The sequence below is a fragment of the Cohnella zeiphila genome (assembly GCF_014212055.1).
GTDB classification, from domain to species: Bacteria; Bacillota; Bacilli; order Paenibacillales; family Paenibacillaceae; genus Cohnella; species Cohnella zeiphila.
Window position 1 is genome coordinate 57,672 of sequence record NZ_JACJVO010000008.1, and the last position, 57,671, is coordinate 115,342.

General features: G+C 56.6%; 47 protein-coding genes and 1 other RNA gene (1 of these 48 only partly in view). 38 read left to right on the forward strand and 10 right to left on the reverse strand.

What is annotated here, in order from left to right; genetic code table 11:
* The 17 genes from secG to H7C18_RS06830 form a co-directional block, all read left to right on the forward strand.
* Nucleotides 1–2 carry a 2-nt sliver of a preprotein translocase subunit SecG gene (gene secG, locus H7C18_RS06750; RefSeq protein ID WP_185128270.1) on the forward strand. 235 nt of this gene lie to the left of the window's left edge, so only 2 of the gene's 237 nt are visible here; its start codon lies off the left edge, out of view; the stop codon is cut by the window's left edge — 2 of its three bases fall inside, at nucleotides 1–2.
* A gap of 185 nt (nucleotides 3–187) precedes the next feature.
* Nucleotides 188–3,061 (forward strand): ribonuclease R, encoded by a 2,874-nt coding sequence (gene rnr, locus H7C18_RS06755; protein WP_185128365.1) that lies wholly within the window; start codon nucleotides 188–190, stop codon nucleotides 3,059–3,061.
* A gap of 97 nt (nucleotides 3,062–3,158) precedes the next feature.
* Nucleotides 3,159–4,127 carry an aspartate carbamoyltransferase gene (pyrB, locus tag H7C18_RS06760; protein WP_337913045.1) on the forward strand — a complete coding sequence of 323 codons (969 nt, stop codon included), beginning with the start codon at nucleotides 3,159–3,161 and terminating at the stop codon, nucleotides 4,125–4,127.
* 93 nt (nucleotides 4,128–4,220) lie between these two features.
* Nucleotides 4,221–4,703 (forward strand): SsrA-binding protein SmpB, encoded by a 483-nt coding sequence (gene smpB, locus H7C18_RS06765; RefSeq protein ID WP_185128271.1) that lies wholly within the window; start codon nucleotides 4,221–4,223, stop codon nucleotides 4,701–4,703.
* A gap of 204 nt (nucleotides 4,704–4,907) precedes the next feature.
* Nucleotides 4,908–5,272, forward strand: a transfer-messenger RNA (tmRNA) gene (ssrA, locus tag H7C18_RS06770).
* A 539-nt stretch (nucleotides 5,273–5,811) separates the two neighbouring features.
* Nucleotides 5,812–6,522: a DUF3800 domain-containing protein gene (locus H7C18_RS06775; protein WP_185128272.1), complete on the forward strand. Its 711-nt coding sequence runs from the start codon at nucleotides 5,812–5,814 to the stop codon at nucleotides 6,520–6,522.
* Between the two features lie 564 nt (nucleotides 6,523–7,086).
* Nucleotides 7,087–10,257 carry a DEAD/DEAH box helicase gene (locus tag H7C18_RS06780; protein ID WP_185128273.1) on the forward strand — a complete coding sequence of 1,057 codons (3,171 nt, stop codon included), beginning with the start codon at nucleotides 7,087–7,089 and terminating at the stop codon, nucleotides 10,255–10,257.
* 27 nt (nucleotides 10,258–10,284) lie between these two features.
* Nucleotides 10,285–10,647 carry a DUF423 domain-containing protein gene (locus tag H7C18_RS06785; protein WP_185128274.1) on the forward strand — a complete coding sequence of 121 codons (363 nt, stop codon included), beginning with the start codon at nucleotides 10,285–10,287 and terminating at the stop codon, nucleotides 10,645–10,647.
* Between the two features lie 29 nt (nucleotides 10,648–10,676).
* Entirely contained in the window at nucleotides 10,677–11,918 is a 1,242-nt protein-coding gene (locus H7C18_RS06790) for a hypothetical protein (protein WP_185128275.1), read from the forward strand.
* A gap of 466 nt (nucleotides 11,919–12,384) precedes the next feature.
* Nucleotides 12,385–14,118: an O-antigen ligase family protein gene (locus tag H7C18_RS06795; protein ID WP_185128276.1), complete on the forward strand. Its 1,734-nt coding sequence runs from the start codon at nucleotides 12,385–12,387 to the stop codon at nucleotides 14,116–14,118.
* A gap of 240 nt (nucleotides 14,119–14,358) precedes the next feature.
* Nucleotides 14,359–15,006 (forward strand): GntR family transcriptional regulator, encoded by a 648-nt coding sequence (locus tag H7C18_RS06800; protein WP_185128277.1) that lies wholly within the window; start codon nucleotides 14,359–14,361, stop codon nucleotides 15,004–15,006.
* 161 nt (nucleotides 15,007–15,167) lie between these two features.
* A complete protein-coding gene (locus H7C18_RS06805) occupies nucleotides 15,168–16,157 on the forward strand; it encodes a metallophosphoesterase family protein (RefSeq protein WP_185128278.1) in 990 nt (329 codons plus the stop codon).
* Nucleotides 16,158–16,170: 13 nt separating this feature from the next.
* Entirely contained in the window at nucleotides 16,171–16,995 is an 825-nt protein-coding gene (locus H7C18_RS06810; RefSeq protein WP_185128279.1) for a metallophosphoesterase family protein, read from the forward strand.
* Between the two features lie 33 nt (nucleotides 16,996–17,028).
* Nucleotides 17,029–18,414: an ABC transporter substrate-binding protein gene (locus H7C18_RS06815; RefSeq protein ID WP_185128280.1), complete on the forward strand. Its 1,386-nt coding sequence runs from the start codon at nucleotides 17,029–17,031 to the stop codon at nucleotides 18,412–18,414.
* 26 nt (nucleotides 18,415–18,440) lie between these two features.
* Nucleotides 18,441–19,406: a carbohydrate ABC transporter permease gene (locus H7C18_RS06820; RefSeq protein ID WP_185128281.1), complete on the forward strand. Its 966-nt coding sequence runs from the start codon at nucleotides 18,441–18,443 to the stop codon at nucleotides 19,404–19,406.
* Between the two features lie 16 nt (nucleotides 19,407–19,422).
* Entirely contained in the window at nucleotides 19,423–20,250 is an 828-nt protein-coding gene (locus H7C18_RS06825) for an ABC transporter permease subunit (protein WP_202886959.1), read from the forward strand.
* Nucleotides 20,250–20,990: a tyrosine-protein phosphatase gene (locus H7C18_RS06830; protein ID WP_185128282.1), complete on the forward strand. Its 741-nt coding sequence runs from the start codon at nucleotides 20,250–20,252 to the stop codon at nucleotides 20,988–20,990. The genes H7C18_RS06825 and H7C18_RS06830 overlap by 1 nt, the downstream gene beginning before the upstream one ends.
* Nucleotides 20,991–21,057: 67 nt before the next feature.
* Here H7C18_RS06830 and H7C18_RS06835 read toward each other — a convergent pair whose 3' ends face one another.
* A complete protein-coding gene (locus H7C18_RS06835; protein WP_185128283.1) occupies nucleotides 21,058–22,206 on the reverse strand; it encodes a sensor histidine kinase in 1,149 nt (382 codons plus the stop codon).
* Nucleotides 22,203–22,889 carry a response regulator transcription factor gene (locus H7C18_RS06840; protein WP_185128284.1) on the reverse strand — a complete coding sequence of 229 codons (687 nt, stop codon included), beginning with the start codon at nucleotides 22,887–22,889 and terminating at the stop codon, nucleotides 22,203–22,205. The genes H7C18_RS06835 and H7C18_RS06840 overlap by 4 nt, the downstream gene beginning before the upstream one ends.
* Nucleotides 22,890–23,385: 496 nt before the next feature.
* On the opposite strand from H7C18_RS06840, the gene H7C18_RS06845 reads away from it, so the two are divergent.
* On the forward strand, nucleotides 23,386–23,769 hold the full coding sequence (locus tag H7C18_RS06845) for a VOC family protein (RefSeq protein ID WP_185128285.1): 384 nt from the start codon (nucleotides 23,386–23,388) through the stop codon (nucleotides 23,767–23,769).
* 20 nt (nucleotides 23,770–23,789) lie between these two features.
* Complete coding sequence (locus tag H7C18_RS06850; RefSeq protein ID WP_185128286.1) at nucleotides 23,790–26,030, forward strand: MMPL family transporter; 2,241 nt, start codon at nucleotides 23,790–23,792, stop codon at nucleotides 26,028–26,030.
* A 437-nt stretch (nucleotides 26,031–26,467) separates the two neighbouring features.
* Here the strand turns inward: H7C18_RS06850 and H7C18_RS06855 are convergent, their stop codons facing one another.
* Entirely contained in the window at nucleotides 26,468–26,653 is a 186-nt protein-coding gene (locus tag H7C18_RS06855; RefSeq protein WP_185128287.1) for a hypothetical protein, read from the reverse strand.
* Nucleotides 26,654–26,811: 158 nt separating this feature from the next.
* On the opposite strand from H7C18_RS06855, the gene H7C18_RS06860 reads away from it, so the two are divergent.
* The 6 genes from H7C18_RS06860 (at nucleotide 26,812) to H7C18_RS06885 (ending at nucleotide 33,974) form a co-directional block, all read left to right on the forward strand.
* Complete coding sequence (locus H7C18_RS06860; RefSeq protein ID WP_185128288.1) at nucleotides 26,812–28,569, forward strand: histidine kinase; 1,758 nt, start codon at nucleotides 26,812–26,814, stop codon at nucleotides 28,567–28,569.
* Complete coding sequence (locus tag H7C18_RS06865) at nucleotides 28,544–29,632, forward strand: response regulator (protein WP_185128289.1); 1,089 nt, start codon at nucleotides 28,544–28,546, stop codon at nucleotides 29,630–29,632. Before H7C18_RS06860 ends, H7C18_RS06865 begins: the two co-directional genes overlap by 26 nt.
* Nucleotides 29,633–29,757: 125 nt before the next feature.
* Nucleotides 29,758–31,461, forward strand: coding sequence for an extracellular solute-binding protein (locus H7C18_RS06870; RefSeq protein ID WP_185128290.1), 1,704 nt, complete (start codon nucleotides 29,758–29,760; stop codon nucleotides 31,459–31,461).
* 86 nt (nucleotides 31,462–31,547) lie between these two features.
* On the forward strand, nucleotides 31,548–32,438 hold the full coding sequence (locus H7C18_RS06875) for an ABC transporter permease (protein ID WP_185128291.1): 891 nt from the start codon (nucleotides 31,548–31,550) through the stop codon (nucleotides 32,436–32,438).
* A 14-nt stretch (nucleotides 32,439–32,452) separates the two neighbouring features.
* Nucleotides 32,453–33,340 carry a carbohydrate ABC transporter permease gene (locus H7C18_RS06880; protein WP_185128292.1) on the forward strand — a complete coding sequence of 296 codons (888 nt, stop codon included), beginning with the start codon at nucleotides 32,453–32,455 and terminating at the stop codon, nucleotides 33,338–33,340.
* 145 nt (nucleotides 33,341–33,485) lie between these two features.
* Nucleotides 33,486–33,974: a group II truncated hemoglobin gene (locus H7C18_RS06885; RefSeq protein ID WP_202886960.1), complete on the forward strand. Its 489-nt coding sequence runs from the start codon at nucleotides 33,486–33,488 to the stop codon at nucleotides 33,972–33,974.
* A 155-nt stretch (nucleotides 33,975–34,129) separates the two neighbouring features.
* Here the strand turns inward: H7C18_RS06885 and H7C18_RS06890 are convergent, their stop codons facing one another.
* Complete coding sequence (locus H7C18_RS06890) at nucleotides 34,130–34,438, reverse strand: winged helix-turn-helix transcriptional regulator (RefSeq protein ID WP_185128293.1); 309 nt, start codon at nucleotides 34,436–34,438, stop codon at nucleotides 34,130–34,132.
* 124 nt (nucleotides 34,439–34,562) lie between these two features.
* Here H7C18_RS06890 and H7C18_RS06895 point away from each other — a divergent pair, with 124 nt between their 5' ends.
* Complete coding sequence (locus H7C18_RS06895) at nucleotides 34,563–35,531, forward strand: alpha/beta hydrolase (protein WP_238357523.1); 969 nt, start codon at nucleotides 34,563–34,565, stop codon at nucleotides 35,529–35,531.
* 22 nt (nucleotides 35,532–35,553) lie between these two features.
* On the opposite strand, the gene H7C18_RS06900 is transcribed toward H7C18_RS06895, so the two are convergent.
* On the reverse strand, nucleotides 35,554–36,315 hold the full coding sequence (locus H7C18_RS06900; protein WP_185128294.1) for an AraC family transcriptional regulator: 762 nt from the start codon (nucleotides 36,313–36,315) through the stop codon (nucleotides 35,554–35,556).
* A gap of 122 nt (nucleotides 36,316–36,437) precedes the next feature.
* On the opposite strand from H7C18_RS06900, the gene H7C18_RS06905 reads away from it, so the two are divergent.
* From H7C18_RS06905 to H7C18_RS06940, 8 genes are all read left to right on the forward strand, one after another.
* Entirely contained in the window at nucleotides 36,438–37,304 is an 867-nt protein-coding gene (locus H7C18_RS06905; RefSeq protein WP_185128295.1) for a phytanoyl-CoA dioxygenase family protein, read from the forward strand.
* Between the two features lie 110 nt (nucleotides 37,305–37,414).
* Nucleotides 37,415–39,214, forward strand: coding sequence for a discoidin domain-containing protein (locus H7C18_RS35705; protein WP_185128296.1), 1,800 nt, complete (start codon nucleotides 37,415–37,417; stop codon nucleotides 39,212–39,214).
* Between the two features lie 113 nt (nucleotides 39,215–39,327).
* Complete coding sequence (locus H7C18_RS06915; RefSeq protein WP_185128297.1) at nucleotides 39,328–41,046, forward strand: amylo-alpha-1,6-glucosidase; 1,719 nt, start codon at nucleotides 39,328–39,330, stop codon at nucleotides 41,044–41,046.
* An 8-nt stretch (nucleotides 41,047–41,054) separates the two neighbouring features.
* Nucleotides 41,055–41,987: a nucleoside hydrolase gene (locus tag H7C18_RS06920; RefSeq protein WP_238357524.1), complete on the forward strand. Its 933-nt coding sequence runs from the start codon at nucleotides 41,055–41,057 to the stop codon at nucleotides 41,985–41,987.
* Between the two features lie 317 nt (nucleotides 41,988–42,304).
* Nucleotides 42,305–44,233 (forward strand): asparagine synthase-related protein, encoded by a 1,929-nt coding sequence (locus H7C18_RS06925; RefSeq protein ID WP_185128299.1) that lies wholly within the window; start codon nucleotides 42,305–42,307, stop codon nucleotides 44,231–44,233.
* Between the two features lie 29 nt (nucleotides 44,234–44,262).
* Nucleotides 44,263–44,400 carry a paeninodin family lasso peptide gene (locus H7C18_RS06930; protein WP_185128300.1) on the forward strand — a complete coding sequence of 46 codons (138 nt, stop codon included), beginning with the start codon at nucleotides 44,263–44,265 and terminating at the stop codon, nucleotides 44,398–44,400.
* Between the two features lie 87 nt (nucleotides 44,401–44,487).
* Nucleotides 44,488–45,429, forward strand: a complete 942-nt coding sequence (locus H7C18_RS06935; protein ID WP_185128301.1) for an aldolase — start codon at nucleotides 44,488–44,490, stop codon at nucleotides 45,427–45,429.
* Nucleotides 45,426–47,252: an ABC transporter ATP-binding protein gene (locus H7C18_RS06940; RefSeq protein ID WP_337913057.1), complete on the forward strand. Its 1,827-nt coding sequence runs from the start codon at nucleotides 45,426–45,428 to the stop codon at nucleotides 47,250–47,252. Before H7C18_RS06935 ends, H7C18_RS06940 begins: the two co-directional genes overlap by 4 nt.
* A 359-nt stretch (nucleotides 47,253–47,611) precedes the next feature.
* On the opposite strand, the gene H7C18_RS06945 is transcribed toward H7C18_RS06940, so the two are convergent.
* Nucleotides 47,612–48,400 carry a nucleotidyltransferase domain-containing protein gene (locus H7C18_RS06945; RefSeq protein WP_185128302.1) on the reverse strand — a complete coding sequence of 263 codons (789 nt, stop codon included), beginning with the start codon at nucleotides 48,398–48,400 and terminating at the stop codon, nucleotides 47,612–47,614.
* A gap of 168 nt (nucleotides 48,401–48,568) precedes the next feature.
* Between H7C18_RS06945 and H7C18_RS35495 the strand changes: the two genes are divergently transcribed.
* Both H7C18_RS35495 and H7C18_RS06955 read left to right on the forward strand, forming a co-directional pair.
* A complete protein-coding gene (locus H7C18_RS35495) occupies nucleotides 48,569–49,861 on the forward strand; it encodes a stalk domain-containing protein (RefSeq protein ID WP_202886961.1) in 1,293 nt (430 codons plus the stop codon).
* Between the two features lie 183 nt (nucleotides 49,862–50,044).
* Nucleotides 50,045–50,692, forward strand: a complete 648-nt coding sequence (locus H7C18_RS06955; RefSeq protein ID WP_185128303.1) for a peptide-methionine (S)-S-oxide reductase MsrA — start codon at nucleotides 50,045–50,047, stop codon at nucleotides 50,690–50,692.
* A gap of 16 nt (nucleotides 50,693–50,708) precedes the next feature.
* Here the strand turns inward: H7C18_RS06955 and H7C18_RS06960 are convergent, their stop codons facing one another.
* Nucleotides 50,709–51,743, reverse strand: coding sequence for a substrate-binding domain-containing protein (locus tag H7C18_RS06960; protein ID WP_185128304.1), 1,035 nt, complete (start codon nucleotides 51,741–51,743; stop codon nucleotides 50,709–50,711).
* A gap of 108 nt (nucleotides 51,744–51,851) precedes the next feature.
* Between H7C18_RS06960 and H7C18_RS06965 the strand changes: the two genes are divergently transcribed.
* Nucleotides 51,852–53,114 carry an FAD-dependent oxidoreductase gene (locus H7C18_RS06965; protein ID WP_238357525.1) on the forward strand — a complete coding sequence of 421 codons (1,263 nt, stop codon included), beginning with the start codon at nucleotides 51,852–51,854 and terminating at the stop codon, nucleotides 53,112–53,114.
* A gap of 143 nt (nucleotides 53,115–53,257) precedes the next feature.
* Here the strand turns inward: H7C18_RS06965 and H7C18_RS06970 are convergent, their stop codons facing one another.
* The gene (locus H7C18_RS06970) at nucleotides 53,258–54,643 is read right to left on the reverse strand and encodes an MFS transporter (RefSeq protein ID WP_185128306.1); all 1,386 of its coding nucleotides are present in this window, start codon (nucleotides 54,641–54,643) and stop codon (nucleotides 53,258–53,260) included.
* A 242-nt stretch (nucleotides 54,644–54,885) separates the two neighbouring features.
* Between H7C18_RS06970 and H7C18_RS06975 the strand changes: the two genes are divergently transcribed.
* On the forward strand, nucleotides 54,886–55,989 hold the full coding sequence (locus H7C18_RS06975; RefSeq protein ID WP_185128307.1) for a S1C family serine protease: 1,104 nt from the start codon (nucleotides 54,886–54,888) through the stop codon (nucleotides 55,987–55,989).
* 78 nt (nucleotides 55,990–56,067) lie between these two features.
* Here H7C18_RS06975 and H7C18_RS06980 read toward each other — a convergent pair whose 3' ends face one another.
* Together H7C18_RS06980 and H7C18_RS06985 are read right to left on the reverse strand one after the other, a co-directional pair.
* The gene (locus tag H7C18_RS06980; RefSeq protein WP_185128308.1) at nucleotides 56,068–56,697 is read right to left on the reverse strand and encodes an HD domain-containing protein; all 630 of its coding nucleotides are present in this window, start codon (nucleotides 56,695–56,697) and stop codon (nucleotides 56,068–56,070) included.
* 135 nt (nucleotides 56,698–56,832) lie between these two features.
* Nucleotides 56,833–57,576, reverse strand: coding sequence for a sulfite exporter TauE/SafE family protein (locus tag H7C18_RS06985; protein WP_185128309.1), 744 nt, complete (start codon nucleotides 57,574–57,576; stop codon nucleotides 56,833–56,835).
* Nucleotides 57,577–57,671 lie beyond the last annotated feature (95 nt).

Genomic DNA, 57,671 nt, shown 5'->3' on the forward strand with positions numbered 1-57,671 from the left:
AATAGGATGAACCAACCGCAAGCGGGAAGCACGGGCTTCCCGCTTTTTTTGTGCATAACGGGGGCTATTGATTCGGGATGGAAGAAAACGGGGGATGAATTGGGGAGGCCCCCATCGGACGGGGGCCCGGTTGCGGGCCGCGAAAAGCGTATATACTAGAAGCAGGATGAGGTGATGCGGTTTGCCAATGTGTACGGAGCAGGAACTGCTCGGCTATATGCGCGAGAAAGCGTACAAGCCGTTGACGTACCAGGAGCTGGAAAAACATTTCGGCATCGAGGATGCCGCCGAATTCAAAGAATTTCTGAGACTTTTGACGACGCTGGAACAAGACGGGAAGATCATGCGGACCCGCACCGAACGCTACGGCGTGCCGGAGCGGATGAACCTGATCCGCGGCCGGCTGCAGGCGCATGCGAAAGGCTTCGCTTTCCTGCTGCCGGACGAGCCGGATCATCCGGACTTGTACATTCATGCGAACGATTTGAAAAGCGCGATGAACGGCGACATCGTCCTCGGACGGGTAACGTCCAAGAGCGAAGGCGGCACCCGGCTGGAAGGCGAAGTGGTGCGCATCGTCAAGCGCGCCGTCACGCAAATCGTCGGCGTGTTCGAGAACCATGAGAGCTACGGCTTCGTCATTCCGGACGACAAGCGGATCAACAAGGACGTTTTTATCCGGAGCGAAGCTTTCATGGGCGCGGTGACCGGTCAGAAGGTCGTCGCGAACATTATTCATTATCCGGAAGGACGCTCGGCGGCGGAGGGCGAGATTGTCGAGATTCTCGGGCACAAGGACGATCCGGGGGTCGACATTCTGAGCATTATCCGCAAGCACGGGCTGCCCGAGCAGTTCCCGGAAGAAGCGATGCGCGAGGCGGAGGCGGCTCCGGACTCCATCACGGAGGAGGAGATCGTCGCCCAAGGCCGGCGCGACCTGCGCGGCAAGACGATCGTTACGATCGACGGCGAAGATGCGAAGGATCTGGACGACGCGGTGAACGTGGAGCGGCTGCCGAACGGCAATCTGCTGCTCGGCGTTCATATTGCGGACGTCGGCTACTACGTGCGCGAAAAATCCCGTTTGGACGAGGAAGCCTACAGCCGCGGGACGAGCGTCTATCTCGTCGACCGCGTTATTCCGATGCTGCCGCACCGGCTGTCCAACGGCATTTGCTCGCTCAATCCGAAGGTCGACCGGCTGACGCTGTCGTGCGACATGGAGTTCGATCCGGATACGATGAGGCTCGTCCGCCACGACATCTATACGAGCGTGATTCGGACGACCGAGCGCATGACCTACACGAACGTCCGCAAAATTCTCGTGGACGAAGATCCGGAGCTGCTGGAGCGGTACGCGCCGCTCATCGAGACGTTCCGGACGATGCGGGATCTGGCGATGGCGCTGCGCAGCCGGCGGATGCGCCGGGGAGCGATCGACTTCGACTTCCAGGAATCGAAAGTAATCGTGGACCCCGAAGGGAAACCGGTCGATATCGTCAAAAGAGAGCGTTCGATCGCCGAGCAGATCATCGAGGAATTCATGCTGGCGGCGAACGAGACGGTGGCGGAGCATTTTCACTGGCTGAAGGTGCCGTTCCTTTATCGGATTCACGAAGAGCCGAGCAGCGAGAAGCTGCTGACGTTCATTCAGTTCGCGGCCAACTTCGGTTACGCGGTAAAAGGCAAAGGCAATTCGGTGCATCCGCAGGCGCTGCAGACTTTATTGGAAGAGATTCGCGGCACGAAGGAAGAGACGGTGCTCAGCACGATGATGCTGCGCTCGATGAAGCAGGCGAAGTACGACGCGCAGAGCCTCGGCCACTTCGGATTGGCGGCGGAATTCTACACGCACTTCACGTCGCCGATCCGCCGCTATCCGGACCTGGTCATCCATCGCATCATCCGCGAGGTGCTCGAGAACGGCGGCACGCTGCCGGAGGCGCGGATGGAAGCGCTCGGCGTCCGCATGCCGGACATCGCGCAGCAGTCGTCGGAGCGGGAACGGGTCGCCGTCGACGCGGAGCGGGACACGGAGAAGCTGAAGAAGGCCGAGTTCATGCTCGACAAGATCGGCGAGGAGTTCGACGGCATCATCAGCGGCGTCACAGGCTTCGGCATGTTCGTGGAATTGGACAACACGGTGGAGGGCTTGATCCGGCTCAGCGACATGTCGGACGACTACTACCACTTCCACGAGCTGCATATGGCGCTCATCGGCGAACGCACGTCCAAGGTGTACCGGATCGGCGACGAGGTTCGCATCCGCGTGGCGCGGGTCAACATGGACGAGTACGCGATCGACTTCGAGATGGTCGACATGCGCCCGCGCCAGGCGGGCAGGGTGAACTTCATCGACGCTCGCGGAGCGGGCGCGTTCGGCGGCGCCGGACGGCGGAAAAAGCAGCGCGGCGGCACGGCGGCGGTGTTCGCCGGTCCGGGCGAGAGGGACGGAGCCGGACGAGGCGGCAATCGGCGCGGCGGCGATGAGGGCTCGCGGCGCGGCAAGAAGGGCCGCGGCGAGCGCGTTTTCGTACCGGCCGGCGCGGACGGCGCGGCCGGGCGGGAAGGCGCCCCGGCGGCGAAGCCGGGGCGCAAGGGCTCCGGCGCCCCGAGCGGCGGCAAGCGCGGGGCGCGAGGCGGCGGCGCGAGCGCGGGCGCGGGGCGCGGCCGCGGGGACCGCGGCCGGATGGAGCCGCCGCCGGTGTTCGGCGGGGGCGAGATTATCGGGGAAGGCCGGATGCGGCCGACCAAGGCGCCGATGTCGCGAGACGGCGGCGGTGGCGTAGGCGTAAGCGGGCCGAATCGGGATTCGGCCGACTACGTTCCGCCCCCGGCGAAGCGGGGCAAGGGCGTGTCCCTGGATATGTGGGGACTGCCGGTGTCGTCTTCGCCTCGCCGGAATTACGGCGAGGACGACGAAGGCGGCCGCGGGCGCGGCGGAGCGCCGGGCGGCCGGAAGAAGCATGCCGGCGGAAGCAAGAAGAAAGCGGCCGGCCAGTCCGTGGTCGCCGAGCCCGGCAGCGCGAAGCCGCCGCGGCGCAGGAAACCCAAAAAGTAACGAAAGAAGGGGTCGCCCGCTCATCCGGGATGGCTCCTTTTTACATGTCGGATTTTGTTTTACTTTTGCAGGCGTATCCGATAGGATATTAAATGGTGTGTGGAAGGGAGCGGAGAAGGGAATGATTCAGGTGAAGCCACAATTGTACCACGTGCTGGGCGCGAAGCAGTTCGGCCGTTCGGAGCTGGACGAGCTGTTCGATGCGGCCAGGGAGATGGAAGACGTCGTTCGGGCGGGAGGCAACCGGAGCCACCAGGGACGGATTATGACGACGCTGTTTTTCGAAGCGAGCACGCGGACGCGGCTGTCATTCGAGTCGGCGATGACGCGGCTGGGAGGCAACGTCATCGGAACGGAAAACGCGGCGCAATTCTCGTCCGCGATCAAAGGCGAGACGCTGGAGGATACGATCCGGATCGTCGGCGGGTACAGCGACATTATCGTCATGCGGCATACCGACATCGGAGCGGCGAAGCGGGCGGCGGCGGTCGCAGCGGTTCCGGTCATCAACGCTGGCGACGGCGCGGGCGAGCATCCGACCCAGGCGCTGCTGGATGCGTATACGATCCAGAAAGAAATCGGCCGCATCGACGGCGTGAAAATCGCCATGGTCGGCGATCTTGCTTATGGACGGACGGTCCACTCGCTCAGCTATATTTTGGCCAACTATCAAGACGTCATGATCTACTACATCTCTCCGGAGAACGTCCGCATTCCCGCCTCCGTCAAGCAGTACATGGATGAGAAGGGGATTCGCTACGAGGAGACGACCGACCTCCATGCGGTGGCCGGCTCGATCGACGTGCTGTATCAGACCCGGATCCAGAAGGAACGCTTCCCCTCGGTTGAGGAGTACGAGAAAGCGTCGGGCCAATACATTGTCGACGAAGAGCTGCTGACCCATATGCGCAAAGAATCAATCGTGCTCCATCCGCTGCCCCGGGCCGGCGAAATCGCCGAAGCGGTCGACGATGACCCTCGGGCCGCTTATTTCCGCCAGGCGCAGAACGGATTGTACATTCGCATGGCTTTGGTCGACAAAAGCCTTCGCGGCGTCGGACTTTAAACGATAGATCAAGTTGTTCCCTTGCCACGGCGCGTGGTATAATGATACACCGCCCTTGATAAGGAGATTCCCGCCGAAGGAGATGAGGAGATCATGGGCAAGAAAGATCAGTTCGACAAGCCGCTCGCCCAGAACAAGAAAGCTTCCCACGATTACTTCATCGAGGAAACCTTCGAAGCGGGCATGGTGCTCAAGGGAACGGAGATCAAGTCGCTGCGCGGCGGCCGGGCCAACCTGAGCGATGCGTTCGCGACGATCCGGAACGGCGAGATGTTCTTGCACAATATGCATATCAGTCCCTTCGAGCAGGGCAATCGGCACAATCCGACCGATCCGACGCGTGCGCGCAAACTGCTTATGCACAAAGTGCAGATCAATAAGCTGTACGGCCTGTCCCGTCAGGAAGGCTACACCATCGTTCCGCTGAAGGTGTACGTGCGCAACGGTTTTGCCAAATGCCTGATCGGCTTGGGCAAGGGCAAGAAGAATTACGACAAACGCGAATCCGCCGCCAAAAAGGATGCGCAGCGGGACATCCAGCGCGCCCTTCGCGAAAAGCAGAAAGTCAGCCATTAATTGTGGCAGCACTTCTGTGGTCCGGCAAGCAGCAATCGCCAACGCTGGCAGCAAGAAGATGCGGTTTTTCGGTGGGATCCGTGGTATACTAGATAAGCACCAATGCAAGAACTGCCGTCATGCAAGCCGATCGAATCGATCGATTGTGTCGACGACAACCGTCCGTTCCATCCGGCTAAGCGCCGTGATGGCGGCCTTCTATCTGGGGGCGTTTATGGATTCGACGGGGATAGTTCGAGCATGGGTAGCGGGTAGTGGGGCTGCGTCCGCTTCATCAACGCGGAAAGCCAATTAACTGGCAACCAAAAACAACAACTCGCTCTCGCAGCTTAATAACCTGTGATGCGGCTCCTACCTTCCATCGCCCATGTGGCGGGATAGGGGCTCAACTTTAGTGGGATACGCCGATTAGTCTCCGCCTGGGGCTGACGGAAGAAGACAATCAGGCTGACCCGAAGGGGACCCGGTTACGGGGGGCCTCTAGGGTGACATCAAATCCGTGACTACACCCGTAGAAGCCTATGTGGCGTTGTCTTCGGACAGGGGTTCGACTCCCCTCGCCTCCACCAACATGAAAGCCAGCCGCACGAGGCTGGCTTTTTTGCGTAGAGCGAGGGGCATCGCCCCGAATCCGAAGGAGGACAGGGGTTCGACCGCGCGCAGGTCTGCGAATGCAGACCGAGCACGGCATCTGATTCTACCGAAGCGCTCTGCTTCGTCGAATGGACTTCGTCAGCAAGTTCAATCAGGAATCATATACTCCCCTCGCCTCCACCATAAAAACTCTGACCGCATGAGGTCAGAGTTTTTTTGTGGGTGAGAGGAGGGGTACAGCCGCATCCGAAGAAGACAAGGTACGACCAATGCTCAGGAAACAATTAATTTCACTTCGTTGAAAAGAACTTTAATGGACTTTAATCTTCGTGAAAGGCTTTGTATCTGCGTTTTGAAGATGTCAGGATTCTCTTAGTTGAAATACGACAAAGAGAAAAAGTCAACAGATCTTAAGATACATTTATTCTAATAACCAGAAGGAAAATGGTCGAAAATAATCGAAATAAATTATGATGATAGTATGGAGCAAAGACGTTAAAATAAGGAGCATATAATGCATATTTACATGGATGACTCGGGTAATATTGAAGGTCAAGGAAAAGTATATGTTTGGGCGGGCATATCCTTATATAATCAGGATAAAAGCCTAACTAATGCACTTGATCCAATATTTAGCGGTTTTAATAATTCTCCAGGCTACAGAGAGAAAAAAGGGATGGATGCTACGTTTAAGGAGATGGAGGCTGTATTTCGGTGCCTCACGGGATTTTCCACCCTTAGAATTTCATATCTTGTTGTTGATAAAAGTTTGGTTACCAGTAATCAAAAAACATTTGTGAAGGGAGCAGTCTCTAAAGACAAAGAGCAAAGTGAAAATTATTTTCTAAGTAAAGTAGTTAAACGGCTTTCTTTTCCATATGATTCTAATGATAAGCATGTAAATTTGATCATTGATGGTTCACCTAGTCGAGTAGATTCCGTGAATCGCCTACACGAATACCTTTCTGTACGAATTAATTATCCAGATTGGAACACCAGTTACAGTTGGAATAATTTCAAAGTCGTATACGATCCAGGAGTAAACAATCGGCTATTGCAAGCCGTTGACTTTGTTGCAAATCTAATACTTGAGTATTATAAACTTATGGAGTTCGCCTCCAAAAAGAATCCGATTGAAGTTAGAAAATACTGTGCACTTTATTCAATCTTAAAGCCCAAAATAACACATCGACTATATCGTATGAAGGGGATAAGTGTTCTATGACTTATTGAATAGAACGTTCTTCTGGAGTATAATAAATAACGCAAGTGCATATTATATTAATGCAGACATGTCGGAGAGAAGTGGAGCACGAAGTGCTACTTGCCTCGGCCTTCCTCTGAATGGCTGCGACGTGTGTCAGTTTATTTTATGCAACACCAGCACTGAGTAGGACAAACATGTTGAGATTAAGTGGAGCACAAAGTGCTACTTGCCGCGAGGCCTTATCTCAAGTGTAGTTCTGCTCAGTGTTCGCTATTTTTTGATGTCCTAAAAGCCCCACAAGATGACATCAAATCCGTGACTACACCCGTAGAAGCCTATGTGGCGTTGTCTTCGGACAGGGGTTCGACTCCCCTCGCCTCCACCATGTAAAACCCCGACCGCATGAGGTCGGGGTTTTTGCATGGTTGCGAGTGGGGGGTTAATGCAATTAATCATTTATTTAGTTTACGGCGCAAAGTCCAACCGGCTTAAATCGAATTCGAATTGATTAACAGAAAACAAGTAGTAAAATAAATTTGTACGAATGATGGGATAAAGAGCCATTTTGAGGAGTAAGAGATGATGAACCAAGGCCTATATGAACAAGTCATCAACCAACTGACAGCTAACCGACTGTCTGATCTTGACCTTTCCGCCTACGAGATCGGCAAAGAAAAGTTAGACGTCGAGGAAGCGCGGCAGTTGCTCTCCAATTACATCACACTCGTGACGCGTAGGGCCTTGAAGATGGTGCGTGAGCAAACGGCTGCGGACAGTGAGGAGGAGCTCATCCTTGCTCAGGTTCAGACCTGCAACGAGATGATCGCGACGTTGAAGAGCAGCCTTGGGCCTGAGGAATGCGATCAGCTTAAGCTGGACGAGCAAGGGGAAGTCCTTACTTACATATACAGCAAGATCAATCATATCCGATCCTTCAAAAACGAGAAGATCATTCGTCCGGCGACGCCTCTGTCGCAGAGCTCCTTATTCACGGGCGCGCATTCCGAGCCGAACATGCTGCACGAGTTGAAGCACGAGATCGTGACCTCCGACCGGATCGACTTTCTCGTGTCGTTCATCAAGTGGAGCGGATTGCGCATTCTGATGGAGCAACTTGAGAGCTTTACCTCGAATGGCGGTCAGCTCCGAGTCATCACGACAACCTACATGGAGGCAACCGACTACAAAGCGATCGTGGAACTGAGCAAGCTCCCGAACACGGAGATCAAGATCTCTTACGACACGGATCGGACGCGTTTGCACGCCAAGGCGTATGTATTTAAGCGGGACACTGGGTTCACGACGGCATATGTTGGCTCTTCCAATCTTTCTAATCCGGCGCTCACAAGCGGCCTCGAGTGGAACGTAAAGGTTACGGAGAAAGACTCGTACGATGTCTTGAAAAAGATCGAAGCGACCTTCGAGAGCTACTGGAACGATAGGGAATTTAAGACGTTCGTTCCGGATGACAAAGCGCATGAACAACTCCTTTTCCAAGCCCTCTCCAAGAGCAAAACTGCCGAGTCGAATCCGTCGGTTTATTTTCCATTCGAGATTACTCCCTATGATTATCAGAAGGAGATTCTCGAGAAGCTGGAAGCGCAGAGAACGTTATACGATCGGCATTATAACCTTGTCGTAGCGGCGACCGGAGTGGGGAAAACGGTCGTTTCGGCTTTCGATTACAAGCGTTTTGCGGAAAAGCGGACTGAGGCCCGCTTGTTATTCGTCGCACACAGGGAAGAGATTTTGAAGCAGAGTAGGGATACGTTCCGTTATATCGTGAAGAACCTAAACTTCGGGGAGCTGCATGTTGGCAGCAACCAGGCGCAAACGTTGGAGCATTTGTTCATCAGCATCCAGAGCTTTAATTCGATGAGGTTGACGGAGCATACAACGCCAGACTTCTACGATTATATCGTCGTGGATGAATTTCACCATGCGGCGGCGCCTTCTTATCAGAAGCTGCTGTCTTACTATAAGCCGCACATTTTGCTCGGATTGACCGCGACACCGGAAAGAATGGACGGCAAGGATATTCTCGCTTATTTCGACAATACGATTGCTGCTGAGATCCGACTGACTGATGCGATCGATCGGAAACTTCTCAGTCCGTTCCAGTATTTCGGCGTAACGGACCAGGTGGATCTGACTCAAGTGAAGTGGTCGAGGCGCGGGTACGATCTGGCCGAATTGGAGAGCCTCTATACGAATAACAAGATTCGGGCGGTCCAGATTCTAAACAGCATGAGAAAATACGTTACGGACATGGATCAGGTCAAAGGGCTTGGCTTCTGCGCAGGCGTGGACCATGCCAAGTATATGGCGAAGGTTTTTGAAGAGGCAGGCATTTCGGCAATTGCGCTTCATGGCGGATCCGGCGACGAGGAAAGGCAGCAGGCCAAGGCTCGTCTTACGAATGGCGAGATCAAGATGATCTTCGTGGTCGATCTGTACAACGAAGGGGTCGACATTCCGGCCGTTAACACGATTCTGTTCCTTCGTCCGACGGAGAGCTTGACCGTTTTCCTACAGCAGTTGGGACGCGGTCTTCGTCTTGCCGAAGGCAAAGAATGCCTAACGGTGCTGGACTTTATCGGGCAGGCGCACCAGGAGTACAATTTTCAAGATAAGTTCCGGGCTCTGATCGGGCATACGAAGCACTCGGTTCAGCATTACGTCGAGCAAGGCTTCTCGAGCTTGCCGCGGGGGAGCTTCATTCAACTGGAGAAGCAAGCGAAGGCTTATATTCTCGGGAGTTTGAAGCAAGCTGTCATAAGCCGCAGAAGCTTAATTAACAAAATGAAATACTTTGAAGAGGATTCGAGGCTGCAGCTGTCGCTTGAGAACTTCATCGGTTATCATGGGTTGAGCTTGTACGAATTGTATGGCGGCCGGACGGGGAACCGGACGTTTACCGGCTTGCAGGAGGAAGCGGGAGTCGCGGAAGCAAGGGCGGGGTATACTTGGGAGAATGCCAATATCGTGGCGAAAAGAGTTCCTGCGCTGCTGAACATCAATTCGCGGAGATGGATCAAGTTCCTGCTCACTTACCTTCAGGAAGGCACGCTCCCCGGCTCGGAAGAAGAACGGCTCATGATGAACATGCTTTATTACACCTTTTACCGAACCGAGCCATCCCGGAATGGATATGCCAGTGCGCACGAAGCCATTCAAGCCGCTCTTGCTTACCCGGCTTTCCGCGAAGAAGTCGTTCAGATTCTGAAGATCGAGCTGGCCCACCTGGATTTCGTGGACAAGCCGAATGATTTTCCATACGCATGCCCGCTCGATGTCCATTGCACCTATTCCATGGACCAGATTCTCGCGGCATTCGGGTATTGGAACGAGGAGAAGGCGCCGAGCTTCCGCGAGGGCGTAAAGTATTTCGAGGATAAACAGACGGATATCTTCTTTATCACGTTAAACAAGTCCGACAAAGACTTCTCGCCATCGACTCTCTATGAAGATTATGCGATAAACGAGAGGTTATTTCACTGGCAGACTCAGAGCCGAACGTCCGAGGAGTCGAGGACGGCCCGGCGCTACATTCATCATCGGCAGATGGGGACGCGGATCGCTTTGTTCGTGCGGGAGTACAAGGAGGAGCACAACTTTACGTCTCCATTTGTATTCCTGGGGGAGGCGGAGTATGTGAAGCATGAGGGGAGCAAGCCGATAAGCTTCGTGTGGAGGCTCGCGCACGATATCCCTCCGGGGATGATTCAGGCGGCGAATAAGGTTATTGTATAGAGAAAGAATAAAAGGAGACGAACTCGAGTGCAAACGTTTATCGTACTTGGAAGCATTCTGATGGCTGTCGCGGTTGCGATGGGCGCATTCGGAGCGCATGCGTTAAAGAGCAAGCTTGAACCGGACAAATTGAAAGTATACGAGACAGGCGTACAGTATCATATCATCCACGCTCTTGGCTTGATTGCGGTGGGGTTGCTGGTCAGCCATTATCCGGAAGTCGGCATGATCAAGGTCGCGGGCTGGTTCATGGCGGCGGGGATTGTTCTATTTTCGGGAAGCCTCTATGGGTTGAGCATGAAGAGAATTCGGCTGCTTGGCCCGATTACTCCGCTCGGCGGTTTATCTTTCATAATCGGCTGGGTGCTTGTCGCCGTAGGCGTGATGTAGTTCCACAAACCCAAAACGGAGTGAGCGAAATGCCTAAAGCTGCAACCCTTGCAGATATCAAGAACGAACTGAAAAGCATCATCCGCTCCAACTCGGACAGAGGATTTCTGCCTTATGGAGGGTATAACAACGTCTGTCATGCCATGCTCCGGATGCTGGACGACAGCAAGGCATCGGAAGACCGGAATGAGGCGTTTAACATTCGTCTTTACCTTCTGATCGAGATGGTTAAGCTTTTCTCCCATGCAGACGCCTCGTCAGGCTTGCACAGTCAAGTGATCGACGACTGCTTAGGCGGGATCGACGAATTTTGTAAAGCCGTTTCGGCCGAAGAGAGCAAGAAGGCTCTCCAGTCGATCCTCAAGGCGGCCAAGAACAAAGCGTTTGGAGAGTGGGAGGAATACGGCTATCGATTGCTGCGAAGCACCGTTCATCTCGTTCAGGATTCGAAGCAGGCCGAAGCCGTTTACGAGCTTTTCCGGATTCTTGGGCCTATGTACGGGGGAAAGGAATATCCGGACCGCTATCTCATTACCCAAGGGATCATCGAGCGATTGGAGGGCGCGGCCGCGGCGGAAAAGTACCGGATGGAGCATCTTCATGTTCCGGAGATTCGCAAACTCGTGGTTGAAGAGGCGATAGAAGCCGGGCAGTATGAGCTGGCCGAAAAGCTGAGTCGCGAGGCATTAGCGCAGGTTATTCGACATTGGGAACCTTCGGCGTGGGCTTATGATCTTGAACGGATCTACGCCCTTACAGGTGAAAAGGACAAGCAAATCGAGATCGTTCAACTTATTTTGACGAAGGGCGATCGTTCTTACTATTCGAAGTTAAAGGCTCTATTCCAAGCCGAGGGAACGTGGGAGCAGCAAAGAGAGCCCATTCTGCAAAAACTGTCCGAAGCCTACATGTCCCATAGCTTTGCTGCCCTTCTGTCGGAGGAGAATGAGACGGGGCGTTTGCTTAATGTCGTTGAGAAAAGTCCGATCCTCATTGAGCATTACGGCATGCAGCTGGCGCGCGAGTATCCTGCGGAGACGTACCGAATTTTCGAAGCGTATATCCTGAACGAAGCGGCGGAAGCAACCGATAGAAGAAAGTATAAAGGAGTTTGCAAGCTGATTAGAGCTTATGATCAAGCGGGTGCCAAAGCAGAGGCAAGAGGAATGATTCAGCGCTTGATCGAGAAGTATCCTCGCCGCGTTGCGATGGTGGACGAGCTGCAAACATTGGATAAGAAGTTGATGAGGCAGCTTCCAGTATCAGACTAATTAACGTGGCGGTATCAGGAACAGCTAAATATCGATTTATTGTTATCGGTGATAAGCGAGTATGGGTACCGAAAATGCCGAAGCCGACGACTAAGAATTGAACATTATCTTGAGGTGCTCCCTGGCTGGGCGATGAAGGCAAGAGTCTATTGCACGTATTGAAAATGGGGGCTCTATTCCACGGCTAGATACAATGTTCCGACTCGCGCTTGGACTTGGAATGAAAATAACCGTGAATGGCATGGAAGAGGCGGCCTCCACTAGTGTAGGTTGGTTACACGGGAGGCCTCTAGGTGACATCAAATCCGCGACTACACTCGTAGAAGCCTAAGGAATCATATACTCCCCTCGCCGCCACCATGTAAAACCCCGACCGCATGAGGTCGGGGTTTTGCTTTTTGGATATTTTATTGCGGCCATAGTATAATTTTCAATTAGTCATCTGTGATGAAACTGGGGTATATAAATGAAACCTATTCGAAAGTCTTTGACAACAAATATATTTGAAATAAGTGTTGGCTTATGCCTTGTTTTGCCTCCCATCGGGATTTTCGTGTTAACCGTCTTGAGCCTTTCTACGATATATCAAACGATAAAATCGAAGAAACCGTTTAAGCGCTCCTTGTTCTCCATCTTCTTGCTTTGTCTTTTTATAGCGACCGTTGGCTCCGTATTTCAAATGCGTAATGGTATGCTCGCGGTCGGGAGCTTGATGATTCTTGTCTATTGGGGAATTTATCAAAAAATTTTTACGAGCCGAGGGACAGTAAAGTTTGAACGTTACCGGTGGATTCTCATTTTTGGGGGTCTTTATAATTGCTTGCTGGATCCGGTCAATAAATGGGCAATGCACCACCCCATCATTGGATTTTTGACAGGAACCGGATTGATCGGGGATTCGCCGGGCTCGAATTACAAACGTTTAATCGGAAGCGACTATAATCCTAATTTCACGATGTTTTTAATTTTATTGGCGTTGGCATTTGTTCTTGCCGAACTGCTGATTCGCATCCAAAAGAGACAATATCAATTCGTTGGTTTGTTGCTTCTCTTGCCGCCTGTTTTAAGCCTGGGCGTGCTGGAGACAGGCTCCCGAGCCGGTTATATCACGATGGTATGCATTTATGCTCTGTTCTTTATACGGCTAAGTAAAATTTTATTGGTAACAGGTTCTCTTGTTCTTCTTTGTTTGATTAAACCGTTGTATCATTTAATGCCAAGAAATACGTCGATTGATTCTTCCTATTTAGGAAGAGAAGAGATCTGGAGGAACGCTATTCAAATTTGGAGCCGACATCCAATGTTCGGAACCACTCAACTTGGATTCTCACAAGAATATAATCGTTTGTTTCATCTAGAGGTACCGCACGCTCACGATATCTTTATCGGATTTTTCGCTGAATATGGTCTTTTGGGCGGAGTATCCTTTTTATTCCTGGTTGCGATAACCGTTTATAAATGTGCAAATTTGTTTTTTCTCAAACGGAGAAATAAAGGGCTGTTAAACTACTTTTTGTTTAGTTTGCCAATAATCGTTTTCACAGGAATTTTGGATGAACCAACTTTCTCTCCGCAGATTGCGTTAGTAGCCATAATGTTGATAAGTTTTTGGGAGAAATATTCGAGCAGAATCCGTTATGCGTATGTGACCATACCAAGCGTAAACGCGGGCCATGCCCAAATCGCATTCCATTTTAAACGTTGGATTCTTGCGGCAGCTATGGTAGTCTTCCTGATTCTAATCGGAGTCACTTCGGCGGAGGCAGCTAAAGAAGCCGCAAAGAATCCGGTTTGGAACATGTCCGAAATGGATGTTGAGAAGAACGGGAATCTGCCGCTTGCGATGGAAATGATAAAAGCCATCGGAAACGATCCTGTTACGCCAGAAGCAGTAAGGGCGGGATCGGTCTTCAAAGCTCCGCGGAATTATTACGGCAAGCCCGTCACGTATTCGGTTTTTGTCAGCATCGTCCGGGATTACCCGCCGGATAGCGACAAGGGGAAGGCCGGTCTTCTCTCAGAAATCGTTGGAAAGACCGATGACGGAACTACCGTCGATATCTTCGGAATGGTCGGCACCGGCGACATTCAGGCAGGGGATACCATTCATGTAGTCGCGTATACGGTCGGTCGTGATACGGTAGACAATAAGTCGGGGGGTACAACGGAGCAACTCGCACTGGTAACGAATAAGTTCTAGAGTTTCCGCCAACATGCTACGACCCATAAGTTGGCGGTAACCGGGAGAAGGTGGAGGCTTCGTGCAAACGAGGTTAAACGCATGAGCACTGTTCTTGATTCCGCTCGACTGTACATCCGATCAGATCCCTAATGACGTTTTGAGCGATTTGCCATTTTATTTGCGGAGGGGGATTTTCAAAAACGATTCGGATTTGCTAACATTAAACACAAACCGACCGAGCAAAGGAACTAGTGACCCATGACCGCTGTATCATTGGAATCGAGGGCTTACCAAGAGATTCGCCGCCGGATTATCTCTGCGGAATATTTGCCGGGGATGCTGCTGTCGGAGAACGATCTCGCCGAGCAATTGCAGATGAGCCGGACTCCGATTCGCGCCGCGATCTCTCTGCTCGTCACCGAAGGCTATGTCGAATCGTTCCGGGGCCGAGGCGTGCTGGTGAAGGATATCAGCTTCCGCGAGTACGCGGAGATGCTCGAGGTACTTGTCTCCATGCAGGTCTACGTGCTCAACACGGCGGAACGAAGAGGGATCGCGCCGAATCTGCCGGCGCTGCTCGAGCAGTTGGAACGGCAGTCGCGAGCTCGCGACGAAGGGAACGTTCCCGTTTATTACGAGAGCTTCCTGCTGTTCATCGAGACGATCCTTCGCACGCTTCACAATCAACACATGTTGAACGTGCTGGAGCAGCTGCGCGGCAAGATCCTGTTTAAAATGATTTCCTTTCGAAAATTGTATCCGCAGCACACGCCCCATCATTCGCTGGAAGCGAACCGCATGGCTTATGATGCGCTCGTTCGCGGCGACATGGAGGCCGCGAAGGCGGCGGTGCTTAAGATCTTTACCGACACCTACGAGTCTTTGATTACGGGCGGACTTATTTAACCGAACCCAAGCAGTGGAAGGATCCCTTTTCAAGAAGCGTTCACCTCCTCCGGTGAACGTTTTTATTTTTTACAAAACGACCAAGCCGTCTTAATATTCAACTTACATACAACTTGCATACTGATTTTTGTGGAAGATAGATTCGAAGGGAGAGAGCCTGGATGGCCATCATCACCAATCGCGTAAAAACGGAAATGTTTATCGACGAGGAGCGTTATCGCACCGACCGTCGGCCTTGGTTCGGACGCTTGCCCGAGCAGCTGACGGGAGACTATTCCTTCGCCGTGATGGGCGACCGCTGCGGCATGGCGACGGCAGGCGTATTCGAGCGCGGGCTGGAGCTCGTGCGGGATCTGAAGCCGGAATTCGTCCTGTTCGTCGGAGACCTGGTCGAAGGATACTGGAGGGATGCCAAGGACGCTCGCGAAGAGTGGGAATATATCGACGCCCGGATCGAAGCGACGGGCCTTCCTTTTTTCCAGACGGTCGGCAATCACGATTACGGCACGCAGACGATGGTCGACGTCTGGCAGGAGCGCAAAGGGATGGAGTACTACGCTTTCCGCACCGGAGATGCGCTGTTCCTGGTGCTCAACACCGAGGATCCATACGAGGCGCTGTCGGACGGCTTCATCGATCTCGTCAAGGAAGCGACGGCTAACGTGCAGCGGGAGCCCGAGCGCGCGAACGAGCACCTTAAAGCGTTCTACGACAAGATCGTCGCCGGACTGCCGCCGGAGCAGCTGCAGGGAATGGGGAAAGTGAACCTCGGCATCTCGGAGCGCCAGCTGGCCTTCTTCGAGAAAGTGATCCGGGACAACGCGGATGCGGCTCATACGTTCATCAGCATGCACAAGCCGGGCTGGAAGGCGGAATCGCCCGAGTTCGCGAGACTGCTGCAGCTTCTCGACGGTCGTCCGCACACGATCTTCGCCGGGCATTTCCACTCCATGGAATACAAGCAGGAGAACGATCGCCGGTTGATCCAATTGGGCCGAACCGGAGCCGCCTCGCACGGTAACGGCAAAGGCGACGAGAACTTGATTCTGTGGGTGACGGTCCGCGGCGGCGTCCCGAACTTCCGCGTCATTCACCTGGACGGCACGGCCGACGTCAGCGCTTATCCGCCGCAAGAACACGCTCATCATTGAGGAGGACGAACGGATGGAACCGATCTTTTTCGTACAGTTGTCGGATATTCATGTGAATGCCCCGGAAAAGAACAACCCGATGTTCGGCGTCGACATGTCGGCCAAACTGCGCGCAGCCTTCGCCGAAATCCGCAGCATGCGCACCAAACCGGCGTTCGTTCTCATCAGCGGCGACCTGACGCAGGACGGAGACGCGGACGATTACCGCCATCTTCGCCGGTTGATCGACGAAGAAGCCGAACGGACCGGCGTTCCCGTGCATGTCGGCCTGGGCAATCACGATTCCCGCCCGGCTTTCCGCGAAGGCTACCTCGGGGAAGAGCCTTCGGAAGAGTCGTACTACTACAGCTTCTTGGAAAAGAGCCTGCGCGTCGTGATGCTCAATTCGCAAATCGAAGGAAGCCATGACGGTGAGATCGACGCCAAGCAACTGGCTTGGCTGCGGGACACGCTCTCCGAGCCGGCGCCGGAAGGAACGATCGTCGTGCTGCACCATCCGGTGACGGCGACGCCGAATGCGATGATGGACGGCCATCTGCTCCGGAATCCGGCCGATCTGAAGGATGCGGTTCACGGGCAAGGCGTGATCGGCATGCTGTCCGGCCATATTCACTTCCACAACATCGGGAGCCTGGTCGGAATTCCTTGCGCGGCGGCGACGGGCGTCGCTTTCGGCCTGGATTCGACGTCCCCGAACACGATGCGCTTCCTCGACAATAGCGGCTACAATCTCGTGACGGTGAGCGGCGGGCACATGGCGGTTCAGCCCCGCATGCTGCCGGGCGAGCAGCGCTTGCTGTACGAATGGGATCCGGCCAAGCAGCCGGCCCATGCTTAAATAACCTAGAGCGAAAAGGGAGAGGGATCCTACATGTCATTGGCGACAAAGAGGGGACTGGCGGCAGGGGTGCTCACGCTGGCGATGCTGACGACGGTTGCGTGCGGCAAGACGGAGAACAATTCGGCCTCGAACGCGGCTGGCGGTTCGTCCGCGGCGGAAGGAAGCCCGTCGGCTTCGGCCGGCGCATCGCAGACGGCAGACTCCGGCGCATCCGGCGAGAAGATCAAACTGACGTTCTACAGCTACAATCTGGCCACAGCCGGGCAGAAGGAAGGCACGCAGCAGCTGATCGACGAGTTCGAAAAGGCGAATCCGGACATTGAGATCGACGGCATTCCGGTCGCTTCGACCGACATCAACGCGAAGGTGCAGGCGGATATCGCCGCCGGCTCCCCTCCGGACGTCGCGCAGCTCGTCTTCGACGGCTTGGATTATGCCGTCAATAATTTCGGCGCCAAGCCGCTGGAAGACATCGTGCCGGCGGACGAGCTGTCGAAGGCATTCGAAGGCTTCTCCCCGAACGGATTGAAGCTGGGCCAACTGAACGGCAAAACTTACGGCCTGCCGTTTACGTTCAGCACCCCGGTGCTGTTCTACAACGCGAAGCTGTTCAAGGACGCGGGACTCGACCCGGAGACTCCGCCGGCCACATGGGCGGAAGTCAAGCAGGACGCGCTCCGGATCGCGCAGAAGACGGGCGTTTCCGGCGTCCACATCGGCGGCGCGCAGGGGAACGACTGGATTATTCAGGCGCTGATCGGAAGCAATGGCGGCAAGGTGCTGTCCGACGACCGCAAGACAATCCAATTCGGTTCCCCGGAAGCGATCGGCGCGATTCAGATGTGGCAGGACATGATCGCCAGCGGCGCCAATGACAAGCTGAACGACGGCGACGTCATCGAAGCGTTCGCCCAGGGCAAAGTCGGCATGCTGCTCTTCACGAGCGCCTTGCAGAGCATGTTCGTGAGCTCCGCCCAGGCGGGAGGTTGGGAGCTGAAGGCGGCAGCGATGCCTTCCTTCGACGGCAAACCTACGACGCCGGTCAATTCGGGCAGCGCGCTGTTCATCCTGTCGAACGATAAAGCGAAGCAGGAAGCGGCGTGGAAGTTCCTGAACTTCGTTACGAGCGAACGCGGCTATACGATCATCACCTCGAAGATCGGTTATTTGCCGCTGCGTCCGGCGATCGTCGACGACCCTCAATACCTGAAGGACTATGTCGAGCAAAACCCGCTGATCAAGCCGAACCTGGAGCAATTGGATCGCCTTCAGCCCTGGGTGTCCTATCCGGGCCCGAACTGGCACCAGATCGAGACGACGCTGCTGGACGCGGTACAGAAGTCGATCCTGTCGACGGGCGACATCACGCCGATCATGCAGGACGCCCAGAAGCAAGCTCAAAGCCTGGTCCAATAATCGTTCAGGAGGAGGCAGGAAACACCATGAGCTATGACACGGCCTCGGCATCGCTCTCCCATGCGCAAGCGGAGCCGCGGACCAAAGAGCGGAAGGCGCTGTCCGTTCGTCTTCGCGGCGTCTGGCCGTATATTTATCTGCTGCCGGCGGTGCTGTCGATCGCCTTCTGGGTGTACCGGCCGCTCGCGCAGACGTTCCAGCTGAGCTTCTATCAATGGAATCTGCTGCCGACGTCGCCCAAGACGTTCGTGGGTTGGGGTAATTTCGAGAAGCTGCTCACCTTGCCCGCCATGAGCAAGGCGCTGTGGAACACGCTGTTCTACACGATCGGCGTCATTCCGTTCTCGTTGATCGTCCCGATCGCCATCGCGATCGCGACGGACAACATCGGCAAGCGGTCGCGGAACGTCTACCGGGCCTTGATCTTCCTGCCGATGATCATGGCTCCCGTCGCGGTCTCTTCGGTCTGGCGCTGGATCATGCATCCGACCAACGGGATTTTGAACCAAACGCTGCAGTCGGTATTTGGCTTGAAGGAGCCGATCCCATTTTTCACCGACGGCAAATGGGCGATCTGGTCGATCACGTTCATCACCGGCTGGAAGCTGATCGGCTTCAGCACGCTGATCTTCTCGGCGGCCATGACGAATATCAACAAGGAATACTTTGAAGCCGCGCGGATGGACCGGGCGAACCGTTGGCAGATCATCCGTTACGTGATCCTGCCGCTGCTGTCGCCGACGATTCTGTTCATGGCGATGCTCAGCACGCTGTTCGCGAGCGAATGGAGCTTTACCTATATTAACGTGCTGACGCAGGGCGGGCCGGTCAACGCGACGACCAATATCTATTACCTGTTATGGACTTACGGCTTTCAGACGTTTTCGGTCGGATGGAGCTCCGCCGCGGCGGTCGTGCTGTTCCTGGGCTTCGGCCTGATCGCGGTCGGCTTTATGGCGCTGACGAGGAAGCTGTCGTTCTTCGACGATTAGAGAGGAGGAATCTAAGGTGGGCAATGGAACGAGGGGCTTCCGCGCGGCGCCGGCCGGCAAGCACGCCGTGCTGATCGCGCTCGGCTTTCTGGCCGTGTTCCCGCTTTATTGGATGATCAACACCTCCTTCAAGCCCGATACGGAGGTCTTCAGTTCGAGCCTGCTGCCGCGGCATTGGACGTTCGACAATTACAGGACGGCATGGAACTCCGTGCCGATGGCGCGCATGCTGACGAATTCGCTCGCCGTGGCTTTGCTGCAGACCGGGACGCAGCTTTTTACCAGCATTCTCGCCGCCTTCGCGTTCACCCGCTGGACGTTCAAGGGCAGCAGCTTGATCTACGGCTTGATCGGCCTCACCTGGCTGGTGCCGTTCCAGGTTATCATGATCCCAAACTATGTCATGATCAGCAGCTTCGGCTGGCGCGATTCGCTGATGGGGCTCGTCGTGCCGAATATCGCCTCGGCCTTCGCCGTCCTGCAATTGTTTAACACGTTTAAATCCTTCCCGAGGGCATTGATCGAAGCGGCCCGGCTGGACGGAGCGTCTGACTGGAAGGTGCTGTGGCGCACGATCTTCCCGAATTTGCGGTCGGCGATCGCTTCGATCGGCATTCTGCTGTTCATCACGGCGTGGAACGATTACTTCTGGCCGCTGCTCGTGACGACGAAGATGGAGCACTCGACGATTCAGAAGGGGCTGCAGATGTTCATGTCCTCGGAGATGAATCTGTGGGGACCGCTGATGGCCGCGACGACGATCGCGAGCCTGCCCGTGCTTGTCATTTATTTGATTCTGCAAAGACAAATCATCGATTCCTTCGTGAAAGGCGGACTGCGCTAATGAATTCTTCTTCTCTCTCGTATGAACGCATCGTTCCCATGGAAGGCGCCCGCAATGTCCGCGATCTCGGAGGCTATTCCGCCGCCGGCGGCCGCACGACCAAGTGGGGGCGCTTCTATCGGGCCGACGGCCTGCATCGGCTGAGCGAGCGCGACCAGGAGGCGATTCTGGCTCGCGGCGTGCGGAAGGTCGTCGATCTGCGCCACGGCTATGAGCTGTCGCATAGCCCGAACGTGTTCGCGGATTCCGACCGGCTCTCGTACCTCAACGTGAGCTTGGTCAACCCGGCGACAACGGCGCGATCCGACATTCGCACGCTGGGCGATATGTACGTCGATATGCTGGAAAACGTGCAAGCGCCGCTCCTGCGCGTGTTCGAGCTGCTGTCCGAGGATGCGGAGGAACCGGTATTGTTCCACTGCGCGGCAGGCAAAGACCGTACCGGTGTCGTCTCGGCCCTGCTGTTGTCGCTGGCCGGCGTGTCTCGCGAGACGATCGTCGAGGACTACGTGCTGACAGCCGAGTGCATCGCGCCGCTTATGGATGAATTCCGGGCCGGCCGTCCCGAGCAGGTGCCGGCGGACGTGTACGAGCGATTCCTCGGCTGCGATCCCGGGTATATGGAGCAGATGCTGATGCACCTGCAGGAGCGTCACGGGGACGCCGAGCGTTATTTGCTCGCGATCGGCCTGTCGCCGGAACACGTAGATGCGCTTCGCCGCAAGCTGCTGGGGGAATGAGGAAACGCCGCCTCTTCCCGCTCGTATTCGAGCTTGAACTCCGACCGTGCACAGGTCGGAGTTTTTGTCATCCGCTCCAACTCGGACCGAGAGTATCGGAAGAAGGCACCGGCAAATAAACGGTAAACGTCGTACCGCGGTCAGGCTCGCTCGCGACGCGAATGAACCCGCCGTGGGCTCTGACAAAATGATGCGCGATCGATAACCCGAGCCCGGTTCCGCCTGAGTGCCGCGAACGAGCTTTCTCCACGCGATAAAAACGATCGAAAAGATGGGTCAGCTCTTCAGCCGGAATACCGATGCCGGTGTCCGTCACCGAGAAACATGCATAGCGCGCGTTCCGCTCCAGGACCTTTTCTTCCAAGACAACCGAAATCTTTCCGCCCTTCGGCGTGTAGCGGATCGCATTCGTCAGCAAATTGATGAACACCTGCGTGATCCGTCTTGCGTCGGCCGTCACCGTTACCGGCCTCGCGTTCGACCGGAAGCTCATTTCCAGTCCGTTCTCCTCGGCCTCCATTCTCACATCCTCGACGACTTGTTCCAGCCTTGCCGACAGATCGAGCGGTTTGCAATCCAGGGCCAACCGGCCTGCCTCGGCTAAAGATAAGACATGAAGATCTTCCACCAGCAGGCCTAAGCGGATCACTTCGTCATGGAGCCGAAGCAGCATTTCCGGAGGGACGTACTGGCCGGTCTGTTGAGCATTTTCCAATCTCAGCTGCATGATGGACAGCGGAGTCCGAAGCTCGTGAGCGACATCGGCTACCAACCGCCTGCGTGCGTCCTCGGCTTCCCGGAGGCGAAGCGTCATGTCGTTGAATGTCCGGATGACTATCCCGTATTCGTCTTTTGACCGTACGGGGACGTTCACGTCCAGATCCCCCCGCGCGACGCGTTCGATAGCGGCAACGAGCTTGCGAAGCGGGATCGTGAGCAGCCCCGAAATCCATAAACTGAAGAACAGGCCGATTGCGATAAAAAACAGCCAATTTCCCAGCAGAAATCTCTGCATTTTGACCGAAACGTAAGATTTCAGGATCTCGATCTGTTCCCCGGGCGATGCGTTCAAATAAGATGCGCCGACTTCTTCCTTACGAAATTGATCGAACAAAGATTCCATATAAACCTGTTTGGTTACGACATGAGCGCCGCCGATCAGAAGGACGAGCAGCCCCATCCAGACAAATACTTTTTGGCTTACCGTGAGCGTCATGATTGTTCACCGAACCGGTAACCGAAACCGTATACCGTCTGAATATAACGGGGATTGGCCGGATCGTCCCCCAGCTTGCGGCGAAGATTCCGGATGTGGGAATCCATCGTTCTTTCGTACCCCATGTATTCGTCCGCCAATGCGGCTTTTAATAATTGCAGGCGGCTAAAAACCATACCGGGACGCGCAGCCAACGTGTACAAGATTTTGAATTCCGTCGGCGTCAGTTGGATCTCCCGGCCGTCCTTGCATACCTGACATTTGGCCTCGGAGATGATCAGGTTGTCTCTCTCCAGGAACGTCGGCCTGTCTTCAGGCCCGCGCAGGCGGCGAAGCAAAGCCCGGAGGCGCGAAGCGAGCTCGCGCAAGCTGAACGGCTTCGTCAAATAATCGTCCGCACCGATCTCCAGACCGACGATTTTATCCGATTCATCCGACCGGGCCGTGACCATAATAATGCCGCAATTCGAGGTTTGCCTTAATTCGCGGCAAACGTCGATGCCGCTTTTCTCGGGGAGCATCCAATCAAGCACGACGAGATCGGGCCGTTCGGACCGGGCAATCGCGAGCGCCTCCTTGCCGGTAACGGCCGTCAACACCCGAAACCCTTCACGTTGCAGAAAAGCGTGCATCTCCTCAAGCATGCCCGGTTCGTCCTCTACAAGCAGCAATTTCGGTTCCAAACTCCTCACATCTTTCCCGTTTAGTTTGCTTCCGGTGCAAGAATCCGGCATCGCTTCCCCAAATTATAGCGTGACTTCATATACTCTTGAAGAAGTCCACGCAAAAAGAGGAAGACCTGCATAAGTTCTCGACATTTATTGTTTAAACTGACTGTGAAATGAGGGAGCCAGCCGCGAGAAGCATCAATCTTATTTTAACGAAAGCGAGGATTCCAGGATGAGCAACCTATCTTTAAACCGCAGCGATCCCGAAGAAGGGGGCATCGCTCGATTGCCGCCTTCTCTTCGAATTCGCAGCGCGGGCCGAATTGAGTTTTGACCGCATTCTGCTGGTCTTTCTGCTCCTTATCGCCTCCGGAGTTTCGCTGTATCTGGTTGCGCGCGATTATGAGAACAGAACGCATTGGGTTCGATTCGTTGTGGTGGCTTTGTACGGAATGTCCGGAATCCTGGTTCTCGTTATTATCTTTCCAAGAAAATAGAAGGAGGAGAAAGAATGGCCCCAATCCGAGTACGTTACATTGTCGACGATGTAGAGGCGACGATCGCATTTTACACGCAGCATCTTGATTTCATTGTCAAAGCACATCCGGCGCCCGGTTTTGCTATTTTGCAGCGAGGAGGCTTGAACCTTCTTGTGAATGCCAAGAACGGTCCGGGCGGAGCCGCTCAGGCGATGCCCGACGGGCAAAAGCCGGAGCCCGGCGGCTGGAACCGGATTCAGATCGAGGTCGACGACCTGGACGGCTTTGTCGAGACCCTGCGTAGTGCTGGCCTGCGCTTCCGCAATGAGATCGTCACGGGATTCGGCGGGAAGCAGATCTTGCTGGACGACCCGGCAGGCAATCCTATCGAGCTCTTCGAGGCTTCAAGCAGATGACGGAAAAAAGGAGAGTCGGCATGAAAGAGCGATTTGGAATCGGGAAATGGGTGGCAGGCCCAACGACCCGGTGGGTTACTTTGCTTATCTGGATAGCCGCAGCATGGCTGTTAAACACGCTGGCGCCTCCCATCGGCAAAGAAGTCGTGAATAATGCTCCCCCATTGGCCGACGACAGGCCATCCGTGCAAGCGCGCGAATTGGTTGCGAGAGAGTATCCGAACGCGGAAGAGGCTTCCGCCTTGTTCGTGTGGCACCGCCAAGGAGGACTGACCGATACCGATCTGCAGCGCATCCAACAATTTACCGAAAGATTATCGACGCATCCCGTACCGTATCAGACATCCGTAACGCCATTGTATCAAATGCCGCTTCAGGCTTTGAAAGCGAAGCTTTCGGAGGACGGCAGCGCCATCGTCTCGCCGGTTTTCTTCAGTAAAAGCGCGCAATCGAACGAGTGGAAGCAAGGCGTGGATCAAGCGAAAGAAGAGGCGGCCGGCTTGTTCGGTTCGGATCCGTTCGCCGTCGCCGTCGATTCTCCGGCCGACTTGAACGCAAGAGTTACCGGTCCGGTCGGCATCCAGATCGATGCAGCCGGAGTATTCGGGCAGGCCGACAAAACGTTGCTCATCGGTACCGTACTTCTTGTGCTCGTGCTGCTGCTGCTCATTTACCGCTCGCCGATTCTGGCGATGATCCCGCTGGTTGCCGTAGGCACCGCCTACTTCGTCATCAGTCCGATTTTGGGCTGGATGGTGCACAGCGGCATGATAACGGTGGAAAAGCAAGGAACCAATATCATGACGGTATTGTTGTTCGGCGCCGGTACGGATTATTGCTTGTTCCTCATTTACCGGTTCCGTCAACTGCTCAAGACCGAACCGGACAAGGGCAAGGCGCTCCGCGGCGCCATTGCCGGATCGTCGGGCGCGATCGCGATGAGCGGTTTGACCGTCATTCTCTCGCTCTTTACGATGATCGTAGCGGAGTACGGTTCGTTCCGCCTGCTCGCCGCACCGTTTGGGATTTCCATCTTCATGATGGGACTGGCCAGCTTGACGCTCGTACCTGCTTTGCTCGCCATAATGGGGCGCGCTTCCTTCTGGCCGTTCATTCCGAGGACGCCGGGCATGCCGGCCGAACGAACCAAGCTGAACGGACATCTTGCCGAAACTTCGAACAAGCCTTCGCGTCCATTTATCGGCTCTCTTGTCGTTCGTCGGCCTTGGACCATTTTGATCCTGACCTGCCTGGTGCTAGGCCTATTTGCCGCATTCGCGACTCAGATCAAGTTCACGTTCGATAAGCTGGCCATGTTCCCCAAATCGATGGCATCCATGGAAGGATTCGACATCATCGGCGAGCAGTTCTCGCCGGGCGAACTCGCTCCCGTCAAAGTGCTCGTGGATACCGGAGGCAAGGATCGGGACGTCGCACAGGCTTTGGCCTCGCTTCCTTACGTGGCGGAAGTATCCGAGCCGGCGGCCGGGCGAACGAATCCGGGACTGCTGGCGTATGACGTCTCCCTTAACCTAAACCCTTATTCGATGGAAGCGATGAATCTCATTCCGAAGCTTCGTCAGACGGTTGAGGATGAGCTGAAGCAATTCGGCGACACGAGCGCTGCCCAGCATGTATGGATTTCCGGAGAGACGGCGGAGCAATATGACACGAAAGAAACCAACATACGGGATATGAGCATCATTCTGCCGCTGATCATTCTCGTGATCGCCTTTCTCCTCGTCGTATATCTGCGCTCCTTGATCGCCGCGGCCTACCTGATCGCAACCGTGCTGCTCTCGTATTTGTCGGCTTTGGGATTGGGGTGGATCGTCCTGCACGACTTCCTGGGCAAGGACGTGATTCAAGGTACGGTACCGCTATATTCGTTTGTATTTTTGATCGCGCTGGGCGAGGATTACAACATTTTCGTTATCTCTTCCATATGGCAAAAGAGCAAGCGCATGCCGTTGAAACAAGCGGTTTTGGAAGGTGTGGGGGAGACGGGATCGGTGATTACGTCGGCAGGCCTCATTCTTGCGGGGACGTTCGCCGTACTGACCACGATGCCGGTTCAGTTGATGCTGCAGATGGGAGTCATTACCGCGCTCGGGATTCTGCTCGATACTTTTGTTGTGCGTCCTCTCCTTGTGCCGGCCATTACGCTGATCGCGGGCAAGTGGAGTTTCTGGCCCGGACGCCGAAACTCCGGTTTAGAAGCCGGTTCATCGTCTATCGATAAGCCATTCGAGGCAGGCTGACCGGCAAACCGGCGCGGGCGCGAGCCAGGTTCCCCGCCTTCATAAAACTCTGACCGCGAGAGGTCGGAGTTTTTTTTATGCCGCAACTTCGGTCGCGGATTTCTTATTTTCAAACACGAGTCTTTCTACCTATTTACATCATGACGATGGACACATATATTTATATTAAATTGGTAAGGAAGTAGGCGAACCGAAGTTGTATAACCCATTGCATAAAGGCATCCTTTATGCCCTCCCGATGAGTTTGGTCATGTGGGCAGGCATTGTAGCCGTAGTCGTTTGGGCAGTAAAGTAAAACACCGCCGGATCCTTTCCGAGCGGTGTTTTTTTTGTCGAATCGGCACGTTTCGCAAGCCCGGTCCGGATTGGCGACTTTTCCCGAAAACCGATATAGCAAAGCCGACCGTTCGCGGCCGGCTTTCTGTTCATCAGGCGGGTTATTCTTCGTTCCTCACGATTACTTCGTCCAGCGAGGTATGAGCCTCGCGGTTCGCCGCATCGGCGATATCCCGGTCGATTTTGCTTTTGCCTTGAATGTTCCCGGCCGCATCGGCCTGTCGGTTCAATTGTTCTTCAATTTGTCCGATGCCGTGCGCCTCTTGATGATTCCGGCTTGAACTCAAAATCTTCTCACCTCCGCTTGCCTCAGGTAGCGTTATTAATGTGCGTACCGGCTACGGATTTATTCATACCGTTTAAGATCCCCCTCATACCGAATACTCTCGGCCGCGCAACATAAGATGATACTGCGATAAGCTTATCCAACCGCGAGGTGGCGAGCGTGGGTCTCTTGGGAATGCTGCTCCGCATGTTCGGTATTTCCTCTCTCCGGAAAAGAATCGTGGTTTTCCTGGCGGCCGGTTTCCTGGTGTGCTCCATCCTCATGGCGACGGTCTCATATAACGCCATTTATACGATGCAGCAGAACAAAATCAAATCCTCCATGTCCTTCGATCTCTATCAGCAGTCGACGACGCTTACGCAAATCTACGGCAATCTGCTTCAGGTTACGCAGCAGCTGGCGCCGCAAGGCAACGTCGGCAACATGATGGAAGCCTACTTCTCGGCCGGCGATGTCTATGATCGGCATGTCCTATCGCTCGAGATTTCCTCCACGATCGGCATGATCACGTTCTCCAACCCGGCCATCGAGCTTGTGATGTATTATAGCTCTCAGAACGGACGGCCTACTTTCTCGAATCTGCCGCTGCGTGAAAATTTCACCTTGCCGTCGTTGCCCAATCTGGCCGGCAACGGAGACATCCAGTATCAGGCGCCCCACCTGTCGATGTGCAGGTTCAGCGATGACCAGGTCGTCTCGGTGACGCGCACGATCGCTTTCTCGGACGGAACCGAGCAGGTGATCTATGTCGAGGCGAAGACGGATATCGCGGCGGACATGGATACCTTGTCCTCCAGCATGAGAATGCCGTATGTGCTGGTTCTCGCCGATCCGGAGGGGAAGGTTGCCTACAGCAGCGATTCAAACGTTTATCCCGCCGGCCGGCATTTGAGCTTGACCGGGAATTCGGGTACGACCGGCGGATACGTCTGGAACCGGATGAAGAGCGATTACGATTACGACGCCATCCTCCTGCTTCCCGTCTCCAGCTACAATCACGAACTTTACGCATGGAAAAATCATATGTTTTTAATACTGGGCATCGCTCTTCTCGTGATGCTGTCCATTGCTCTGCTGCTGCTGAGGCTGATCAACCGGCCGCTTCACGTCTTCGAGGCGGAGATGGAGGCTCTCGGAAAAGGGCACCTGGGCGCCATGCACTACCGGACCGGCATATCGGAATTCGATAAGCTGTTCGATCAATTTAATAAGATGAAGCAGCAGATTCAGCAGCTGCTGATCGATGTGGAAGACAAGGAAAAGCGGCGCCATCAGCTCGAGATCGAGAAGCTGGCTTATCAGATCAACCCCCATTTCTTAATGAATGCGCTCAATTCGGTGCGCTGGCTCGCGATCCTGAATCGGCAGACGGAGATCGACAAGCTCGTCACGTCCTTTATCTTTTTGCTTAGCTACAATTTAGGCAAATCGCAGGAGCCGGCTACGCTACGAACGGAACTGAAGGTCATGCGCGCCTATCTGGATGTTCAGCAGATGCGGTACGACTTCGAGGTCCAACTGGACGTGGAGGAGGGCGGCTATCTGGATCGCCCCGTCGCCCGGTTCATTCTCCAGCCCATTGTCGAGAATGCGGTCTGTCACGGCCTGAACGAGAACGGAAAGCTGAAGATCGGCATCTCGCCCGACGAGACGTCCCGGACCGTCACCATCGTGATCAGCGATGACGGCAAGGGATTGAGCCCGGCGACACTGGCGCTGCTGCAGCCGGAAGCGGCGGATTCGCGGCAGATGGGCCGGGGGATCGGGCTGCGCTATGTCCGAAGCATGCTGGAATCCTTCTATGGAGACAAGGCTCGTCTGCAGATCGACAGCAAGCCGCGCCACGGCACGACCGTGACGATGCAACTTCCCTTTGGAAAGGAGGAGCCGCGTGATCCGAGTTTTGATCGTCGATGACGATAAGCTTGCGCGCAAAGGCCTGATCTCGATAATGCCTTGGTCGGCCCATGGCATGGTCGTGGCCGGAGAAGCGGCCAACGGCGCCAAGGCGCTGGAATTCCTGGAGGAGCACGAGGTGGATCTCTTGTTCGTCGATCTCTCCATGCCCGTGATGTCGGGACTGGAACTGATTCAGGCCGCGCGCCGGCGGTACCCGAACCTGCGATCCGTCGTCCTTACCTTTCATGAAGAATTCGAGCATGTGCAGACGGCTTACCGGATGGGCGTTCTCGATTATATCTCCAAAGCGCGGATGGATGTGGAAGATAACGAGCAGATTCTGGGGCGAATCCGGCGGCAGCTGAAGGACGAAGAACTGCAGCCCCATCGGCAAGATCAGCCTGCTCGGCTCGTTCAGCGTGCTCCGACCCGTGCGGCCGCAGACAAGAACGCCCATGCCCGGGAGGAAGAGCAATGGCGCAGGCTGGAGCAGGACTGGCGCTCGCAATACTGGCTTTATAACGAAGCGATATTCCAGCGCTTGTGCGAGCGGACGATCGAATCGAATCCGCCCGTTCGCCGTCTGGAGGGGCTGTTCATGCGCGTGATCGCGCAGATCGAAGCCGCCGCCCGGCTGGGGACGGAGTTCTGGTCGGAAGCGGAGGACGTCCGGTCGGCGCTGGACTGGATTCGCCGTTATCGGGAGCAGATTTATGCTCAGATCGAACGCTCGGCGGATTTGACCAAGAACGCCGTCTGCATCCTCAAGGCCGTGACGTTCATCCGCGAGGAAGCGGCCAAGCCTCTGCATGCCGAGGACGTGGCCGAGCATGTGAGCATGAGCCGAAGCTATTTCAGCCAAATCTTCAAGAAGCTGACTGGCACGACGTTTAACGATTATCTCAAGCAAGAGCGAATCCGGGCGGCGGAGAGGCTCTTGAGCGAGACCGAGAAGCCGGTCGCCTGGATCGCCAACGCGGTAGGGTATGGCGATCCGAAGTATTTCGCGCAGCTTTTCTATGAACAGACCCGGCTTCTGCCGTCCGAATTCCGCGCCCAACGTCGCAAGGGGGATCGTTGATCGCCGCATATCGAACAAATGTCTGCCCACGGCTGAAATGATCGATAAACGCGCATCATCCTTATGCCTTTTTGGAAGCGCATCCACTATACAATGGGAGCGAATAAACAAGGGGAGGGATTGCGTTGAGGAAAAGCATAGCCGGCGTAACGCTGGCGGTATTGCTTGCCCTAAGCCTGACGGCCTGCTCCGGCGGCAAGCCGAACGACGATTCGCAAGCGTCTTCATCGTCGGACACCTCGAACCTTTCGGGAGACGAGTTGGCTTTCTACAAGTTCCCGAAGCCGGTCGACGTGCATATCGGCATGCCCGTGGACCCGACGGACACCACGCTGCCCAAAGGCGACAGCGCGGGCAACAATCAGTACACGCGCTACCTGAAGGACAAGTACAACATCAACGTCATCGTGGACTGGACGGCCGCAACGGGCAACGACTTCAAACAGAAGGTCAGTCTGTCTATCGCCTCGGGCAAGCTTCCGGACGGCTTGGTCGTCGACGACCGGTCCTTCATGACCAAAGCGGCCAGTTCCGGACTGCTCTACGATATCACCGATCTGTTCAAGCAGTATGAGTCCACCCAGGTCAAAGACATTATGGACAGCACGCAGGGACGCGCGATGGAGAACGCCAGCTACAAAGGCAAGATGGTCTCGCTCCCGAACATTACGGTCGATACCGACGGCGTCCACGTCATGTGGATCCGGAAGGACTGGCTCGACAAACTGAGCCTGCCGATCCCCAAGACGACGGCCGACATCGAGAAGACGGCCAAGGCCTTCATCGACAACAAGCTGGGAGGGCCCAATACGATCGGGATCGCCGGCCCGTCCAAGAATACGTTCCCGTACGCGACCTTCCTCGTGTCGTCCAACAATATGGGCGGCTTCGATCCGATCTTCGGCGCCATGGACGCCTATCCCGGTTATTGGCTCGATAATGGAGACGGCACGGTCACTTACGGCACCCTTACGGACAATACGAAGAAGACGCTGGCTCTGCTGGCCGATTGGTACAAGAAAGGGCTCATCGATCCGGAGGTCGGCACCCGGGACAATGTCGGCGATCCGATCAACGCCAATCAGGCGGGCATCTTCTTCGGCCCGTGGTGGAACGGCGGGTACGGCAACGGAGACTCCTTCAAGAACGATCCGACGGCCAACTGGCAGGCGTACCCCGTCTATTCCGACGACGGCAAGTGGAACGTTCATATGAAGACCACGGGAAGCACCTATACCCTGATCAGCAAGAACGCCAAGCCGGACGTCGTGAAAGCCATTCTCATCATGAACAACGCCCTGGTCCGCGACGAGTCCACCTTCGATTTATCCGTCGCCGTGGCCTGGTATCCGCTGCGCAACGTCATGGCGGCGGCCAACGAGACGGAATACGAGTACACCGAGCTCCTGAAGATCCTGAACGGGCAGACGAAGCCCGAAGACTACAATAAGCCGAACAGCCTGTATAAGCTAATGTATTCGGACGCGACGAAGGTGCAGAAGGTCATTAAGCCTCCGTACGACAACCTGAACGTCGGCAATTTCGACACGTCCAACTTCGGCGACTTCCAGCGCCTCTATTCGATCATGATCGGCGACCGCCCGTATACGACCGTCCCGATCGACAAGAAAGTGTACAGCGTCACCTACAACCAGACTCCGACGATGGAGACCAAGTGGGCGAACCTGAAGAAGCTGGAGGACGAGACCGTTCTGAAAATCATCCTGGGCCAGGCGCCGATCGATTCCTTCGATCAATTCGTGAAGGATTGGAAGGCTCAGGGCGGGGATGAGATCACGGCCGAAGTAGCGGGGCTTCTGAAAGAGTAACCGGTCAAAGCTTGCAAAAGGCGCCGCGGTTCCCAGGCCTTTTGCAAGCTTTCCTATCACGCATCGGAAAGGGGAGGATCGGCCGGATGAAGCGGATGGGCATTCTGAAGCATTATTATTTGATGCTGCTTCCGGGCATGGTCTGGCTTGTTCTGTTCAGCATCGTGCCGATGTTCGGCATCGTGATGGCCTTCGAAAATTATAACCCGGGCCAGGGCCTGTTCCATTCCGAATGGGTCGGGCTGGGCAACTTCAAATATATGTTCCAGCTCAACGACAGCGTGCCGGTATTGATCAACACGACGGTCATCGCCATCGGCAAGATCGTGTTCAACCTGGCGATTCCGCTGGTCTTCGCGATCCTGCTGAACGAGCTGACCCACCTGCGCTACAAGAAGCTGGTTCAAACGGCCGTTTATCTGCCGCACTTTTTGTCCTGGGTCATTATGGCGACGATCGTCATCGGAATCTTCGGCTATTACGGCGTAGCGAACACGGTCGTCAAGTCGTTCGGGGGTCAGCCTCACCTGTTTATGGCCGATGCGAGCATCTTCCGGCAATTGGTCATCGGCACCGACGTGTGGAAGGAGTTCGGCTACAATGCCATCATTTATCTCGCGGCTCTGACGGGTGTCAACCAGAACTTATACGAAGCCGCCGCGATCGACGGAGCCAACCGTTGGCAGATCATCCGGAACGTTACGCTTCCGGCGTTGTCGACAACGGTCGTGCTGCTGGGCGTTCTGAGTCTCGGGAATGTCCTGAATGCGGGATTCGATCAGATCTATAACCTGTACAATCCGCTTGTCTACTCGACGGGCGATATTCTGGATACGTGGGTTTATCGGCTCGGCCTGCAGAATCTGCAATATTCGCTGGCAACGGCCGCGGGGTTGTTCAAGTCGGTCATTAGCTTCGTGCTGATCTTTATCTCCTATCGGCTGGCTTATCGGTATGCCGACTACACGGTGTTCTAGGGGAGGGACGCGATTTGGTCAGAAATCGGACTTTCGGCTCGCGGGCTTTCGACGTTGTCAATATCGCCCTCCTCGGTCTGCTGATGGTCAGCTGCCTGTACCCGATCTGGTACACCTTCTGCGTGTCCATCTCCGAGAAATCGGCCGCGAACGCCGGCCTGGTGACGATCTATCCGATCGGCTTCTCGCTTGCCCCGTATAAGCAGATCATCGGCGACGGCTTATTCTTTAACGCCTTCTGGATCTCGATTGAGCGTACCGTGCTCGGGACCGTATTCTCCATGCTGATCTCCGTCCTGATGGCTTATCCGCTGGCCAGACCCAGGAGGGAATTTAAACTGCGCAATACGTTCATGTGGATTCTCGTCTTCTGCATGCTTTTCAACGGAGGCCTCATTCCCTGGTATCTCACGATCCAGCAGTATCACCTGATCAACAGCATTTGGGCGCTGGTGCTGGGCGGCGGGGTTCCGATCTTTAACGTCATCCTGATCATGAATTTCTTCCGCAACCTGCCGAAGGAGCTCCAGGAAGCGGCCGTCGTGGATGGCGCCGATCCGTGGTCCATCTTGTTCCGGATCTACATTCCCTGCTCCATTCCCGTGCTCGCGGCCGTGGCGCTGTTCATCAGCGTGTATCATTGGAACGAGTTCTTCAACGGTCTGGTGCTGATGAACACCTCCGATAAATATCCGCTTCAGACCTACATCCAGCAGCTGGTGGTGAATATTCCGACCGGCACCTCCCTGACGCCCGATCAATACAAGAAGCTGTCGGAGCTGTCCAACCGGACGCTGAACGCGGCCAAGGTGTTTATCGCCATGGTGCCCATGCTGGTCGTTTATCCGTTCCTGCAGAGGTATTTCGTATCCGGCATTATGCTGGGTTCCGTAAAGGAATAGGATGATCGCAGCCTACGGCGATGATAACGTTTTTACGAACAAAAATGTGCCGTATTGTCTGTGGGGGTACCGCCCTATAATATTTTAGCAAGGTGAATAATGAGGTGTTGCTTACATTTGTTCTTTTTTGGGAGGTGCGGAATCGATGCAAGGTAATAATGAAATCGAGGATCACATGACGGAGCACGCCAAAACAATCTACGAGTCTGTCGGAGGAATCGATGGACTACGGCGCCTAAGCAATACGTTCTACGAAGCCGTCTTGGCAGATCCCTTGCTCGCGCCGGTCTTCGCCGCCTTCACCGCTGCCCATATCGAACATATTTCGATCTGGCTTTCGGAGGTCTTCGGAGGCCCTGCACGGTACACCGCTGAACTCGGAGGACACCAGGCACTGCTAAGGTCCCACCTTGGGTTATCGATCACAGAAGAGCAGCGTACCCGATGGATGGAACTGATGGCTGTCGCCGTCGCTCAGGAACTGCCGGAGAACGAACAATTGCGCCGTGCGGTGATGGACTATTTCGATTGGGGCACCCGAATCGCACGCGACGTCTCGGCTGAACCGGTTGGACAAGATCTCGGAGTACCGGGGCCGACACCGCGCTGGGGATTGGATGGGCTGAAGGAGTGAACATCCAGTCGTACACTAGAATCAGGTTGAAACTTCCATATAAACCCCGACCGCATGAGGTCGGGGTTTTCGTTCAAGATGGACGAATTCCCGCCTGATGAGGACCGCGCAGGGAGCGAAGCAGCCCGAGAATGGCGCCTGGAGCCAGCTAGCTATCAGGCCTCCCGTTCCTGGTGGACCAGTCCCCATTGGGCCATCGCCTGCATGACCGGGAGGAACGTCCTGCCGTAGTCGCTCAGCGAATATTCGACTTTGGGAGGAACTTCCGAATAAACCGTTCGGACGATCAATCCGTCTTTCTCCAGCTCTCTCAGTTGTTCCGTCAACATCTTGCGGGTGATGGCGGAGATCGATCGCTGGAGTTCGTTAAACCGTTTGGTGCCGCCAACGAGACGCCAAAGAATAATGACTTTCCATTTGCCGCCGACCACGGACAATGTTGCCTCAACGGGACAACCGCTCATTCGATCACGTCCAATCCCATTCCATCTTATTTTTGCAGTTACGTACGGGGTACTATGTCACGAGAAAGTGCGTACTTACGCATTCGCCCCTGCAGTCAGTATACTACATCTCAAGAAGAACCGAATGACAAACAGAAGACTGCAGGGAGGAATTCGCATGCCGCTCGATCCCCAAGTTCAAGTGGTGTTGGAAAAAATGAAGCAGCTGGACGTTCCGCCTCTTCAGGCGTTATCCGTGGAGGATGCCAGAAAAGTCAATCTCAGTCCGATGGCGGCACCGCCGGAAGAAGTATGGCGGGTTGAGAATCGGAACATACCGGGACCGGCGGGTTCGATACCGGTTCGAATTTATTCGCCTCGAAGCGAAGCGCCGCTGCCGGTCATTGTCTATTACCATGGAGGCGGATGGGTCGTCGGGGACCTGGATGCGGCGGACGTTCTCTGCCGGCAATTGGCCAACGGCACGGGCAGCATCGTGGTCTCCGTGGACTACCGTTTGGCGCCGGAGCATAAATTCCCCGCGGCCGCCGAAGACGCCTATGCGGCGGCGGAGTGGGTCGCCCGGAACGCCGGCGCGCTTGGAGCCGATCCGGAGCGGGTAGCGGTCGGCGGAGACAGCGCGGGCGGCAATCTGGCCGCGGTCGTGTCCCTTATGGCTCGGGATAAAGGCCGCTCCTTTATCAAGTTTCAGTTGTTGGTCAACCCGGTTGCCCGACACTCGTTCGAGACCGATTCTTACCGGGAGAATGCGGAAGGATACGGTCTGACGGCGGACGCGATGCGGTGGTTTTGGGGCCACTATCTGGAGAATGAACAGGATGGGCTGAACCCGTATGCTTCGCCCTTGCTGGCTGCCGATCTGAGCGGTCTGCCGCCGGCCCTCGTGCTCACCGCCGAATTCGATCCCCTCCGCGACGAAGGGGAGGACTATGCGAAGAGGCTGAGAGACGCCGGAGTGCCGGTGGAATCGAAGCGTTACGACGGCATGGTTCACGGTTTCCTTCTTCAAACGGGCGGGTACGATCAAGGAAGAAAAGCGCTGGAGCACGCGGTAAGAGCACTGCGCGATGCCTTGCGCCCTGCCCGGGCTTAATCGGCCTGCGGAGCGCATGGCTTCAGGGCGGACCGCCGCCCGCCTGGCGTCTGAACTGCAGCGGAGTCGCGCCCCATTCGCGCTTGAACAGCTCGATAAATTGCGAAGTCGTCGAGAAGCCGCTGTCCTGGCCGATCTCGCTAATGGAAGCCGAGGTGGACAGCAGCTTCTCCTTCGCGGCTTCGAGTCTTTTCCGAATGACGTATTGCGCGGGAGAGAGGCCGGTCTGTTCCTTGAACAGATGGCGGAAGTGATCCTCGCTGTAGCCGGATATTTCCGCGAGCGTGCGAATATGGAGAGGCTGGACGAAGTTCTCGTCCATGTAGCGGCGGGCGTAGAGAAGCTTCTCCGGCTGTCTGACCGGAGAGCCGGCGTGGGCCGACCTGCCCAGCAGCAGGATGATCTCGTTCATCATCAAGTTGACGCGATTCTCGTGATAGAGCTGCCGTTCCAGCAGCTCTTGCTTGATTTTGTACATCAGGCCGAGAATTTCCCCGTTCGCCGAATCCCGGTACAAGCCGTTCGGAAGAGCGACGGGATGATCGTCGTAGACGAAGCCGAAGAAGATCACTTCGGTATATTCGTCGTGTCGTTCGTCATGGGGGTAAAGAGGGCGGGTCAGCGTCAGCGTTCCCGGCCGGTACGACAGCCGGCGCCCGTCCAATTGCATCGTGCCGGTGCCCGTTACATAGTAGACGAGCTCATAGCAGCTGTGCCGGTGGAAGTCCACGTAACTGCCGCTTTCGTGGGACCGGTAATAGAAAAAATCCATTTTCCCGCTCAACCGATCGTCCCCGCTTTCCCCGTTTTCTGATACTTTTTCCCCTAGTTTATTATATCTTCGTTTTTTTGTCGCTCTTATGATTAGAGGCAGAAAGCAACCATTTCAAGCTAGGAGTGACGGCCATGTCCATTCGAACGAATCTGGGTTTGACGGAAAATGAAGTGCGGCGGTATGAGGAGGAAGGCTTCCTCGTCTTCGACGACGTCATCGGCGAACAGGAGGTCGAGGAGCTGAGGCAGGCTTGCGAGCATCCGAACATTGTGCAGCTGCGCTCGCAGAAGGATTACGAGACGAAGACGGTGCATTCGCTCGGCATTACGGCGCTGCACCCGTCGTTCCTCCGGCTGGCCCTGCATCCGGCCATCGTGGAGAAGATCAAGCCGCTGCTCGGGGAGAATATCGAGCTGGAGCACTCGAAGCTGGCCACGAAGCCGCCCGCGAAGGGCGTCGGCGTATTTCCCTGGCACCAGGACTTCGCGTTCTATCCGCATACCAATTCGGACTTGCTCTCCGTCATGGTCATGCTGGACGACGCGACGCCGGAGAACGGCTGCATGCAGATGGTTAAGGGCAGCCATAAGCTCGGCCTTCTCGACCATGCGAAGAACGGGTACTTCACCGGGGAATGCCAGGAGAGCCGCTATTGGCAGAACCCGGCTCATCCGGAGGATGTCGTTTACGTAACGCCGAAGTGCGGCGGCATCAGCATCCACCACGCGTTGACGCTTCACGGATCGGCGGCGAATCTGTCGGGCAAGCCGCGCAGGGGCATCGTCTTCTCCTACCGCGCCAGCGATTCGTACCAGATGGCCGATACGCTGTTCGACGACACGGGGCTGACGGTCAGCGGCACGAACAAAGGCGTCGTCCGCTGCAATATCGGGGTCGTGACGTTGCCGTATCGGGGAGGCGATACGCCGTACGGTTCGACTTGGAACCAGGTAGGGCCGTTCGCGAAGGAGTACAATCAGCGCGGCAGAAACTCCTGATGAATACCCGGTAAGACCGGATGATTGCCTTATGTAAGCGACGAGCAGCGGGAGTTACGATGGGAGGTGCCCGGAAGCGAGGGCGAAAAACGAAAGGAGAGATCAATGGCGTGAAGAGGTTTGGAAGAAAGGCGAACAGCACGTTGTGCGGCTTGTTGATCGCATTGATGCTGGCAGCTCTTTTTCCCGCAAGCGCATGGGCGACCGACGGCGTCGTGGAGGGCAAGACCACGGTCATCACTCCGGCATATCGCTCGAATATTAACGGCGATACGGAGATCGAGTTCATCTGTCCGGGCGGCACCACCGCGGCTCTGTACGTTCAGCAGCAGCCGGCAGACGGCAGCGTGAACACCAACGGCACCCGCGTAGCCGTCGGCGGCATCCTTACGCTGGACGCGGACGGCCGCGGGTCCGTCACGTTCCCGGCCGACGACTTTCCCGCAGGTCCGATCACGCTGCGGATCCGGGTGTGGCAGAACGGCGCCGATCTGGACGATGCCTATCTGCAGCTGTACAACACCGGCGGCGTGGCATGGAAAACCGGGCTGGCGAATGCGCCGGTCAATCCCGTTACCTCTGGAATGAACCTGACCTTCTCGGACGACTTCAACACGATGCCGTCGATCTCCTTCAGCGGCGAAGGAACGACATACGCATCGGTGAAGCCGGATACGCGGGCGGGCGGCCAGTTCGGCTATGCCGCGTTCGAGGATCGCGGGGGAGCGTACGACCCGTTCAGCATCGCCGATAACGAATATCTGAAAATCACGACAACGTATCGCGGCGACAGTTACACAAGCCCGAGAGCCGGCTGGAACCAAAAGGCGACCACCGGACTGATCTCCTCGGAGGCGATGGACGGCTCGGGCTTCCATACGCAAGGCGGGACGGACCAGTATTTCGAAGCCCGAATCTTCGCGCCTCCGACACCGGGCATGTGGCCGGCGTTCTGGACCTTGACCGCCAACAATTACGCCGACAATCCGCTGGGGAACGGTAATTATGCGGTCGACGAGCTGGACGCTCTCGAGGGCTACATGGCGTGGCCGTATCAATATTCCATCGCCTGGCATCCGTGGAGCGGCACGAACGCCCCCAACCCGTCGGCAGCTCTCGGGGGCGGGACTTGGCCGCAGATCGACACGCCGACCTTCGGCAACATCAATCTGGCGATGGGCTTCCACATCTTCGGCATGTACATCACGGAGGACACGACGTATTACTACTTGGACAACGTCGAGGTCGCTTCTCATCCGACGCTGCAGCTCAGCTATGAGCTGGGCAACTACTTCCTGATCAACGGCGCCGTCTCGGATCACGTCATTCATTTCAATTCGGACGGCACGTATACGTACGATGACGATTTTCTTCGTTACGGCAACGAGAACAACATGTATGTCGACTGGGTCCGGGTTTATGAGGGCGGCAACGGCAATGGAGGCGGCGGTGACGACGGAGGCGACATCACCTACGTTCCGGGGGAGAACAGCACGGCATGGGCGTCCAGCGAGACGGGCGGAGGCTATAACGAAGGGCCGGCCAACGTATTGGACGGCAATCCGTACACGAAGTGGGCTTCCGGCACGACGCAGGGGCTGCCGCAATCGATCACCATCGACCTGGGGCAAACCTACAACAACGTCAAGCAACTGAAGTACTTCCTCAGCGCCTACGAATGGACCGCGCGCATCGAGCAGTACGAGGTGTGGGTCAGCACCGATAATGCGACCTATACCAAAGTCGACGAGGGCGAGTGGCCCAATGTGCCGGGCGTATGGTACGAGTCCAATTTCAGTCCCGTGACCGCGCGCTACGTGAAGCTCGTCGCGCTTACCGCCGGACAGAACGAATCGGATGCGTCGAGCCGGGCTTCGGCCACCGAGATACAGATCGGCTATCAGGCGTGAAAACAATTTAAAGGAAACGGCCGGATCATCGGCCGGAAGCCGGCGGGCCCCGGTTTTGACCGGGGTTTGCCGGTTTTGCCGTCCGGGCGAATCGACAGGAGGATGAATCGAGTATGAAAATCGACTTGACGACGATGGTGCTGAGCCGTCCGAATACATGGCTGGAGATCGTTGGCCGCCGCGAGCCCGGCGGGGAACTCGGCATCTACTTGAGCACGCTGCAGAGCGATGCGCGGCCGCGGGAAATTTTCCGCGTGCTTCCGCTCGGCGAGCGGGGCGACGTGCTGGCTGCGGAGCCGGAGGCGACGGCCGCGGTCGCGACGCTTCGCGCGGCGGAAGGAACGGTGGAGCTGCTGTTTGATCGCGAGGGCAGGACGCGCATCCGTTCCGAAGGCGTCGGTTTCCGCTTGTTCCGTCCGGAGCCGAGAGAGGCGGGTTACCAAGCGGACTATCCGTTCGAGATCGGCGGAGGACGCATCCAGGTGAACGCCTATCGGTCCGCCAAGCAGTATATGATTACCGTGCTCGAGGGCAAATACGCGATCGATGCGCCTTGGGACGGCGTTACTTGCCGGACGATCGCGCTCGATTTCGCTCCGTCGGCGGACGGAAGCGCGGAGATCGCGATGGAAGCCTTTGATTCCAGTTGGGAGATGTCCTCCACGTACGAGGATCGCTTTACCGCCTGCAAAGCCGAGGCGGAGTCGGCGTTCGAACGGTGGCTGCAGGCGACGCCGGCTCCGGACGGAGGCTACCCCGAGACTCGCGCAAGATCGGCCTATGCGCTGTATGCGCCGATCGTTCCGCCGCACGGACTGCTGGGCCGGAAGACCCTGCTCATCTCGTCCGGCTTCAACGGAGTGTGGAGCTGGGACCATGCGTTCAACGCCATGGGGCTGGCCGGCTGGCAGCCGGATATGGCGTGGGATCAGCTGCTCGCGCCGTTCGACCATCAGGACGAATACGGTGCGATCCCGGATGTCGTCAAAAATCGCGAGATCGTCTGGAACTTCGTGAAGCCGCCCGTTCACGGCTGGGCGCTGCGGCACATGCTGCGCAAGACGGATCGGTTAGACCGGCTTGCCGAGCTGTATCCGAAGCTGAGCTCGTGGACGAACTGGTGGTTCCGTTACCGGGATTACGGCGGCAGCGGCTTCCCGCAGTACAATCACGGCAACGACAGCGGTTGGGACAATGCCACTGTGTTCGCCGTACCCGGCGCGTTGGAGGCGCCGGACTTGTCCGCCTTCCTCATCATCCAAATGGATGCGCTGGCCGAAGCGGCGGACCGGCTCGGCCGGGCGGATGAGGCGGCGAATTGGCGCAATCGTTCGGAAGAGCATCTGTCACGCATGCTGGAGCGCTTTTGGGATGGCGACATGTTCGTTTTCAGAAGGGTCGGGACGGGAGAAATCGTGAGGACGGCCAGCTTGCTGCATTGGATGCCGGTCATCCTCGGCGCCAAGCTGCCGCAGCCGATCGTGAAACGAATGGCGCATATGCTCGGACCGAAGGGGCCTTTCCTCACCGATTGGGGGTTGGCGACCGAACAGCCGGCGAGCGAATATTACGAGACGGATGGGTATTGGCGCGGGCCGATCTGGGCGCCGGTCACCTATATCGCCGCTTCCGGGCTGGCGGACGCGGGGGAAGGGGAGCTCGCCCGGGAGATCGGACGGCGGTTTCTGCGCTTATGCGCGCATAGCGGCCTGGCGGAGAATTACGATCCGATCACCGGAGAGGCCTATCGCGACAAGTTCCATACTTGGCCGGCAAGCGTGTTCCAGCTGTTCGCAGCGGATGAGGCTACGGCTACGGCGGGGCGGGGGTGATTCGCAGCATGGGCACGAATGAATATGGGCGATACATACCGTCAACACCGGCGAGGATCATCCTGGATACCGATATCGGCCCGGACTGCGACGACGCGGGCGCCGTAGCCGTTCTGCACGCCTTGGAAAAACGAGGGGAAGTCCGGATCGCGGGGATGATGCACTGCACGTCCGGCAAGTGGGGCGCGGGATGCCTGGATGCGCTCAATCGCTTTTACGGCCGTGGCGACATTCCGGTGGGCACGCTTCGGGATAAAGGTTTTCTTGACGACGACAATCTCTACGCGAAGTACAACAAAGTGATTGCGGAGACCTTCCCCAATCGATATCGGAACGAGCCGGCTCCGGACGCGGTCCGGCTGTACCGTAAGCTTCTGGCGGAAGGCGAGAACTTCGGAGCCGTCGTCGTAGCGATCGGTCCCTTGCTGAACCTCCAGCAGCTGCTGCAATCGGCGCCCGACGAAATATCGCCGCTGTCCGGGGCGGAACTGGTAGCCCGCAAAGTCAAGCATCTCGTCGTCATGGGGGGACGATTCCCGGAGGGCGAAGAGTGGAACTTCGCGATGCATCCGGCTTCGGCCCGATTCGTGACGGATCGTTGGCCGACCGGCATCACCTTCACGGGCTTCGAGATCGGCCTCGACATTCTGACCGGCAAGCGGCTGTACGACGACCTGCCGTCCGGCCACCCGGTCCGCCAATGCTATGCCCGGTTTGCCGGAGAAGGCCAGACCCGGAGCAGCTGGGATTTGACCGCGGTATTGTTCGCGGCCCGCGGCGGGTCTTCGTTCTGGGAGACCGTGCACGGCCGAATCGACGTTGACGGGGAGACGGGGAGAAGCGAATGGCACGCCGATTCCGCCGGACCGCACGCCTATCTCCGGGCCGTGACCGGACCGGAAGAAGCGGCGAAGACCCTGGACGCCCTGATGGTCGAATGACGGGATTTCTTCAGATTCGATAGCCACGCTGAATCTCTTAAAGCCGACAATGTTCTTGCGACAACCGAAGGGTACCGGGTCCTTGATTGGCAGAGGCCGATTCAAGGCCCGGTATCGCCTGGTTCGCACAGGCTGCCCGCAAGCGGTTTCCGCCCGGGAAGATTTGGTTCGACGGCGCGATTGCCCATATATTTAAAGAACTGGAACGAATGCAACAGCGGAAACCCGAATGATGCCTCGCGTATACTACTTCCGACTATTATCAACTACTCCTCATGCGTAATTTGAATCATGACCGATTTTGTTATAATTAAGATATGAGTGCCATAGCCGGATTCATTGACGATAACGAGCCCGTATCGATTGAAATCATCGAAAACATGATGAGATCGTTGGAGAAATATCCTGCGGATCATGTGCAAACCTGGCATCGCCGGTCTGCGTTCCTGGGCTGCCTCGCGCAATGGTTCACCCCCGAATCGGTGCACGAGCGGCAGCCCCGCCGCGACGAGCGGACCGGGCTGGTCATTGCCGCGGACGCGATCATCGACAATCGGGAGGAACTGTTTCGCCGGCTGCAGGTCGAGCACTCCCGTCGGAAGAGAATGACGGACAGCGAGTTAATCTCGGAGGCATACCTCGAATGGGGAGAGGACGCTCCGAAGTATTTGATCGGCGACTTCGCTTTCGCGATTTGGGACGAGCGGCGGCGCCGCTTGTTCGGAGCCCGCGACCTGGCGGGGAGCCGCACGCTGTATTATGTTCGGCGGCCGGGGCAGTTTGCCTTCTGCACGGTGATGAATCCGCTGTTTGCGCTGCCCGGCGTCCGGAAAGAGCTGAACGAGGATTGGTTGGCCGAGTTTCTCGCGATTCCGATCATTCTGGATACGATCGACGTTCGCTCTACGGTATACCGCCCGATCGGCCAAATTCCGCCGGCCCATTCCTTTACTTTCGAGAACGGAAGCTTGAAGGTCGAGCGCTACGGAACGTTGGCGGCCGATGTGCCGAAGCTGAAGCTCAAATCGAACGGCGAGTACGAAGAAGCGTTTCGCGAGGTGTTCCGGGAAGCCGTCGTCTCGAAGCTTCGGACACGCCGGAATGTCGGCGCGAGCTTGAGCGGCGGGCTCGATTCGGGAGCGGTCGCCGGATTCGCGGCAGGCCCGCTGCGCGAGGAAGGCAAGAAGCTGCATACCTACAGCTACATTCCTCGTTCGGACTTCACGGACTGGACGCCCGGCGGCATGTTGGCGGATGAGAGCCCTTACATCCAGGCCATTGTCGACCATGTAGGCAATATCGAGCACCGCTACATGGATTTCGCGGATCGGAACTCTTTTGAAGAAATCGACGATCTGCTCGAATGGATGGAGACGCCCTATAAATTTTTTGAAAATTCTTACTGGTTAAGAGGCATTCTCGAGCAAGCCAGCAAGCAAGGCGTCGGCATTTTGCTGAACGGAGGCAACGGGAATTACTCCATCTCGTGGGGGCCGGCGTTGGACTATTATGCCAGGCTGTTGCGGAAGCTGCGCTTCGTGCGCCTTTACCGCGAACTCAAGCTGTACGGCAGACAGATGCGGATCGGGAGATCGCGGCTGCTTCCCTACATCGGCAAATCGGCCTTTGCCTTTCCGTCGTGGTCGTCGAAGCCGCTTCCGGATATTCCGCAGCTGATTCACCCGGAATTGGCCGGACGCACCGGCGTATTCGAGAAGCTGAAGGGTCACGACGTCGGATTGAGCGACACCTGGATGAACGAGTTCGAGGCCAGAACGTACCAGTTCGACAACTTGTCGATCTTGAACCACCAGGGGACGTCATCGACCAAATTGTCGCTAAGGTATGCCGTCAGAGAGAGGGATCCTACCGCCGATCCGAGAGTCGTTCGATTCTGCTTATCCGTGCCTGACGAGCAGTATGTTCAGAACGGCATGGACCGCGCGCTCGTTCGAAGGGCGACCGAACGTTATTTGCCCGACTCCGTCCGATTGAATCAACGCGTTCGGGGCGTGCAGGGCGCGGACTGGATCCATCGCGTAAGCCCCTCGTGGAACGCGATGGCGGAAGAACTGCGCCGGTTATGCCGCGACCCCGGGGCTTCCCAATATTTGAACGTGGAGCAAATCCGAATGTCGCTTGCGGCGATCGGCAATCCGCCCAAGCCCGAGCGAGCCTTTGACCGGCATGCAAGATTACTGATGCAAAGCTTGATCGTTTACCGGTTTATCCGGCAGTGCTCCTAACGCTCCCGCTTGAAAGGAGGTGAGAACGGATGAAAAAAGAGTGGAACCAACCGACTCTGGAAGTTCTTGACGTCAACCAAACGTTCGGGGGACCGAACGGCCTGTACCCGGACCGCAACGGCAAAGGATCGAACAACGGCGGCCCTCATGCTCCGCAAGATTCCTAGTCAATAGGTTATGCAATACGGAAGGGTCCTCAGCCTTATTCTATGGATAGGGCCCTTCTTTTTCATATTCATGGAGGTGTAAGGAAGATGACAGACGCGATCGCACCGACCTTATACACCGCTTTCGGACTGAGCATACGAAGCGAGCTCCTTTTGCCGGAACTGCCGCGGAAGAGCGCGCAGCAGGCCGAGGAGGCGGACATCGACATTATGATCGGAGACTTGTCGGAAGCCTGGAGAGCCAGCGGGGTTCAAAACGATTATTATGCGTTCGCGGCCGGACAATTTCTGTTCTATGTGCCCGAAGTCGCGATCTACTGCATTCGCGCCGGGAAGCAGATCGTCGTGTCTCCCTTCCCCGGGGCGGAGGCCAAGAGCATTCGGATCTACCTGCTCGGTACTTGCATGGGCGCGATCCTTATGCAGCGCAGAACGCTGCCTCTTCACGGAAGCGCCGTCGTCATTAACGGACAGGCTTACGCGTTCGTCGGAGAATCCGGAGCGGGTAAATCGACGCTGGCCGCCACATTCCTGAAACGCGGCTATCGGCTCCTCACGGACGATGTGATCGCGGTATCGCCCGGCAAGGACGGCAACCCCCCGGTCGTCATCCCCGCTTACCCGCAGCAGAAGCTCTGGCAGGAAAGCATCGATCGGCTCGGGATGCAATCGGGGCGCAACCGCCATCTGTACCTTTCCAAGTATGCCATCCCCGTTACGAACGGGTTTGCCGCGAAGGCGCTTCCCCTGGCCGGCCTATTCGAGCTGACCAAGACGAGGGGGAGAGAAGTGAAGCTCTCTCGCTTTCAGGGCCTTGAACGCCTGGCGATCCTTCGGATGCATACGTATCGCGACTTTCTGATTCCGCATTTGGGCGGGGAGCAGTGGCACTTCTCAACCATTGTCGGCATGGCGAGCAGCGTCGATATGTATCGCCTGCAAAGGCCGTCCGCCGGATTCTCGGCGCACGAGCTGGTCGACCGGGTGCTGCATGCCGTACTTGAAGGAGAGAAGGTCATGCAAGGGTGAAAGGCGGAGAACGGCTGGAAGTCGCGCCCGTGCTTGTCTATCTCAAGAAGCTCCACGCGTATGCCGGGCAACAACTGTACCGGAATCTGATCGGGACCATGGTCGTCAGCCTGCTGCAAGGGTTCGGAATCTTTCTCCTGGCTCCCATGCTGAGTCTGATCGGGCTTATGGATTCGTCCTCGGGAGGCATTCCGTTTCTTTCTTCCTTGGCCGAGCCGCTTCAGCGCTTGCCGTCCGACCTGAAATTGCCCGTTGTGCTCGCCGGTTTTCTCATCCTGCTCTTGGGGCAGGGGCTGCTGCAGCGTCAATTGGCCAACGTGAATTCCGAATTGGAGCAAGGCTTTATCCGTCGTCTGAGGCTGGACATGTATAAGGGCTTATTGCAATCGAATTGGGCGTTTTTCCTGAAAAAAAGGAAGTCCGATTTCATCCATCATGCCACGACCGAGCTGCCCCGGGTCAGCTTCGGGATTTTCACGCTTCTGCAACTGGTTACGACGATCCTCTTCACGCTGATCCAGATCGGCTTTGCGCTGTGGCTGTCGGCACCGCTCACGCTTGCGGTCCTGCTGTGCGGCTTGATTCTCGCCGTCTACTCCCGTTCGAAGGTGAGAAAAGCCAGGAGGCTCGGACAGGATACGACCGAGCTGATGCAGCGTTACGTAGGCGGAATGACCGATCATTTTAACGGCATTAAAGATATCAAGAGCAATCGGATGGAAAAGCAGCATCTCTCCTGGTTTCGCGTGCTGTGCGATCGGCTGGAACGCAATACCGTCCAGTTTACGAGATTGCAATCGGCGTCCACGTTCCGTTACAATGCCGCCGCGAGCTTTCTCATCGCATTCTTCGTCTATTTCTCCTTCGAAGTCATTCATGTGCAGGCCGAGACCCTTCTGTTTATCGTCCTTATTTTCTCGCGATTGTGGCCGAAATTCTCGGCGATGCAGTCCAGTGTGGAACAGATCGCCCAGACGATTCCCGCCTTCCGCAATCTATGGGAGCTGCAGCAGGAGGTGGAGGCCGCCCAGGAACCCGAGCCGTCCGGGCTTCCGGAGAGCAAAGGCGCGATTCGCGTCGTACAGGGCTTCGAATTCCGGGACGTCTTCTACCGTTATGACCGCACGGTCGCTTCTTATGCTCTTCAAGATGTGAATTTGCGAATTCCGGCCAACCGGATGACGGCCGTCGTCGGCCGGTCGGGCGCGGGGAAGAGCACCCTGATCGATATGCTGATCGGACTCATCCAGCCGGAGAGCGGGCAGGTGCTCGTAGACGGCAAGCCGCTTGACGCGGGCGATTCCTATGCGCTAAGGCGGTCTGTCAGCTATGTCTCGCAAGACCCCTTTTTGTTCCATGAGAGCGTCAGAGACAATTTATCCATCGCCGCGCCGGACGCAAGCGAAGACAGCATGTGGGAGGCGCTGCGTTTTGCCGCGGCGGATTCGTTCGTCCGGAAGCTCCCGCAAGGACTCGATACGGTGCTGGGAGACCGGGGGGTTCGCTTGTCCGGAGGAGAACGCCAGCGGATCGTATTGGCGAGAGCCATCCTGCGCAGGCCGTCCCTTCTCATTCTGGACGAAGCCACCAGCGCGCTGGACAGCGAGCACGAGGCCAGCATTCAGGAAGCGCTGGAGCGGCTGAGGGGAAGCATGACGATCGTTGTGATCGCCCATCGCCTGTCCACGATCCGGGACGCGGACCAGATCGTCGTATTGGACAACGGAACGATCGTGCAGCGCGGCGGATACACGCAGCTTTCCGGCGACCGGAACGGCCTGTTCGGCAAGCTGCTGGCCTATCAGGCACGAGCGAGCGTGTAAGCGGCATTTCAAAAAGCCTGATTCCGGCGGTTTGGAATTCAGGCTTTTTTGATATGAAAGTATAAAAGCTTCCCAAGTGGCTGTTGCAGTCCCCTGGCAGGCCGAACGGATGCCGATAGCCGAAAAAATCGGCTAACGTAGCCTTTGCCAGGCCGACTCTCCATTACACGTTCAGCCCGCTGCCCGATACGGATACGGCCAGCACACTCGTGAATTCTTCCTTCCTTGGCCCCGCAAAGTACCTAAGAAAGCCTCGAAGCTAAGCCCCGCTTGGGGTTTTTGGCTTTCAAAACTTGAAGCAGAAGCTCGGCGCCGCGGGAAAAAACTCTAATCTCCTCGCGTACACGCTCCGTTGCATTTCAATGGATGAACGAAGCGTACACCTTCTCGAGATAAGCAATGGAGACGCGTTCCGCTTCGTCCTTCACGATTACATCGAAATGCTCACGTAAACGTCGATAGGTGTGAATGGTATTTATTAATGAACGGTAGCAACTCTCGAGATTGTGCAAAGGAACGGTCTGTTTCAGCTCTTCTATTTCTCCGGTTGCGAGCTGTTCCAATCTCCGTACTCCACGAGGGAGCTGGTCATTGCGCACCAATATCAAAGGCCCCAATACAGTCCCTCGAATATAGGTGAGAAGGTCGATGAATTCAAACCATTCTCCTCTTCCGAGCTTCGTGGCGCCGTAATGGACCCAGACCCAAAATCTGTCTTCTATCCATTGAGCGTCCGTGCTTGGGTGCAGGGGGGAGGTTGCTGCCAGAACGTTGCTGATTTCCCGATCTTTCTCCCATAAAATAAGCGGGTTCTCCATACGTATCTCCAGTTCCTTCAATGTCATGAATTTAAGGTCGACATGCAGCGGATCAGGCCCGTATAAGCAGATGACCAACCGAGGTTCGCCCACGTGTTCGCCTGTAAATCCGGAGAGCAGCCTGCCTAGCCCTTCCGCAATATGAAGTCGTTCATTCATGATTTGCGCCTGGCAGGTCGGGTCGTATACGATGATAAGATCTAAATCGCTAAACTCGTCCATGGTATTCGTCATCATGGAACCGCCGGCAAGGATGCCCCGTATTCGTCGATCCTGACTAAGCTTTTTTATTGCCTGTTCGATGAATTTTTCGTGTATCGGCAAGAGCATGCCAAACAACCCCTTATGATGTGACCCATAAAAATGGGTATTACGCCAAAGTATCACCTCTTATAATTTCTGTCAATTCCGATCCCTCTAAAAGAAGGAACTAAAGTGTTTACTGAGAAGAGATATATAGTAGATTATTTGGTTCTAATAGGAGAAGTGATCGCGGCAATGAGAACTTGGAAAAAAACGATGATGTCACTAATGCTGGCTGGATCCTTAATCTCGATTCCGATCGGAGAAGCTTCAGCGTTGTCTCTGACCGTGGACGGTAAGGACTTGAGCCTGGATGCAGATCCGGTCATTGTGAATAGCACGGTATTGGTACCGATGAGAGGAGCCCTCAATTCGTTGGGGGCCGAACTGGAATGGAACAACGAGACGCAGACGGTCACCGCGGTTAAAGGCGACTTGACGATCACGCTAAAAGTGGGAGATTCGAGCGCGACGGTAAGGAACGGTACCTCCGTGACACAGGTCAAGCTGGATCAACCGAGCAAGGTAGTCAATAACAGAGTGATGATTCCGATGCGCTTCTTATCGAATCAATTTGGAGCCCAAGTCGACTGGGATCAGAAGAGTCAGACAGTTCAAATTAAGACGGCTGATCACGGGAATTCCGCAACGCAGCAAGATCAAAAAGGCGACAAGGGCGATAAGGGCGATAAGGGAGACAAAGGCGACAAAGGCGACAAAGGCGACAAAGGCGATACAGGCGCAACGGGGCCTGCGGGCGCGACCGGCCCGGCAGGCCCGGCAGGACCGAAGGGAGACAAAGGCGATACGGGCGATACAGGAGCAACGGGACCAGCAGGCGCGACCGGCCCGGCGGGACCTCAAGGCCCGAAGGGAGACAAAGGCGATACGGGTGACACGGGCGCAACGGGACCAGCAGGCGCGACCGGCCTGACGGGACCGAAGGGCGATACAGGCGCGACCGGCCCGGCAGGACCGAAGGGGGACAAAGGCGATACAGGCGCAACGGGACCAACAGGCGCGACCGGCCTGACGGGACCGAAGGGCGATAAGGGCGACAAGGGCGATCCCGGAACGAGCGGCCTATTGACCGGTATTTATAGTTATCAACTGGCTACGGTTGCAGACGCCACGGTTATCGGCGGGGCCGACATTCCTTTCTCCAATATCGGACCGACTTTCGGATCTGCGTCTCATACGCCGGGAACGACGACCTTTACCGTTCCGGCCGCCGGGATTTATAAGTTGAGTTATACCGTGAGCCTCACAGCCGGCATCGGTTCGGCAATTGCCGTTGCCGTAAACGGAACAGTCGATTCAAGTACCCAAATCTCCGCATTGACTGCGACCGGCGAAGTCAGCGGCATTGCGCTGTTAAATTTGGCGGCAGGCGACGTCATTACGCTTCGCAACAACTCTGCTGTCCCTCTAAACATGGCGTTGGCGCCGGCGGTTGGCGCCCAGTTGGTCATGGAGCAGGTACAGTAATCAGCTAGACGTTACCTATTCGAACAGACTGGAGACACCGCGTCTGCAGAAAATTTTTTTTCTGCGCGCGGTGTTTTATTGTTTTCCAAAGACAATGATTTGATTTAGGTTTGAAGAGGGTGAAAGCGTTGAATCATGACGCTAGTATTGGCTGAAAGGAAACGAACGAAGGTGGAGGTCCCAATGGATAAGCAATCGGTAGAATTTAATCTGCACACGCTGACGCTCGGGATGGGCTGCTTCTGGAGCCCGGACGCCTTGTTCGGCTCCCTGCCGGGCGTCATCCGAACGCGCGTCGGGTATGCCGGAGGCACGGCTCCGCAGCCCGATTACCGAGAGATGGGGGATCATTCGGAGACGGTCGAGCTCGACTTCGATGCGGAACGGATCTCTTACGACCGCTTGTTGGAGACGTTCTGGGGCCATCACAGCCCCGTCAACATCAACGGTTACAAGGGCAGGCAGTACCAGTCGCTGCTGCTGTATCGGGATGCGAATCAAGAGCAAGCCATCCGACGCATCAAGAGCCGCATCGAGTCGGATAAGGGCATGCTGCTGGAAACGGAGGTCGCTCCTTTCCGGGCCTTCCACTTGGCCGAGCCGCGGCACCAGAAGTATTATCTGAAACGGTACCCGGACGCGATCGCCAAGCTCGGCGCGCTGTACCCAACCGAGGAGGAGCTGACCAACGCGACTTTGGCGGCTCGGCTGAACGGCTTGGCCAAGGGCTTCACGAGCCTGGAGAGAATCCTGGACGAGATTCGCGATTGGCCCATTGGGGCCGAAGAGCTGTCCGAATGGACGGCGCTGATTCGGCAAATCCGTTGGTAGGTTCGACTTCCCTTGCCTAAACCAGCCGGCGGACGGAATTCCCTTCGAGAAATCCGCCGGACAGCCGGATATGCTCGAACGGCTCGTCGGGATTGGCGATTCGCCAGAGCAGGCGCTCGGCCGCTTTGCGGCCCGCTTCCCGAACCAGCAGGGAAGGCCGCGAGATGTGGGGGAACAACGGAGAAGCCATGTTCTCCAGTCCGATCAGAGAATAGTCGTTCGGGATGCTTTTCCCCCGTGCCTGCAGGAAATAGATTAATGGGTTTAAATAGCTGTCGACGGCGCACAGGATGGCCGTCCGGTCGGATTCGAGCAGCCGCTCCGTAAGCTGCCGCTCCCATTCGGAAGAGGACTGGGCAGGGGAGGTCAGATGCTCCTCCGGATCGACCGTCAGCCCGGCTCCCCGCATCGCGGCGCAGAACGCCGACCACCGCAGGCGAAATCCCCGGAACGTGTCCGTATCCCCGATATACAGAATTCGCTTATGGCCCATGGAGACGAAGTGCCGCACCGATTGATGGATCGCCTGCTCGACGTCCCAGATCACGCTGTCCACATGGGCGAGCGGCGGCGGATAATTGATCAACACCTTCGGGAGCGGGATGTCCAGCAGCAGGGATTCGATCTCGTCCGGGATCGCGGGCGGAATGACCACGCCGTCCGCATACAGCAAATCGGAATTCGCGATCCAATCCTCCAGCTCGCCGCGCCCGGTAATGCGGGAAGAGAGAAACGACGTCGAGACCGAGTGCCCGAGCTCCTGAAGCCGGTCCTGAAGCCCGTCCATCTGGAGGCGGTAGAACGGCGTATTTTCGGTCAGCAAAAAAACGAACCTCCGGCTCGCCGTCGTCAGCTTCGGAATCCGCTCGTACCACAGGCTCAGCTCCTGCTCCTTGGTCCGGTACCCCATCCGGCGCGCCGTCTCGAAGATGTCCGCGCGGGTTCGCTCCGACATGCCGGGCAGCCCCCGCAGCGCTTTGGATACCGTATGAACCGTCAATTGAAGCTCATCGGCGATGTCGCGGAGCGTCACTTCTTTTCTTCTTTTCACCTGTCTCAACCTCCACTTATGCTCTAAGTGTAACAAAAATGAAACTTCATGGGTACGGAGAAGCGGTTTTATAATGGGGGTGCGAGAACAGGAGAGGAGTCGAGGACATTGACAACCTATGGCTTTCAGAGGGAGATCAAGGTTCAGGCGGCGGCGGACGTCGTCGTGATCGGAGGCGGTCCGGCCGGTACGGCGGCGGCGGTCAGCGCGGCGCGCAGCGGGAAAAAGGTCATTCTGCTGGAGAAGTCGGCGCAGCTCGGAGGAATGGGCACGCTTGGCAATGTAAGCGTCTTTATGCCGATCGGCAACGTGACGGGATTTTATCGGGAGTTGATCGCCGAAGTGCTCGCGGACAGCTTGCCCTCCGAGCATGACAAATCGATCGCTCCGCAGTATTCCCCGTTCGTGCTGCGCCATTATCTCAACGAGAAAATGCGCCGCGAAGGGGTCGCGGTATATTACCACGCCGAGTTCGTCGGCTCGATCGCGGCAGACGGGCAGATGAAGGCGGTGGCGGTATCGACGCGCGAAGGGCTGCTCACCTTCGAGGCCAAGCAGTTTATCGACTGTACGGGAGACGCGCGTGTCGCCATCGACGCCGGCGTTCCTTACGCGTCCGGCCGGCCGGAAGACGGCTTGACCCAGCCGATGACGCTGATGTTCATGATGCAGAATACGGGCAAGCCGGTGCGCCGGTCGCTTCCCGAAGGCTGCCCCGTTTATGAGACGGTAGCGGATCTTCCCCAAGGCAGGCGGTTGTATTGGGAGCAGAACGACGACGGAACGCTGCTCGTCAACATGACCCGCGTCAAAGGCAACGGGGCCAAGGTCGAAGAGGTGAACCGGGTCGAGACGGAAGCGCTGCGGCAGGTGTTCGGGGTCGTCGATTACTTGCAGCGCAACGGGTTCGAGAATTACATTCTGTCGCACGTCGCGCCGCAGACCGGCGTCCGCGAGACGAACCAGATCGAGGGACTGTACACCCTGACGGAGCAGGATATCGTGGAAGGGCGGCGGTTCGCCGACGTCGTCGCCCAGACGAATTACGAGATCGACATCCACAGTCCGGACGGCCAGAAAACGACGGACGAGCGCAAGGTGGACGGCTACGACATTCCGTACCGCTGCATGATCCCGGAATCGCTCGGCAATCTGCTCGTCGCGGGCCGGGCGATCTCCGCCACCCACGTGGCGATGTCGTCCATGCGCGTTCAGGCGACCTGCTACGCGCTGGGTCAGGCGGCCGGAGCGGCGGCGGCCATCGCGATCGACGAGGGCTGCGCCTGCAAGGACGTGCCGATCGCCAAGCTTCACGATTCGCTCGCCGCGCAGAACGTCAAGTTCTTCAAGCCGGCGGGGGCGGCCGTTTGACGAGAGATAGAGCGGGCGGGACGACCGGGAATCCGGGCTTCCCGCCCTTTTTGCATAGGATAACCTGCCTGCGAGTGATGGAACATCCCGTTCGGCTTAGACGAGCGAACCGGCAGAGCGTAATTAGCGGGCTTGGGAGAAGCTCAGTTAGACTTTCGGGGCAGCAGCAAGCCTGCCGCGACTGCAAGCAGCACGAATACGGCGCCCGCGGTTCCGAACGCCCAAGCATAGCCCTGCACGGCATCGGCTTGGGCGGCCGCCACCGCCATCAGTACCGTAAGCCCCACGGTCGGCCCCAACTCCATGGCGGTGTTCATCACGCCGCCGGCAAGCCCTGCCTGATGCTGCTCTACGTTCGCCGTCGACTGGACCGCCGCTCCGGAAAGGACAAGCGAGATCCCCGCTGCGAGAATGATCTGACCGGGCAATAGGATGGCGGCATACGCCGTGTCTCGACCGACCCAGGCAAGCAACCCCAATCCTAAGGCCGAGATAAGCCCTCCCGAGGTCATGGCGCGTGCGATACCGAATCGGGCGATTAAAGGGGCTGAAACCCGGTTCGCGACCATCATGGTGACCGAGAAAGGCATAAACGAAACAGCCGTTGCCAGCGACGACCATCCGCGAATCTGCTGCAGGTAGAGGGTGAGCACGTATTCGATCGCCATGGAAGCGGCCGCGGCCAGGAACATGCCGGCCAGCCCTATCATCCGGCGAGGGTCCAGAATGAATCCGAGCGGAAGCAGCGGGTTGCGCGCCTTGCGTTCCGCGCCCAGGAAGACGATCAGCAGCGCAAGGCCGACAAGAAACGGTCCGTAGACCACAGGAGAAGACCAAGAGTAGTCTCCGCTTGCGATCAAACCGTAACTGGTCAGCGATATGCCCAAGGTGACGAGTATCGCTCCGAGCGGATCGAGCCCTGGCCGGTTGGCGAAACTCCCGATTTCGCCTGCCGGCAGCAGCGACCGCGACTTCGCGAGGGCAAAGGCCGTGACCAGGACCGGAACGACGAACATCCACCGCCACGAAATCCAGTTTGTTACGATCCCCGACAAAATGAATCCTAAGATCGCGCCAAGAAACGGCACCCCTCCCCAGACCGCCATGGCCCTCCCGAAATCAGCAGGGTCGGGAAAGAGCGTGCGCAGCACCGCCATGAGGGCCGGCGCCGCAATCGCCGCTCCGACGCCTTGCAAAAAGCGCGAGCCGACAAGAATTTCGAAATCTGGGGCAAATGCGGCCATGACGGAGCTCGCGCCGAAGACGATCAGCCCTATCTCCAACATCCGCCGTCCGTTGTGGCGGTCCGTGAGCCGTCCGCCAAACAACAGCAGACCGCTGAAGGGCAGTCCATAGGCGACCTGCAAAAGCAGCAGATCCGCCGGGTTTAGCGAGAACTCATGGGCGATCTTGGGCAACGGCACGATAATCAGGGCGATCGTAAAAATCAGGGTCGCCTGCACGAGGGCCAAAACGGTGAAGGCTGCACGCGATTGCGGCAGCGGGCGCTTCCTGGGATCGTTGGTCATTTACGTCTCCTCCTCCACAATTACATACTTTATGGACACTTTATATCTATTATTTGAACAAAAAAATCCAATAAAGGACTTTGCGTATCCACAATAGCCGATTTATTTCGGTTCGTCAATCCTTTTGAGGCGGCAAATTGCCGGTTCAAATTCTTATGAACCCTTTAGTTCCTTTTAATCTCTCTTTTAGGATCGGCCTTCATGATAGAGTCATAGCAAGCGAGACCCAGGAGGCGATCCGAATGGAACAATATAATCAAGATAAAAACCCTATCGAGACGAATAACCGCGATAACCGCGATGAACGCGACGAGCCGATGACGGTCTATCGGTACGATTCTTCGAACAAGCTGATGAACGTACGTTCGGCGTACGAGGAAGAATTGGCTTCCGCAGACCGGGCGGCGGACGGCCCGAACCGCGGGAACCGCGGCAAGCGTCCGGGAGGGATGCCGCTCAAGACGATGCTCGCTTCCTTCCTGGTCGGCGCCCTGGTCGTCGGCGGATTGTCCTTTATGTCGGATCGGATGAACCTGTTCACGGGCGGTGCGTCGTCCGCCATCGAGTCGGGCGGCAATTCGTATTCGGCCGCGTTGGGCCTGACCACGGCCTCCCTCTCCTCCGGCGAGAACAACGCGTCGGTATTCGATCAAGCGAATCCGGCGGTGGTGGAGATCGAAAATTACGGGAACCCGAGCGACCAGTACGGCGCCAACCTCTTCGGCGGGCGCGGCGGATGGATGGGCCGTCAGCAGCTGCAACAGCAGCAGCAGAGCAGCGAGCCCGAGCTGGTGGGCACGGGAACCGGATTTTTCATCGATAAGAGCGGCTATATTTTGACGAACCAGCACGTGATCGCGGACGCGACGGAGCTGAAGGTGACCGTTCCCGGCTACGACGGGAAGCTTACGGCGAAAGTGGTCAACGCGGACGAACAGCTGGATCTGGCGGTGCTGAAGGTGGAGAGCCCGGACGGCAAGGATTTTCCGGCGCTGACGCTCGGCGATTCCGACCAGACGAAGGTCGGGGATGAGGTCATCGCGATCGGCAATCCGTACGGGCTGGATCACACCATGACCATCGGCATTCTGAGCGCCAAGGAACGTCCGATCACGATACAGGAAGACGACGGGACGGAGCATCCGTACGAGCATCTGCTCCAGACCGACGCCGCGATCAATCCCGGCAATTCCGGCGGTCCGCTTCTGAACGCCCAGGGCGAGGTCATCGGGATGAACACGGCGGTCAATGCGGAAGCTCAAGGAATCGGCTTCGCGATTTCGTCGGCGACGATTCAGAACGCGCTGAAGGAGCTGATGTCGGGAACGACGAATCTTTCCTTCTGACGGCAACGGCCCGCCTCCGGGTTTCGCTTAAGCGAACCGGCGGCGGGCCGTTCGTGTTTTGGAAAAAAGAAAGGGGACTTACATCGCTAACGCTTCGTCGGTAATCCGGGCGATATCGATCGGGGAGCGGGATCCTTCGCGGACCAAGTCGGGGAGAATGTGATCGAGGAAATATTTCACGCAGTGAAGCTCGATTTCTTTGATCTTGATCAAGGCGTTCCGGTACATCACGACGAATTCCTTCTCGGTATTTCCGCGCTGCAGCTCGGCGAACGCTTCGTAGACCTGGTCCATTTTATCGGCGACCTCGAGAATTTGTCCTTCCACCGAATCGTCTTTGCCCTCGCGCAGCTGCCTGCGGAAGATCGGCTTCATTTCCTCGGGGATGTGCTCGTCGATGAAGTGGTCGACCATGCCTTCCTCGACCTGCTGCAGCATGGACCGGAGCTCCAGCGAGAAGTGCTTTACGGGCGTCTTGATATCCCCGATGAAAATTTCGCCGTAATCGTGGCTGCTCGTAATTTCGTACAGCTTTTTCCAATCGACGGCGACTCCGTTGCTTTCCTCGATGTCCGCCAGCGTCTTGGCATACTGCACGACCTTCCACGAATGCTCCGCAACGCTGTGATCCTGAAATTTGAATTTGCCCGGGCAGCGAATGATCCGCTCCAAATCGGTCAGCGACTGAAAATACGTGTGAATGCCCATATGCGGAATTCCTTTCTGCATGGTGAAATGGTGTTCACCATACAGTATATCTTCGAATCGTTAATGGACGATAAAACCGGGCTGGGAACTGTTAGCGGAAGGTCAAACGAATGGAAAAACGGCTTGGAGGGCAATCTAGAAAAAAATCAGCTTAATGGAACCCGCGGCAGACAAAGCGAGCACGGAATACTGGAACCATCGGTCGGACAGCTTCGCCAGCACGCGAATGCCGATCCAGGAACCGGCCGCAATCGGAACGATCATCCACGCGTTAAAGATCAGCGAATCCCGGGTGATCATGCCCAGTTGAACGGAGAACGGAACCTTCAGCAGGTTGATGAGGAAGAAAAACCAGGCTCCGGTCCCGACGAACACTTCCTTGGGCAGCTTCTTGCCCAGCAGATAGATCGACATGACGCCTCCCGCGGCGTTGCCGATCATCGTGGCGAATCCGGCGAGCGCGCCCAGAAACGGATTCAGCCACCGGGCCAGCCAAGACGGAACGCCGAGCTTGGCGCCGAAGCGTTCCCGGACCAGGTGCAGCACGATCAACGCCAGCACGAGGCACCCGATGGTCAGCTTCAATTGCCGGTCGTTGACGACTTCCAGGAAGAAATAACCGGCCACGACCCCGATCAGAACCCACGGAATGAGCACGATCAAGTATTTCCAGATCACCTTGCGGCGGTAATACGCAACGGCGATGATGTCGCCGGTAATGAGCATGGGCAGAATGATGCCTACCGAATCCTTGGCGGGAAAAATCATGGCCATCAGCGTGACGGCAAAGATGCCCGAGCTCGGGACGCCCGTCTTGGAAAATCCGATCATAAGTCCGGTAGCGATGCCGATGACGATATCCAGTCCGTCTAGCTGCATGGTTTCTCTCTCCCCGTACCGTTCGCTTCGTTCATTTTAACACGCCCCTCTCATGGCGCAAGACCGTTCTTTGAATAGGGGGCAGCGGAAATTCT

Coding starts and splice junctions, on each gene's coding strand:
- rnr (WP_185128365.1), top strand. CDS start 188: ATGTGTACGGAGCAGGAACTGCTCGGCTATATGCGCGAGAAAGCGTAC.
- smpB (WP_185128271.1), top strand. CDS start 4,221: ATGGGCAAGAAAGATCAGTTCGACAAGCCGCTCGCCCAGAACAAGAAA.
- H7C18_RS06775 (WP_185128272.1), top strand. CDS start 5,812: ATGCATATTTACATGGATGACTCGGGTAATATTGAAGGTCAAGGAAAA.
- H7C18_RS06780 (WP_185128273.1), top strand. CDS start 7,087: ATGAACCAAGGCCTATATGAACAAGTCATCAACCAACTGACAGCTAAC.
- H7C18_RS06790 (WP_185128275.1), top strand. CDS start 10,677: ATGCCTAAAGCTGCAACCCTTGCAGATATCAAGAACGAACTGAAAAGC.
- H7C18_RS06795 (WP_185128276.1), top strand. CDS start 12,385: ATGAAACCTATTCGAAAGTCTTTGACAACAAATATATTTGAAATAAGT.
- H7C18_RS06800 (WP_185128277.1), top strand. CDS start 14,359: ATGACCGCTGTATCATTGGAATCGAGGGCTTACCAAGAGATTCGCCGC.
- H7C18_RS06805 (WP_185128278.1), top strand. CDS start 15,168: ATGGCCATCATCACCAATCGCGTAAAAACGGAAATGTTTATCGACGAG.
- H7C18_RS06810 (WP_185128279.1), top strand. CDS start 16,171: ATGGAACCGATCTTTTTCGTACAGTTGTCGGATATTCATGTGAATGCC.
- H7C18_RS06815 (WP_185128280.1), top strand. CDS start 17,029: ATGTCATTGGCGACAAAGAGGGGACTGGCGGCAGGGGTGCTCACGCTG.
- H7C18_RS06820 (WP_185128281.1), top strand. CDS start 18,441: ATGAGCTATGACACGGCCTCGGCATCGCTCTCCCATGCGCAAGCGGAG.
- H7C18_RS06830 (WP_185128282.1), top strand. CDS start 20,250: ATGAATTCTTCTTCTCTCTCGTATGAACGCATCGTTCCCATGGAAGGC.
- H7C18_RS06835 (WP_185128283.1), bottom strand. CDS start 22,206: ATGACGCTCACGGTAAGCCAAAAAGTATTTGTCTGGATGGGGCTGCTC.
- H7C18_RS06845 (WP_185128285.1), top strand. CDS start 23,386: ATGGCCCCAATCCGAGTACGTTACATTGTCGACGATGTAGAGGCGACG.
- H7C18_RS06850 (WP_185128286.1), top strand. CDS start 23,790: ATGAAAGAGCGATTTGGAATCGGGAAATGGGTGGCAGGCCCAACGACC.
- H7C18_RS06875 (WP_185128291.1), top strand. CDS start 31,548: ATGAAGCGGATGGGCATTCTGAAGCATTATTATTTGATGCTGCTTCCG.
- H7C18_RS06885 (WP_202886960.1), top strand. CDS start 33,486: ATGCAAGGTAATAATGAAATCGAGGATCACATGACGGAGCACGCCAAA.
- H7C18_RS06890 (WP_185128293.1), bottom strand. CDS start 34,438: ATGAGCGGTTGTCCCGTTGAGGCAACATTGTCCGTGGTCGGCGGCAAA.
- H7C18_RS06895 (WP_238357523.1), top strand. CDS start 34,563: ATGACAAACAGAAGACTGCAGGGAGGAATTCGCATGCCGCTCGATCCC.
- H7C18_RS06905 (WP_185128295.1), top strand. CDS start 36,438: ATGTCCATTCGAACGAATCTGGGTTTGACGGAAAATGAAGTGCGGCGG.
- H7C18_RS06915 (WP_185128297.1), top strand. CDS start 39,328: ATGAAAATCGACTTGACGACGATGGTGCTGAGCCGTCCGAATACATGG.
- H7C18_RS06920 (WP_238357524.1), top strand. CDS start 41,055: ATGGGCACGAATGAATATGGGCGATACATACCGTCAACACCGGCGAGG.
- H7C18_RS06925 (WP_185128299.1), top strand. CDS start 42,305: ATGAGTGCCATAGCCGGATTCATTGACGATAACGAGCCCGTATCGATT.
- H7C18_RS06930 (WP_185128300.1), top strand. CDS start 44,263: ATGAAAAAAGAGTGGAACCAACCGACTCTGGAAGTTCTTGACGTCAAC.
- H7C18_RS06935 (WP_185128301.1), top strand. CDS start 44,488: ATGACAGACGCGATCGCACCGACCTTATACACCGCTTTCGGACTGAGC.
- H7C18_RS06945 (WP_185128302.1), bottom strand. CDS start 48,400: ATGCTCTTGCCGATACACGAAAAATTCATCGAACAGGCAATAAAAAAG.
- H7C18_RS35495 (WP_202886961.1), top strand. CDS start 48,569: ATGAGAACTTGGAAAAAAACGATGATGTCACTAATGCTGGCTGGATCC.
- H7C18_RS06955 (WP_185128303.1), top strand. CDS start 50,045: ATGGATAAGCAATCGGTAGAATTTAATCTGCACACGCTGACGCTCGGG.
- H7C18_RS06970 (WP_185128306.1), bottom strand. CDS start 54,643: ATGACCAACGATCCCAGGAAGCGCCCGCTGCCGCAATCGCGTGCAGCC.
- H7C18_RS06975 (WP_185128307.1), top strand. CDS start 54,886: ATGGAACAATATAATCAAGATAAAAACCCTATCGAGACGAATAACCGC.
- H7C18_RS06980 (WP_185128308.1), bottom strand. CDS start 56,697: ATGGGCATTCACACGTATTTTCAGTCGCTGACCGATTTGGAGCGGATC.
- H7C18_RS06985 (WP_185128309.1), bottom strand. CDS start 57,576: ATGCAGCTAGACGGACTGGATATCGTCATCGGCATCGCTACCGGACTT.